Origin of the sequence: Demequina sp. NBRC 110057, assembly GCF_002090175.1 — a bacterium.
In the GTDB taxonomy this organism is placed as follows: Bacteria; Actinomycetota; Actinomycetes; order Actinomycetales; family Demequinaceae; genus Demequina.
In genome coordinates, this window is the sequence record NZ_BBRN01000006.1 from 341,015 (window position 1) to 398,685 (window position 57,671).

Below are 57,671 nucleotides of genomic sequence, written 5' to 3' on the forward strand. Positions count from 1 at the left end.
CGGCCGATGCTCGGGGCGCCGTGTCGACGACGTCCTCTTCCTCCGCGGCGGCCGCGGGCGGCTCCACGGAGGAGTCGACCGTCACCGCGATGCGGACCTCGCGTCCGAGCGACTCGGACAGCGCGCGGGTGATCGGCTCGCGCAGCGTGCCCTCGACATAGTTCTTGGTGAAGTCCTGGGCCACGGCGAGGAAGACGTTGTCCTCGACGATCGCGAGCGGCTTGATGAGCCGGATGAAGGAGCGGTTCTGAGCCGAGAGGCCCTCACCGTCGTTCAGGCGCCGGCACGCACGGGTCCACAGGGTGTCGATGCCCTCGGTTGCATCGGCGTCCTGATCCGCGGCCATCGGCCCTCCTCGCTGCGTTGTCCACATGACTGTGCACAGGGGTTGAGAGGCCGTCACGCGTTCGTTACCCAGGGCACCGCGTGTCGCTCCGCAGGGAGCGACACCGTGTGGGGGAGCCTATCTTGTTCGGGGCGCGCGACCAATGTGGACGCCTGGATTTGACCTGCCCCGCGCGGGCGCGTAACGTTAGTGCGCTGATTTGACCATCACCACAACAACTGTCATGGAGTGACCCGTGAGCAAGCGGACCTACCAGCCGAACAACCGCAAGCGCGCCAAGACGCACGGCTTCCGCCTGCGCATGCGCACCCGCGCCGGACGCTCGATCCTCGCGTCGCGTCGTCGCAAGGGCCGCGGCAAGCTTTCGGCGTAAGCGGTGCTGCCGGCTCGCTCGCGCATGTCGGCGTCGGCGGACTTTCAGTCCGTCATGCGTCGAGGTGTCAAGAGCGGCCGCGCCACCGTCATCGTCTATATCAAGCAAACCGGCGCTGCTGAGTGCATCGCCGGTTTCGCTGTATCCAAAGCCGTGGGAGGTGCCGTGATCCGCAACCGCGTGAAGCGGCGACTGCGCGCCATCATGGCGGAGGAACTGCCGGGTCTCCCGGCGGGGTCCGCCGTGGTGATCCGTGCTCTCCCGTGCAGCGCGCAAGTGGATTATGTCAAGTTGCGCCGCGATGTGTCCGAGGCTCTCGTGACAGCGCAGCGCAAGGCGGCCCTCGTATGAGCCCCCGGTCCGTCCTGGCGACCCTGCGCGGCGCGCCCGCGTGGGTCCTCGGCGGACTCATCCGTGGGTATCAGCTGACGATCTCGCCGCTGACAGGCCCCACGTGCAAGTACTACCCGAGCTGCTCCCACTACGGTCTCACCGCTGTGCGTCGTCATGGCGCGCTGAGAGGTGGGACCCTGGCAGCCTGGCGTGTGTTGCGATGCAACCCCTGGAGCCACGGGGGCGTGGATGACGTCCCCCTCAAGGGCGAACCCCTGTTCCGGCGCACCTCTACGACGTCTGCGGAGGCATCCGTCTCCGTGCATGCAACCTAAGGACTGCAGTTGAGCTTCCTCGATACGATCCTCTGGCCGCTCGAATGGGTGGTCGCCAACATCATGGTGATCTGGCACTGGCTGTTCACCGCGATCGGGATGGACACCGCGTCCGGCTGGACCTGGGGTCTGTCGATCGTCGGCCTGGTGGTCACGATCCGTATCGCCCTGATCCCGCTCTTCGTCAAGCAGATCAAGGCGTCGCGAGCGATGCAGATGATCGCGCCGGAACTGCGGGCTATCCAGGCCAAATACAAGAACAAGAAGGACCAGGCGTCCCGCGAGGCCATGAGCCGCGAGACGATGGAGCTCTACGCCAAGCACAAGACGAACCCCTTCTCGTCGTGTCTGCCGATGCTGATCCAGGCGCCCATCTTCTTCGCCCTGTTCCGCGTGCTGAACTACCGCATCGAGGGTGTGGACGAGGCCCGTCCTATCGGCATGCTGACCTCGGAACTTGCCGCGCAGGCGCACGATGCCACCATCTTTGGTGCGCAGCTGTCCGACACCTTTACGACCGCTGACAGCGCCGCCACCCGCTGGGTCTCGGCCATCCTCATCGTGATGATGGTCGCGACGACCTTCACCACGCAGCGCCAGCTGACGCAGAAGAACATGCCCGCCTCGGCCCTCGAGGGCCCGATGGCGAACCAGCAGAAGATCCTGATGTACGCGCTGCCGTTCATCTTCGTCATCACCGGCCCGAACTTCCCGGTGGGTGTCCTGATCTACTGGACCACGACCAACCTGTGGACGATGGGGCAGCAGTTCTACGTGATCCGAAACAACCCGACTCCTGGCTCCGAGGCCGAGCGTCAACTGAAGGCACGCAAGGAGGCGAAGGCCAAGAAGAAGGGCCTCGTCATCGACGGCACCTCCGAGGACACGACGACGCTCACCATCGACGCGCCCAAGGAAAGCCGCCAGCGCCAGCAGCCCAAGAAGGGCGGTTCGCGGTCGCAGCGTAAGAAGAAGCCGGGTCAGAGCGGTGGCTCCCCGGCTCCCGATGCAGACTCCACCGGCGCCGTAGGCGACGGTTCGAACACGAAGGACAACGATGACTGACGAGACCAAGACGAGCAAGCTCGAGGCAGAGGGCGACGTCGCCGCTGACTTCCTTGAGGAGCTGCTCGACATCCTCGACATGGACGGGGACATCGACATCTCGGTCGAGGCCGGCCGCGCCAAGGTCGCCGTCGTGGCAGATGGCCCCAGCCAGGACCTCAAGCGTCTCGTGGGGCCCGACGGCGAGGTTCTCGACGCGCTGCAGGATCTCGCACGCCTCGCGGTGCAGTCGGAGACAGGGGAGCTGTCGCGACTGATGCTCGACATCGCCGACTTCCGTGCCGGACGGCGTGAGCGTCTCGCCGAACAGGCGCGCGAGGCCATCGAGCGCGTGAAGGACAGCGGACAGCGCGAGAGCCTTCCGCCCATGAACGCGTTCGAGCGCAAGGTGGTGCACGACGTCGTTCTCGAGGCGGGCCTTGCCTCGGAGTCCGAGGGCGAGGACCCGCACCGCTACGTTGTGGTCCTGCCGGCGGCGTGACCGTCGTTTCACGTGAAACAACGCGGGGAGAGTCATGAGCACGGGTGAACGGCCCGAGATGGATGTCCCCGCGGAACTTCGCACGCTCGAGAACGATCCGTTGCACGGGGACGCGAGGGTCGCTAAGTATTTCGGGGACACCTACCCGCGTGTACTCGCCTTCGCGGAACTGCTCGCTGACCAGGGAGTCCTGCGGGGGCTGATTGGCCCCCGCGAACTCACACGCGTGTGGGAGCGGCACATCTTGAACTCGGCTGCGGTGCTGCCATTCCTGGGGGAGGGGACCATCGTCGACGTGGGCTCGGGTGCAGGGCTCCCGGGCATGGTGGTTGCCGCGATGCTTCCCGAACGTCAGGTGGTGTTGGTCGAGCCCATGGAGCGACGCACGGCGTGGCTCTTCGAGGCCGCCGAGCGGTGTGGGATCGACAACGCGATCGTGGTGCGAGGGCGTGCCGAGGACGTGCGCGAGTCGGTCGAGGCGGACGTCATCACCGCGCGTGCCGTGGCTTCTATTGACAAGCTGGTGAAGTGGTGCGCTCCGCTGCTGAGCGACACAGGTCGCATGGCGCTGCTCAAGGGCAAGTCCGCCCGCGATGAGATTGAGCGAGCCAAATACGTGCTGCGCCGCGCAGGGCTGGTGGGGGAGGCACACGAGGCGCCCACGGTGGCCGGCGTGGACCCCACGACGGTCGTGACCCTGAGCAGGGTCTAACTCTCACCCTCTTGTTTCACGTGAAACATCCGTACGCGGGGGGATCGAGTGCCTTGCGTAGCCCCGCCCTGGTACACACGTCCGGGAAACGAGATCGCATGGTGCCGTGCTCCTGGCTGTGCTTGCTGCGGCGCGGTCATGGTTCGCCCGCTGGATCGGATCATCCTTGCTTCTCCGGGGCGAGAAATTCCCTCCACCCGTTGCCGGCGGGCGACCGCCAGCGCTGAGTGTCCGCACAGGCATAGTTCATACGCGGGCGGGGTAGTGGCGCGTGATTCCTTGCCGGGCATCGTGAGCAACACCGCATTCACACCACGCGCAGCCGCGCTTGCATGGCGGGTCTCGAGCGGTGGAGCTTCCATGACAGTGCGCGCGTGGACGGTGATCCCATGCGCCGCCTTACTCTCATGCGATGTTTCACGTGCAACATCGGCGGGAGCGGGAGGACCAACCACCACGGACCGCGTCGGACCGTCGAGTTCGCTTGCAGTGGAGCTTCTGGTGGCCGCCGACCACGATCGTCGCGTGCTCGTGCCGTCTCGCCCCACGTCGGTGGTTGAGCTGACATCACATCCAGATCGTCCACGCGCGACGTTACTCCACGGCGTCGGCGACGTACGGTGCTCGCGCCCTTGTTTCACGTGAAACAACGATTGACGAAGCGTGCGGGCCGACGAGGCACGGGAGAGCACCTGTGGCGATGCCGCGGATGGAAGAGCACGGCGATCACCGAGCGACAACATCCTCCCCAATGGCGTCGGCGCGGTGCGGCAACGCCTACGCGCGACGCGGCGCTTGCGTGTCTCGCCGGATCCACCAGGACGGTTGACCGGTGACACGGTTCGAAGGAACCAAACCCAGTGCAGTGTCGCGTTCCGAGCGCTTTCGCGCGCCGGCGCCGGGAGCCGGTGCGATCAGCCGGAATAGGAACGTGGAGGGTGGCGGGAGGGGAGCGGTGCGAGTCGCTCGTGGTTTCACGTGAAACAAGCACTGCCCTCGCTACGCCCAAGTGGCCACGTGCGCGGCTCAGAGTCACTCTCTCTGTGCGTAAACCTGGCGGCGGACCACGTCATGCTCGAGGGCCCGCAGAGGCAGTGAACTAGCCCCGGATCGACCACGTTCGCTCGGGCGGCGAGGTCGCGTCGCTAGCTCGCAGACAGATACGTTCCCCAGGTTTATCCCCACCGGTTTCGTGCGTGAAACGACCGATTCCCACAGGTTTATCCACAGGCGCGTTGGGGCGCGCATTCGGTGTCCATGGTGGCCTGATGCGCGCCGTGTATCAGCGTCCGCGCCACGGTCCCCGGACGCCCGCGAGGTGCACGAGAGGCGGTAGAGTCGTGAGTCTGACGGTGTCACCACGAGCCGATGTTTCACGTGAAACAGCGATCACTCGGAAGGAGAGTGCGTGAGCAACGACGACCCGAACGCTACCGGGGGAACTCAGTCGTACGGTGGCGCGGACCGCGATGTTTCACGTGAAACAAGCGACGCGTTTGCCGCGTTCGACGAGGGCGAGGACAGCCCGCTCGCGCGCGAGATGATCGAAACCGAGCGGCGGCGCCGCGAGCTCTCGGAGGCCGACTTCCCGCACCCGTCTCGCACACGTATCTTTGCGGTCACCAACCAGAAGGGCGGGGTGGGGAAGACCACCACGACCGTCAACGTGGCGGCCGCCCTCGCCCAGAAGGGCGCCAACGTCCTCGTCATCGATGCGGACCCGCAGGGCAACGCGTCGACGGCCCTGGGAGCCGAGCACCGCTCCGGCACTCCCAGCATTTACGACGTCCTGCTCGACGATGTCCCGATGGCGCGGGTGGCGCAGCAGTGCCCGGACATTCCGACTCTCTGGTGTGTCCCCGCGACAATCGACCTCGCCGGTGCGGATATCGAGCTCGTCTCCGTGGTCCGCCGCGAGTACCGCCTCCACGATGCGCTTCAGAAGCTCATGAAGGGCCCTGGACGGGGCCTGGACTACGTCTTCATCGACTGCCCGCCCAGCCTTGGTTTGCTCACGCTGAACGCGATGGTGATCGCCCAGGAGATGCTGATCCCCATTCAGTGCGAGTACTACGCACTCGAGGGACTGACGCAGCTGATCAAGACCGTCGATATGGTGCGCAAGCACCTCAATCCGGAGCTCAGTCTGTCCACCATCGTGTTGACGATGTTCGATGCACGCACCAACTTGGCGCGAGAGGTCGCGCACGAGGTGCGCTCGCACTTCCCGCAGCAGACGCTGGCGCAGACGGTGCCGCGCTCCGTGCGCGTGTCCGAGGCGCCCAGCTTCGGACGTACGGTGATCACGCACGACCCCCATTCGAGCGGTGCGGTGGCCTACACTGCCGTCGCGCAGGAGATTGCCGAGCGAGGTCGGCACCAGGAACAGGAGAGTGGACAGGCATGAGTGGACGTCGAGGTCTCGGCCGCGGCCTGGGGGCACTGATCCCTGAACAGCCTTCCCCGTCGGATGGTCCCGTCAAGGAGCGCCCGCACGACGTCTTCTTTACGTCGAGTGCCGCAGCGGATAGCGACAAGGCCGCCGGTGAGAGCGCGGGCACGGACGACCTGCTGCCCGTTCCCGGCGCCACCTTCGCGCAGATCGACCCGCAGGACGTCACGCCGAACCCCCGCCAGCCTCGCGAGGTCTTCGACGAGGAGGCGCTGGCGGAGCTCGTGGGCTCCATCAAGGAGATCGGCGTCCTGCAGCCCATCGTCGTGCGACGCAAGGACGAGGGCGGTTACGAGCTCATCATGGGTGAGCGTCGCCTGCGTGCCTCCAAGGAGGCCGGCCTGACGGCCATCCCCGCCATCGTGCGCGACACAGGCGACGTCGACATGCTCCGCGACGCCCTCGTGGAGAACCTCCACCGCAGCCAGCTCAACCCCCTCGAAGAAGCCGCCGCCTATCAGCAGCTTCTCGAGGACTTTGGCATCACCCACGAGCAGCTCGCCGAGAAGATTTCACGCTCGCGCCCGCAGATCTCGAACACGCTGCGACTCCTGAAGCTCCCGCCGCTCGTGCAGCGACGTGTCGCCGCAGGCGTCTTGAGTGCCGGTCACGCCCGCGCACTCCTGCGTCTCGAGGACCCGGCGGCGATGGAGGCCCTTGCACAGCGCATCGTCGCCGAGGGGCTCTCCGTCAGGGCGACGGAGGAGGCCGTGACCGTGGGCGTGGACACGCCGCGAGAGCGACGCGGCACGGTGCGTGCCGGCGGCCGCACCTCGGCACTGGACGAGCTCGCCTCGCGACTGGGCGACCGCTTCGACACCAGGGTCAAGGTGGCCCTGGGCAAGGCGAAGGGTCGCATCACGATCGAGTTCGCCACCGTGGACGACCTCAACCGCATCATCCACGAGTTGTCGCCCGAGGACCCCGGCGTGCTCGCCGCAGCGGAGGAGGACGACGCCAAGGACGCCGACCAGGAATAACACCCCTGGTAAATGCCTACTTGCGGTCGAAGGCCGCGCGCGCGATGGACGTGTAGACGTCGCCGAGCGCGCGTCCGGATGCCTCCACGGCCTGGGGCAGGAGCGAGGTCTCGGTGAGCCCGGGCGTGACGTTCACGTCGATCACCTGCGCATTGCCGGTGTCGTCGAGGATGATGTCCACGCGGGAAAGGTCACGCAGGCCGAGGTTGCGGTGGACGGCGAGGGCGGTCTCCGCCACCGTCGACGCGTCGGCCTCGGACAGGCGTGCGGGAGAAAAATACTCGACGCGGCCGGGGTTGTAGCGGGCGTCGTAGTCGTAGGCACCCTCGGCCGTGATCTCGACGCCGGGAAGGGCCTCTGCGTCCGCTCCGGTGCCCAGCACGGACACGGCGACCTCGGTCCCGGTGACGGCTGCCTCGACGAGCGCCGTGTCGCCGTACGCGAAGCAGTGGACCAGGGCGCGGCTCATCGACTCGCGCTCGGTCACCAGCGTCACGCCGAGGGCGGAGCCGCCACGAGCGGGCTTCACGACGAGGGGAAGCCCGATGCGCTCGACGATCGCGTCGATGACGTGCTCGGCGCCTACCTCGCGGAACAGCGACTGGGGAAGCGTGACGTACTCGGGCGTCGCGATGCCGTCACGGGCAAAGACGGCCTTAGCGACCGACTTGACCCACGCCACACGCGCCTCGCGGGCCCTGGTGCCGACGTATGGCACGTCCAGCAGCTCGAGCAGCCCCTGCAGCGAGCCATCCTCGCCCGAGGCGCCGTGGAGCATCGGCCACACGACGACATCGGAGCGCGAACGCAAAGTAGGAATCAAGGAAGAGTCAACGTCATGGAGGGAAACCTTCAAGCCCGCGTCGCGCAGTTCCTCCTGGACCCGTCGGCCCGACCTCATCGAGACGTCGCGCTCGTGGGAGAGGCCACCGGCCAGCACCATCACGTCCATGTCAGCTCCTTCAGCAGTCGGCAGTTAGGCCAGGTCGGGGGAGGGGAAGTCCACGGCGTCTCCCGCGGGCTCGCCCGCCGCGCCGAAGATCCGCACCGTCTCCATCTCGGCGTCGATGACGCCGGCGAGGCGGCGCACGCCCTCCCGGATACGTTCGGGGGTGGGGTAGCAGAAGGACAGCCGCATGTGGTCGCGTCCCTGACCGTCGGCGTAGAACGCAGTGCCGGAGACGTAGGCGACGCGCGCAGTCACGGCGCGCGGCAGCATCGACTTGGCGTCGAGCCCCTCGGGGAGCTTGACCCACACATAGAAGCCGCCATCGGGGACGTTCCAGGACGCCTCGGGGATGTGCTCCTCGAGGGCCGAGATCATCGCGTCCCTGCGCTCCCTGTACTGCTCGCGGAACTTCTTGATCTGGCCCTGCCAGTCGAAGTGCTCCAGGTACGCGCGGATGGCCAGCTGGGAGGCGTTCGAGGGCGACAGGATCGCTGCCTCGGACGCGAGCACCAGCTTCTCGCGCACGGCGTGCGGCGCGACAGCCCACCCGACGCGATACCCCGGCGCGAAAGTCTTGGAGAACGACCCCAGGTAGATGACGCCTTCCTCGCTCATGGAACGCATCGCGGGAAGGGGCTCGGTGTCGAAGCCCAGCAGTCCGTAAGGGTTGTCCTCGAGGATCAGGACGCCGTGCCGGCGGCAGATCTCGACCACCTGGGGGCGCCGCTCGAGGGTGAGCGTCACTCCGCCCGGGTTGTGGAAGTTCGGCACCGTGTAGAGGAACTTCACCCGGCGGCCCGCGGCGGCGAGCTCGCCGAGGGTGCGGTCGAGGGCCTCGGGGACCAGGCCGTCCTCGTCCATCGGGACGTGCACCACATCGGCCTCGTGCGCCCGGAACACCCCCAGCGCACCGACGTAGGACGGGGCCTCGGCCACCACCACGTCGCCCGGGTCAAGGAAGACCGTGGAGACGAGGTCGAGGGCCTGCTGGGAGCCGGTGGTGACCACTACATCGTCCGGGTGGGCCGAGATTCCCTCGAGCGCCATCACCTGCGTGATCTGCTCGCGAAGGCCCTCGTCTCCCTGGCCGGAGCCGTACTGCAGCGCCACCTCGCCTTGCTCAACGATGAGCCGCTGCGCCATCGCGCCCAGCTCGTCGAGCGGCAGGCCGCCGATGTAGGGCATACCGCCGGCGAGCGAGACCACCTCGGGCCGGCTCGCGACGGAGAAGAGAGCTCGGATCTCGGACGCGCGCATGCGGTGTGCGCGGGCGGCGTAGGAATCGAACCAGGGGTCGAGTCGCGTGCCGTGGCTGTCCGAGGTGCTCATAGGGGTCAGTCTCCCATGCGTCGATGGTGCCGGAACGCGAAAAGCCGGGGCCTACTGGCCCCGGCTTCAGCGCGTGAAGAGGGGTGCGATCAGGCGAGTGCCTCGTCGAACAGTTCGGTGAGGGCGGGCTTGGGGCGCGCGCCGACGACGGACTTCACGACCTCGCCGTCCTTGAAGAACGCCATCGTGGGGATGGAGGTCACGCCGTAGGCCATCGCGAGCTGCGGGTTGGCGTCGGTGTCGACCTTCACCACCTTGATGCGACCGGCGTACTCGGCCGCGAGTTCGTCGAGGATGGGCGCCACGGCGCGGCACGGGCCGCACCAGGTGGCCCAGAAGTCCACGACGACCGGCACGGACGACTCGATGACCTCGGCCTTGAACGAGTCCTCGGTCGCCGCAACGGGCTCGGCGGGGAGGGCCGCCGCGGGCGACTCCTGCGGCGCCTCCACCTCGGCAACATCGGTGGCCTCGGCATCGGCCAGCGAGTCGAGGTAGTGCTGCGCGTCCAGGGCGGCAGAGCAGCCGGAACCGGCGGCGGTGATCGCCTGGCGGTAGCGGTTGTCGACAAGGTCGCCACAGGCGAAGACGCCGTCGACGTTGGTGGCCGTGGTGCGGCCCACGACCTGCACGTAGCCCTCGGCGTCGGTGTCGATCACGCCGGTGACGAGCTCGGAGCGCGGGATGTGGCCGATCGCCACGAACATCCCGGTCGCAGGGATGGTCGACTCGGCGCCGGAGACGCGGTCGCGCACGTGGATGCCGGCAAGCTTGTCGTCGCCGTCGAGGCCGGTGATCTCGGCGTTCCACACGAACTCGATCTTGGGGTCGTTCTTGGCGCGGTCGGCCATGATCTTGGACGCGCGCAGCTCGTCGCGGCGGTGGATGATCGTGACCTTGCGGGCGAAGCGCGTGAGGAAGGTGGCCTCCTCCATCGCGGAGTCGCCGCCGCCGATGACCACGACGTCCTGATCGCGGAAGAAGAAACCGTCGCACGTGGCGCACCACGAGACGCCCTTGCCCGACAGGCGCTTCTCGTCCTCGAGACCCAGCTCGCGGTAGGCGGAACCGGTGGCGAGGATGACCGCCTTGGCGGAGAACTCCTGGCCCAGGCCGGTCTTGACGGTCTTCACCGCGCCCTCGAGGCTCATCTCGGTGACGTCGTCGAAGAGGATCTCCGCACCGAAGCGCTCCGCCTGGCCCTGGAGGGTCTCCATGAGCTCGGGGCCCTGGATGCCCTCGACGAAGCCGGGGAAGTTCTCGACCTCGGTGGTGTTCATGAGCGCGCCACCCGCGGTGATGGAGCCCGCGATCACGAGGGGCTCGAGGCCGGCGCGTGCGGCGTAGATGGCGGCGGTGTAGCCGGCGGGGCCGGATCCGACGATGATCAGGTTGCGGGTGTCGCTCACGGAATGTCCTTCAGAGGGTGGCTGTCTGCGGGCCCAGGGGCCCGGCTTCGTAACAGATCGTAGAGGCCGGTTGTTCCGCGTCACAACGACCGGCCGATGCCGCCCTTAGCCTTCCCCCTCGGCTGGCGCCGTGGGTTCGGGTGAGTGGGTGAACTCGGGATACGAGTGGGTGGGCACCGAGGGGTTGTAGTCGTCGGGCGTGGTGGGAGTCGTGATGGAGCTGAACGCGATGATCGCGATCACGAGCACGGCCACGACGGTGACACCGAGGACGAGAGGTCCCGCGTTGAACGGGGCCGGGCGGTTGGCGCGTTCGCGTGCCCTCTCGAGCGCGGACGTGATGGATTCCGAACGCGGCCACCACCGGTGCAGCCTCTCGAGGAGGAGTTGCGAGACGGTGCCCCCGCGACGGGCGTCCTGCACCGACACGATCTCCTCGAGCGCCTCGATCGGCTCGTGCTTGGCGTCGGGAACGCGGGGTGTCTCGGCGGGCGCGGCGGGCCGGAAGGCGGCCTCGAGCTCCTCGATGGCCGCGTCCTCGGCGAGGACCCGCTCAGCCTCGGCCGTTGCGGTCGCGGCGACCGCCGCCGCAAGGGTCGCCTCCTCGACGTGGGGCATCTCCTCGTCGGGCGTGGGAGCGGACGGGGCCGATGCACTAGCGGCCGACGCAGGCGAGGGCGTGGCTGCGGGGGTCGCCACGGACGGGGCGGAGCCTCCGAGGTCGGGGGTCAGCGCGTGCCGGGAGTCGTGGTGACGGGGCTTGGCGGCGGCGCGTAAGGCGCGCGAGTCAGCGGGGCCGAGCGCGCGTGACACCTCGGCGAGCGATGTCGGGGGGTCCTCGGCGAGGACGCCGAGCCACAGTGAGGTGCCCGCCGAACCGAGGCCCTGGGGGACATCGGAGGCGGCAAGGTAGTCCAGGGGCCCACCGGTGACGGCGAGGGCGTACAGGCCGGCCAGGGCCGCGGCATCGGCCTCCTGTGAGGCGACGGCCTCACCACTGGCGTCCGCTTCGACGAGTGCCGCCTCAATGCCGAGGCCCGTGACCAGCACGCGCCCTGCAGGGGTGACCGTCAGCGCCGCGGGGCGCAGGTGACCGTGGTGAATGCCGTCGGCGGCCGCCGCCTCGAGGGCTCGCGCCGCCTCGCCCACGAGGGCCGCCGCGGCATGGGGCGACAGCGGCGTCTCGCCGAGCAGGGTGGCCCCGTTCACGCCCCGGGGACGTTCGGTGACGATGTACGTGGTGCGTTCAGAGTCCTCGACGTGGACGCCTGAGGACAGCACGCGGGGGAAGCGGGCATCGCGCACCTTTGCCGTGAGCGCGGCTGCCCGCCTGGCGTCATCGGCGCGCGGACCGGTGAGGGCATCGAGCGTGACGCGCTGCGCGAGACGCGTGTCCTCCGCCACCCACCGCTCGACACCGGGGATGTCATAGGGCACGTGATGAAGAAGAGTGAAGCGTCGACCGACGGTCGTGCCCGCGTGCACCGTGACGTGCCCCTTTCGCCCCAATTCCCTGCTGTGAGCCCTCATCCTACGTTGCGTGTGGCGGGGTCGGTGAGTCCGCGCGCCGCGGGCGGTGCAGACGGCTTAGCGGCGTCGGCGACCGGGGAGACGGCGCATGAGGGGACCGGCGACGACATCGAGCTCCGTGACCTTCAGGGCCTTCGTGACGGCTGCGTACACCACGAGCATCACGAGGCCGGCAGCCACCGTGACGCCGCCGGCGATGAACACACCTGACCAGCCGCTGAGGTCCTCGACGTCCGGCGCGGCCTTCAGCGCGAGCCATCCGACGACGCCGGCGGCGAGCGCACCGACCAGCGCCTTGACGTGGACCGTGAGGACCCGGCGCCCGTCGAGGCCACGCAGCCGCCGGCGCAGACCGCCCGCGCGCAGGAGCATGCCCGTGTAGTTCGATGCCGCGAGGCCGAGACCCACACCCACGGTCCACCACCGAGGCTCCGCGAGTGCCTGCACCGCATAGGCGGTGCCCACCCACGCGATCGACATGGGGATCTGCATGAAGAAAATCGCCCGGGCGTCCTCAAGCGCGAAGTAGAGGCGTTTGAACAGCACGGTCGCACCCAGCGGCACCAGTCCCAGTGTCATCGCGATCACAATCGCGGAGATGGATTGCACCTCGTCGAGGGTGGCGGTGGGCAGGGCAACACGGACCAGGTACTGCGAGACGACGATCATCGCGACAGTGGCGAATACCGTGAAGACGCCGGCGGACCTCAGACCCTGGGAGAGGTCGGCGCGCAGGCCATCCATGTCGCGATTGGCAGCGTGCCGCGCCATCGCGGTGTACATCGCGGTCACCAAGGAGATGGTGACGAGCGAGTGGGGAACGATATAGAGCGACAGGGCCTGGAAGTACGCGGCGTTACCGGCGATGGACGTGTCGATTCTGCCGTCGGGGAGGACCTGCGCGGCGGCGGAGACTTGGGTCACCATGGCGACGCCGATCTGCTCCAGGATGACCGCGGCGAGTGACCACGCGGCGATGGTGCCGATGCCGGACAGCTCGCCCTTGGGTCCGCGCCACTGCCAGCGCCAGTGGTAGCCGCCGCGTACCAAGGGGACCAGCAGGATGAGCGCCTGCGCGGCGATGCCGAGCGTCGCGACGCCTCCGATGAGGGCGATGCGGTCGGGCGTCCAGAGGTCGGCCACCACGCTGAGGTCCTCCCCGGCCGGGCCGGGGGCGATGTACCGCCCGAAGGTGACCAGGTAGACGCCGAGGCCGGCGATCGACACCACGTTGTTGAGCACGGGAGCCCACATGAAGGGGCCGAACTGCTCGCGCGCGTTGAGGACCTGCCCCAGCAGCGTGTACAGGCAGTAGAAGAAAAGCTGCGGGATGCACCAATACGAGAATGCGACGGCGAGCGCCGTGAGCTCGCTTGGCCAGTCGTCGGTGTAGAGCTCGACCCACACCGGCGCCAACAGCGTGGCGACGATTGTCACGACAAGCGAGATGACGGTGCCGAGCGTCAGGATGCGGTCGACGGTGCGCTTGCCGCCCTCGCGCTGGAAGGCGCGCACGATCTGTGGCACCAGGACGGCGTTGAGCACGCCCGCGGCAAGGATGGCGAACATCGCATTGGGGAGCCGGTTCGCGATGTCGTAGGCGTTAGCAGCGGCCGCGGTGGCGCCGATGGCGGCCACGAGCATCGCGTTGCGGACGAATCCCAAGGCACGTGAGACGGCCGTGCCGGCAGCCATGACCGCGGTGTTTCTGGTGATCGACCGCCGCCGGCGTCCGGCAAGAGTCATGCCGTCCTCGGACGGCGCAGCGCCGTCGCCGGCTCCGGCGGGCTCACCGCCGCGAGGGGACTGCTCAGACATCGTTGCGTTCCTTCTCGGGTGTGCCGGACTCTCCCGTGGCGTCGGCCTCCTGGAGGGCACTGACGTCGGTGAGCGGCTCGGCGGGCGCGGGAACGGGCTTGAGCCGAGTATCCGAACGGCCGCGTCGAATGGTGCGGAGCACTCCGGCGATGAGGAGCAGCACCAGCAGCGCCGTGAAGATCGTGGCGCCCGCGGTGCCCCAATCGGCACGGACACGGATGTCGAAGGTTTGGAGCGGGGCGATCTGCTCGCCGTCGGAGGTCTCGAGACCCACCACCACGGTCACGTTCGCCGTCGACACCGCGGAAACCGACACGAGTGCCGTCGCCTCCTGGCCAGCCTTGACGGTGATCTCGGGGGCACTCTCGACAATGAGGTTGGGTGAGTTGCTCACCAGGCTCACGGTGACGGTCGCGTCTCTATCGAGGGTGTTCACCACCGTGATCGGGATGTCGCCGGAGTCGGCCAGCAGGTTGAGGTCGGATCCCTCGGCGATGGTGACTCCCATCAGGGTCGCCTCCGAGCCGGAGAGCGCCGACGTGAGGGCGGCGTCGCGCAGGACCGACGATGTGCGGCCCGCGGCCGGAACACCCGCGACCAGCCCAGAGCCCCATTCTTCGAGGGCGTCGTCCGGACGCTCGGTCACGGTGGACAGCGTGGCGAGGCTCGACAGGCGCTGGGTCAGCGTCGCGACATCGTCGGCGGGCAAGTCGTTGTCGACGTCGCGGCTGGCGGGAAGTTCCACCGACGCGTCGAACGCTGAGGCCTGCTCCGCCAGATCCTCGACCGACACGGGCGTGACCCACGGGGTGGCCAGCAGGGTCTCGACGAGGTGAGCCCCAGCGGGGCCCACGGCACCGTCGGTGCCGAGGGAGACGAGCACGGCATCGTCCTCGGTGAGGGCCGATGCCGCGACGAGCGCACCGTCGACGACAGGGTCGCTCGCGGCGCCGGCGATGATCTCGCTGAGGACCCGGTCGGGCGACAGGATGGGCATGGTCGAGTCCTGCGCTACCGAAAGGGACGAGGTCAGATCCTCGCTCCCGACCGTTCCGGGGAGCGCGATCGCGGCGATCGACCCCGCTTGAGCCGCGAGTTCGAGTGTCGCCTGATCGAGGACCGGGACGGGTGTCACGAGGCCCATCTTGTCCGTGGTGAGGACCGTGGACCCGCTCGCTTGTGAGGTGGCGACGTCGAAGAGGCTTGCACCCTCGCCGTGAGCCAGCGATGTCATATCCGGGTCGCCTGCCGGCAGCCGCATCACCTCGCGCTCGAGCAGGGAATGATCAAAGACGGTGGCGTTCGTCAGCGCCGTCGGATCCACCGCGACGGCGACCCCCTCCAGAGCGGTGGACTCGAGGGTGGTGGCGACGTCCGCCGGGGTGCCATCGGCAACCGCGAGAACAGCCACGTTGAGATTCCCCGGCTGGGCGTCGACCCAGGTCGTCACTGCGGTCCGCACGTGCACGGTTTCCGTGCCCGACACGAGGTCGAGCGAGATGCCGTAGACACCCCACTCCCCAGTGGGGAGCCCCAACTCGTCCGCGGGGACCTCAATGTTCATCACCGTCGCGCCGCCCGCCTCGAGCGTCTCGCCCGTGGGGGTGACATCGGCGTCGGCATCGGCATCCGCATCGGCGTCCGTGCCCGAAGCGCTGGTGTCGGCGTCGGGCTCGGGCTCATCCTCGGGGGCGAGCGCGACCTGTGTGGTGGCCGCCGAGGAGGGGTCCTCGAGGAAGGCGGCCATCGCATCGGTGCTGTCCAGCGGCTCCGAGGTGAGAGACAGCGCGAGCTGGATACCCTCCACCGCCTCGGAACCGCCGTTGCGAACCGTGACGGACGCGGAGAGGTCGCCACCGGGTTCGAGAATGGTGGGGCCCACCGAACGCAACTCGCCGGTGAGGGTGCCGGCGGCATCGGCCTCCTGGACCGGGACGATGGCAGCGGTGGCCCCCGCGATGAGGGCGACGGCCGCGGCGAGGGCGGCGCGCATCAGGATCCGTTCGCGAGCAGGTCGACCGCCACCTGGGCCATCTTGCGCTCGTTGGGGAAAGCGAGGCGACGGCACAGGTCGTTGACCGCGATCCACTCGGCCACCTCGGCCTCCTGATCAGGGTCGTTCTCGGTGGTGATGATCCCGCCCTTGGCCTCGAGGAGGTAGTGGTGAACCACCTTGTGAACGCGGCGATCGTCCCCGGTAAACCAGTAGTCGATGACGCCGATGGGACGGATGATTTCGGCCGTGATGCCGGTCTCCTCGGCGACCTCGCGGATCGCCGCCTCCTCCGGGGTCTCGACGCCCTCGATGTGGCCCTTGGGCAGGCACCACTCGAGCTTTCCGGCGCGGTTGCGGCGCCCGATGCAGGCCGCGAAGGCTACGCCGTCGACGATCTTCAGCGCGATGCCGCCGGCCGAGGTCTCGTTCGAGACGGGAAGCTGCGCCGCCCGCTGCGCCGCGTTCTCGCGTCGACGCCGCAGCGCCGAGCCGCCGGGAGGCGGAGGCGCCGGGATCGGACGCGGGACGGGGGGACGAGGCATGCGCCAACTCTAACGAGCCGGGCCGCGGCGGCGGCGCACCCCGCCCCGGTCGCCGCGTCCCCCGTTCGCGGGCGCCCCCGTGTTCACGGTGATCTGGGACGATAGGGACCGTGACCGCCCCCGATCTGCCCTCCCTCGACGTGCTGCGCCAGCGCGCCGGACTGCTGTGGGACGCGCTGCCTCCCGAGATCCTCGACCTCGCCGCGAGGTTCCATTCCGCCGGCCACGAGTTGGCGCTGGTGGGCGGTCCCGTGCGTGACGCGTTCCTGGGCCGCTCCAGCTCCGACATGGACCTCACCACTTCCGCGCGCCCCGACGAGACGGAGCGTCTGCTGAAGGAGTGGACGCGCACCACGTGGGATGTGGGTCGCGACTTCGGCACCATCGGCGGCCGCAAGGGCGACCTCATGGTGGAGATCACCACCTACCGGGCGGACGAGTACGACGGCGAGACCCGCAAGCCCGTGGTGGCGTTCGGCGACTCGCTCGAGGGCGACCTTGCCCGTCGAGACTTCACGATCAACGCGATGGCGGTGCGCCTGCCGTCGAAGGAACTCGTGGACCTCCACGGCGGCCTCGAGGACCTCGCGGGCGGGCTGCTGCGTACCCCCATCGAGCCCGACGTGTCGTTCGCCGACGACCCGCTGCGCATGATGCGCGCGGCGCGATTCGCGGCGCAGCTGTCGCTCGACATCGAACCCGCCACCTTCGCGGCGATGCACCGGCTTGCCGAGCGCATCTCGATCGTCTCCGCCGAGCGGGTGCGGGACGAACTGTGCAAGCTGCTCGTGGCATCGGACCCCCGGGCGGGACTGGCGGCGCTGACCGACTCCGGCATCGCCGACCATGTGCTGCCCGAGCTTCCCGCGCTGCGGCTCGAGGTGGACGAGCACCACCACCACAAGGACGTCTACGAGCACACCTTGACCGTCGTGGACCAGGCGATCGCGCTCGAGACTGGACCCGACGGCGCCGTCCCCGGCCCGGACCTCACCCTGCGCCTCGCGGCGCTGCTGCACGACATCGGCAAGCCTCCCACCAAGCGCAACGAGCCCGGCGGTGGGGTCTCCTTCCACCACCACGAGGTGGTGGGCGCCAAGATGACGCGCAAGCGCCTCAAGGAGCTGCGGTTCGACAAGGAGACCATCAAGGCGGTCACGCACCTTGTCGAGATGCACCTGAGGTTCCACGGCTACGCCGACGCACGCTGGTCGGACTCGGCAGTGCGCCGCTACGTGACCGACGCTGGCGACCAGCTGGAGCGCCTGCACCGCCTCACGCGGGCGGACGTGACGACGCGCAACCGCCGCAAGGCCGACCGGCTCTCGTTCGCCTACGACGACCTGGAGCACCGGATCGCCGAGCTGCGCGAGCAGGAGGAGATCGACTCGATCCGCCCCGACCTGGACGGCAACCAGATCCAGGCGATCCTCGGCATCGGCCCCGGGCGCGAGATCGGCATGGCGTACAAGCACCTGCTGGAGCTGCGCATGGAGCACGGGCCGCTGGGTGAGGAGCGCGCGACGGCCATGCTGAAGGAGTGGTGGGAGGCGCGCTAGCCCCCTCTTCCTCCCTTCCTGGCGCAAATGGGGACATTTGCGGTACACCGGGCGGGTTGCTGCCGCATTCCGGGCCACCAGGAGCCGTCGATGGCTACGGTGCTCGCATGCTGCTCGTCATCGCGATCCCGCTCGCGCTGCTTCCCTTCGCTACCGCTGTCGTCGCGATGGTGCTCTGGGGATTGGCGCGCCCCGGGTCGGCGCGATCGGCGAGTATCACCTCGGGGTATCCGACCACGGTGATGACATGGCTGATCGCCGGTCCAGCGGGCGCGGCGGCGGCGATGGGCCTCATCGTGGGGCTTCAAGGCGGGGAGCATGGGGGTGACGGGAACGGGCCGGAGGCGCATGACGACTTTCCACCGCCGTGGGACTTGGTCATGTTGATCCTTGCGCTGGGCGCGGCCGCGGTCATCGTCCTCGCGCATCTGACGCGGCGAAGGCCGGGCCCTCCGGCGTGGTGGATGCTCGTCGCCGCGACACCGGGTGTCGGCGCGGTCGGGTGGGCCGTCGTGTCGAGCATCGCGACAGGAGAGATCACGCCGACTGTGCTCGGACTTGTCATGATCGGCGGCGGGATCGCGAATGGGGTGCTGGCGATGCGTGCGCAGGCCGCTCGGGCCGCGACCATGCCCGCGTCGGCGATGCGCCCCTTCTAAGCACGCTCCGCGGCAGCGGACGGCTCGCGCGGCGCTCGCACCCACACCAGCGCCACCACCACATACGCCGCGGCCACGCACGCCATCAACAGGTGCGAGTAGCCGTCGTCGGGAAGCGTGAGTCCAGCGATCACCGCCGCCCCGACAAAGGCAACGTTGTAGGCCATGTCGTACAGGGTGAACGCGCGGCCGCGATAGCGGTCGTCGGTGTCGCGCTGCACGATGGTGTCGACAGCGATCTTCGCGCCCTGGACCGCGAAGCTCACCACCACCGCGGCTCCCAGCAACGCCCACGGCGCCGGCGAGATCGCGAGCAACGCCTGCCCGGCGGCGCCCACCCCCAGGCACACCAGGATCCACCGATGCCGCGAAATGCGGTCACCGAAGAGCGGGGTCAGCACCGCCGCGAGTCCGAAACCCACCGCGGCCACCCCCACCACGATGGAGAACGCGCCGAGCGCCTCCTCGGGCCGGTCGGGATCTCCCAGCACGTTCCGCGAGATGAGGATCGATGCGACGAACATCAGGCCGTACAGAAGCCGCTGCGCCGCCATCACGGCCAGCGCGTGGAACGGCGTGACCCGCGCGTGCAGGTACCGCACGCCGTCGGCCAGTTCGGTCGCCAACGCCCGCAGCCTGGCCCCGAGCTCGCCTGCCTCGAGGGGCTCAGCCGGGCCCAGTGCTCGGTGGCCGATGCGTGTGGCGGCCAGTGCCGCCAAGCCAAACCCGACGCACGCGCCGAGTAGGGAGGCCGAGGCGAGGCCGGCATCGGACGCCTGGGGGGCGATGAAGGTGACGATGCCGCCGATGCCGCCGCCCACCGCCGCCGCGATGGTGCCGAGCGTGGGGAGGACGGCGTTGGCGGTGAGGAGCTCGTGGGGTGCGACGACGCGGGGGAGTCCTGCGGTGAGCGACGCGAGCAGGAAACGGTTCACCGACAGCGCGACGAGGGCGAGCGCGTAGAGCGACCAGCGCGGGCCGTCGACGGCGAGCACCGCGAGGATGGCAGCCACGAGTGCGACGCGAATGAGGTTGGCGACCACGAGGATCCGCTGACGCTGCCACCTGTCGATGAGCGGCCCCACGAACGGGCCGATGACGGTGAAGGGCGCGAGCAGCACCGCGAAGCCGGCCGCGATGGCCTCGGGCGAGGTCGCCATCGTGGGGTCGAAGAAGAAGGCTGCGGCGATGCCCACCTGGAACATGCCGTCGCCGCCCTGGGACAGGAGCCGCTGGTACGTGAGCTGCCGGAAGCCGCGCGAATGCCACAGCGCGGCGACGTCTCGGGCGAGTGACACGCGGCAAGCCTAGGCGGTGCCCGATGCCGCGCCCGCGCGCATTCCCGGTCTCGCCAAGCGCGAACGCGGGTCGCGCCGCCGGGGAAGGCGCGCCATGGTGGAGGGATGACTACTCCCCAGCGCATTGCCATCGTCGGCGGCCACGGCAAGGTCGCCCTCCAGCTCATCCCGATCCTCGTGGGGCGCGGCCGTGAGGTCGTCGCCCTCGCCCGCTCCGAGAGTCAGCTTCTTGAACTCGCAAGGATGGGTGCCGCGCCCCGCCGTCTCGACATCGAGAGCGCCACCGAGGAGGAGTTTGCCCAGGCCTTCCAGGGGTGCGACGCGGTGGTGTTCGCCGCCGGCGGCGGCCCCGACGGGAACATCGAGCGCAAGCGAACGGTGGACCTCGAGGGCTCGACCAAGTCGATCGCCGGTGCCAAGGCCGCGGGGATCTCGCGGTTCGTGCAGGTCAGCGCCATCGGCGTCGACAATCCGCTTCCCGAAGACACGGAGCCGGTGTGGAAGGCCTACGTGGAGGCCAAGCGCGACGCCGATGCCGCGCTGCGCGAGTCGGGCCTCGACTGGACCATCATCCGGCCCGGCGGCCTCACCGACGACCCGCCCACGGGCGTGGTGCACGTCGCCGAGCAGGTGGACCGCGCCCAGGTGCCGCGCGCCGACGTCGCCCACGTCCTCGCCGACTGCCTCGACCAGGACGTCAGCATCGGCCACCAGTGGGAGCTCATCAGCGGAGAGACGCCCATCGTTCGGGCACTGCAGGCGGCGGCGGGAGCGTAGGCCGGCCACAGCATCGGCCACCCGTGCGGTGGATTTTGTCTCATTGCCGCTCTTAGGCGAGCCAAATGGATCCATTTGACGGGAAAGAGCACGAGGCCCGGATCACCCCCACACTGGGTGATCCGGGCCTCGTGTCATGCATGGGCCGTGTCGAGGCGGCCCTTCCGGGGACTGCTTAGCGCTCGACCTCGCCGGCGATGAAGGCCTCGAGCTGGGCGCGGCCCTTGCCGTCCTCCATCTGGACCGGCGGCGACTTCATGAAGTAGGTCGCGGCGGACAGGATGGGGCCGCCGATGCCGCGGTCCTTGGCGATCTTCGCGGCGCGCACGGCGTCGATGATGATGCCGGCCGAGTTGGGGGAGTCCCACACCTCGAGCTTGTACTCGAGGTTCAGGGGAACCTCACCGAAGGCCGAGCCCTCGAGGCGCACGTACGCCCACTTGCGGTCGTCGAGCCAGGCGACGTAGTCCGAGGGGCCGATGTGCACGTCGCGGCCGTCCTTGATGCCACCGAGGGGGCCGGACAGGTTGGAGGTGACGGCCTGGGTCTTCGAGACCTTCTTGGACTCCAGGCGCTCGCGCTCGAGCATGTTCTTGAAGTCCATGTTGCCGCCGACGTTCAGCTGGTACGTGCGGTCCAGGCGCACGCCGCGGTCCTCGAACAGCTTCGCCATCACGCGGTGCGTGATGGTGGCGCCCACCTGCGACTTGATGTCATCGCCGACGATCGGCACGCCGGCGTCCTCGAACTTCTTAGCCCACTCGGGGTCGGAGGCGATGAAGACGGGGAGGGCGTTGACGAAGGCCACGCCGGCGTCGATGGCGCACTGGGCGTAGTACTTCGCGGCCTCCTCGGAGCCCACGGGGAGGTAGCAGACGAGGACGTCGGCCTCGGTGTCCTTGAGGACCTGGACCACGTCGACGGGGGCCTCGTCCGACTCGACGATGGTCTGGCGGTAGTACTTACCAAGGCCGTCGAGGGTGACGCCGCGCTGGACCTGGATGTCGGTCTTGGGGACGTCGCAGATCTTGATGGTGTTGTTCTCGGAGGCGAGGGTGGCCTCGACGAGCTCCTTGCCGACCTTGAGCGAGTCGACGTCGAACGCCGCCACGAACTCGATGTCGGAGACGTGGTAGTCGCCGAACTGGACGTGCATGAGGCCGGGGACAGTCTCGTCGGCAGGGGTGTCCTTGTAGAACTCGACGCCCTGGATGAGCGACGTCGCGCAGTTACCCACGCCGACGATCGCGACACGCAGTGAAGCCATGCTTGATCTCTCCTTAGTTGTCACCGGCAGATGCGGTGTGGGGGTTCTCTCCGCGAGATGCGGAACGTTCGTTCTCGATGAGCCTGTCGAGCCACTCGACCTCGCGCTCGACGCGCTCAAGCCCATGACGCTGCAGCTCCGCCGTGTAGGCGTCGTGACGCTCACGCACGCGCGCGAGCCCCTCCGAGATCTCTTCGAGCCTCTCGGACAGTCGGGAGCGACGACCCTCGAGGATGCGCAGGCGCGTCGCGGAGTCGGTGCGCGTGAACAGCGAGAAGCGCACGTCGAAGGTTTCGTCGTCCCAGGCCGATGCGGTGGACGAGGCGAGCTCGTCGTGCAGCCGCTCTTGGCCGGGCTCGGTGAGGCGGTAGGCGATGCGCGAGCGCTTGGACCCGGTGGGGCGCGCGGCGTCGTCGGCGTCGCCGACGATGAGGCCCGAGGCCACCATGCGCTTGAGGCACGGGTAGAGCGATCCGTAACTGAGCGCGCGGAACGGGCCCAGTTCGCCGCCCAGGCGCTTGCGGATCTGATAGCCGTGGAGGGGCTGCTCGGCGAGCATGCCGAGGATGGCCAGCGACAGCACGTCGGTCTTGGCCACTCTCGCCTCCTCGGCTTCACACGGCCGATGCCGGGGCGGGCATCGGGGGGGCTCGCGGCGGTGCCGCGGCGACTCACCATAGCATCACGTTGTATCGTGACGATACATCGAACGGCGTGTTGCCGGACGGCCGGAGGGGACATTTCCGGCGCCCCGGACGTTGGACGCCATGACCCGCTCCCCGCCTGGGGGAGCCGCCCCGACACGCCCGGCGCGCCCCGTGACGCCGGCCTACTCCTTAGGGTTGACTCCGTGACCGACTCCTCGAAGACCCCCGAGCGCCGCTCGACGCGCGCGACCACCGGCGTGCAGCGCACCGCGGGCGGCAAGCCCGCGATCGGCCTGCCGCAGTGGAGCGCCACCGGTGCCCACGCCACCCGCGGCGGCACGAAGACGGCCACCGCATCGGCCGCCGCGAAGCCCTCCACCAAGAGCGCGGGCGGCAAGGGCGGCTCCGGCGGGGGCAAGGGCACGGACGACAAGGAGCCCCTGGGCTGGAAGGGCTGGCTCAAGCGCATCAGCCTGTGGCTGCTTCTCGCCATCCTGGCGGTGACGATCATCGGCATCGTCGCGCTGGTCATCGTCTACATGCGCATCGAGATTCCCGAGCCGGACGACTTCGCGCAGGCGGAGTCCTCGGTCTTCTACTACGCGGACGGCGAGACCGAGCTGGGTCGCCTGGGCGTCGCCGACCGCGAGTCGGTCTCGATCTCGACCCTTCCCGACTACGTTCCGCAGGCCTTCGTGGCCGCCGAGGACCGCACGTTCTACACGAACCCCGGCATCAACATCCCCGGCATGGTGAAGGCGCTGTGGGACACGATCGTGCTCGACCAGCCCCGCGGAGGCTCGTCCATCACGCAGCAGTACGTGGAGCGCTACTACGTGGGAGAGACCACGACGTCGATTCCGGGAAAGATCAAGGAGACGCTGCTCGCGGTCAAGATCGACCAGGAGCAGTCCAAGGACGAGGTCATCGAGAACTACCTCAACACCATCTACCTGGGCCGCGGCGCGTACGGCATTGAGGCCGCGGCGCGCGAGTTCTACGACAAGCACGCCTCCGAGCTGACGCTGTCGGAGTCGGCGATGCTCGCGGGCATCGTCCCCGCACCGAGCGCGTGGGACCCCAAGGAGAACCACGACAAGGCGGAGTCGCGCTGGAACTACGTGCTCGACGGCATGGTCGACGCCGACTTCATCACCCAGGACGAGCGTGACGCCGAGTCCGAGTTCCCCGAGCCCATCGAGTACTCGAACCAGGACGTCTTCGCGGGCGCCGAGGGCTACATCCTGTCGACGGCGCTCGACGAGGTGGAGGCCGAGACCGGCATCTCGCGCGATGAGATCGAGTCCCAGGGCTACCGCGTGACGACCACCATCATCCCGTCGCACCAGGAGGCAGCCGAGGCCGCGGTGGCCGACATGCCCGATGACCATGCGGACAACCTCGAGGTGGCCGCCCTCACCGTCGACGCCGCGACGGGCGCTATCACGTCGATGTACGGCGGCGAGGACTACCTCGAGCGCCAGCGCAATGCCGTGACTCAGGACGTGGCGCAGGCTGGATCCACCTTCAAGCCCTTCGCGCTCATCGCGGGGCTCGAGAGCGGCATCGGCCTGGAGAGCCGCTACCTCGCCAACAACAACATGGAGTTCCCCGGCTTCGACAACCCCGTGCGCAACTTCGGCGGCGAGAGCTACGGCTGGGTGGACCTCGTTGAGGCAACCGAGAAGTCGATCAACACCGCGTATGTGGGCCTCAACGAGGACGTCACCCCTCAGGCGACCATGGAGACCGCGATCCGCGCGGGCCTTCCCGAGGACACCCTGGGCCTCGAGGCCAACCTGTCCAACGTGCTGGGTAGCGCCTCGCCCCACGCGATCGACATGGCCACCGCCTACGCGACTCTCGCCTCGGGTGGCGTCAAGCACGACTCGTACATCATCGCGAGCGTCAAGGACAAGGACGGCGAGGCCGTGTACGAGCCCGACACCGATGGCGAGCGCGTATTCAGCGAGGACGTCATGGCGGACACCACCTACGCGATGCAGCAGGTGGTCGAGAACGGCTCGGGTCGCACGGCGAGCGAGCTGGGCCGCCCGATCGCCGGCAAGACCGGCACGTCCAACGACAACAAGTCGGCCTGGTTCGTGGCCTTCACGCCGCAGATCGTGGGCGCGGTGTCGCTGTACCAGGTGGGCGAGGACGGATCCGTGGAGGACATCACCGCCTTCGGTGGCTACTCCCAGATCACTGGCTCGACCGTCCCCGCCGACATCTGGACCGAGATGATGGGCCCCATTCTCGACGAGTACGAGGTTGTCGAGTTCCCCGAGCGTGCAGACGTGGGCGAGACCCAGAACGCCTGGACCCCCGCTCCCGCGCCCGAGCCGAGCGTCACTCCTTCGGCCACCCCTGAGCCCTCCGAGACGACGGAGGCGCCCGAGCCCGAGGAGACCGAGACCACGGAGGCTCCCGAGCCCGAGGAGACGGAGACGACGGAACCTCCCGAGCCGGAGCCCACGGAGACCGAGACCACGGAGGCTCCCGAGCCGGAGCCGAGCGAGACCACGGACCCCGGTGACGGTGGCGGGAACGCCACCGCGGAGCCCGAACTCCCGTAACGGGGTGAGCCGGCCTAGCTCCTGAGCGCCCGCTTGGCGCTCAGGAGCCAGCCGAGCACCCGGTAACGCAGGCGCTTGACCGGCAGGTCGAAGGCAGGCTCGACCTCGACAACGTCACCGAACTGCTGCTTGAACTCGAGCACGCCCATGAGGGTCGGCGCGCGGTCCGAGCCCACGCCCATGAGGTCGTACTGCGTCACGCCCTCGGCCTTTAGCGTCGTGAAGATCTCCCACTTGAGGCGGATCGCGGCGTTGCAGTCGCGCGCCTCGGCGTTGCCGGCGGCATAGGTGTCGCAGCCGGCGCCGTCGTAGACCGTCGACAGCACCCACGAGATGGCGCGCCCGGGGCGCAGGTCGCCGTTCGGGCCGGTGTCGTGGCGGCGCGCGACCCACAGGCGCGCGTGCTCGCCGAGCGAGGACAGCAGGTCGAGGTAGGTCGAGGCAGGGAAGATGCCGAACCCGTCGCGCTCGGCCGTCTCGCGGTAGATCGCGTACAGCTCCTCAAACTCCTCGGGGGTGCAGCCCGACTCCTCCGTCACCGTCATGTCGGTGTCCTTGAGGGTGCGCCTGGTCTTGTAGCGGCCGCGCTTGGAGAACGACGCGAGGATCGCGTCCTCGTCCCTGGTGAGGTCGATGATGATGGTGCGGTCGTAGGTGATGGTCTGCAGCACCTCGCTGAGGTCCGGGCCCTTGACCTCGGCGTGAAGGCGCACGAAGGTCGCCCATGGCGCCTCACGGCGCACGTACGACGCCAGGGCCCCGCGCAGCGCCGCTGCGCGCTGGGGGGTCTGCTCCGCGACCCAGATGGGTCCGTGGCGCGCCCACAGGTAGCGGAAGCCGCGCCCCTCGTAGGAGGACAGCGAGATCACGGCGACCGGCTCGTCGTCAGCACGCACGACGAGGCGTCGCCAGTGCTCGCGGCCGTCCACGGCGGCGTCGTAGGCGTCCCACACGGGTCCCTGCTCGATCGGCACGGGTTCGTCGTGGCGGCGGGCGAGTTCGAGGAACTCGTCGGTGGAAACGGGGCTGACGGAAAGGACGGCGCTCACGCGCTCCAGGGTAACGGCGGACGGATGGCCGATGCCGTGGCGGGGCCGCGTACGGCCCTCGCCGGCGGTATCAGAACCCGGTCTCGGTGGGGCGTGGGTAGTGCTGCAGGAACTTGCCCACGAGGCGCGCGTCGAGCGCGGCGACGTAGGCGCGCCTGGCGAGCGATGCATCGGCCGCATACTTCAGCGGATGCGCGGCGCCGCGCGCCTTGCGGGCCGCGTCGACCGTGGCGCGCAGGTCCTCGTCGGGAAGGTAGCGGCGCAGCATCGGCCACGGGACCACCGAGTACAGCGTGGGCTGGTTCGGGATCGCGGGGCCTGACGTCGCGGGCGTCTGCACGTGGTCGGGAAGCAGGTCGCGTGCCATCACCTCGGCGACGTTCACGCCCGACGCGGTGACGTAGTAGTTGTTGCGGCCGATGCGCGGGTTGACCTCGAAGAACACCTTCTCGCCGGTGCGCGAGGAGACCTTGTAGTCGAAGTTGGCGAAGCCCGTGTAGCCGGCGGCGTCGAGGAACCGGTGCGCCGCGTCGAAGGCCTCGGAGTCGAGACCCGTGAGGATCGCGGCCGGGATGCCGAGCGTGCCGGGGGTGTGCTCTTCGAGCAGCACCTGGCCTCCCGCCAGCAGGGTGACCTCGCCGGCGCTCGAACGGTAGGCGGTGAGGGAGCGCATGTGCGTCTCGTCGCCTGGCACCAGCTCCTGGAGGAGGAACTCGCTCGGGTAGTCGCGGGCCTCGAGGTGACCCAGCACGGTGGCGACCTCGTCGAGGCTGGTGAGGTGGTGGATCTTCTGCTTGCCGGGGAAGTCCACCTCGTACCAGTCGGCGCTTGCCGAGGGCTTGCCGATGAGCGGGAGCTCGAGGCCCAGTTGCTCGATCCTGGCGAGCGCCTCCGCCGGGGTCACGGCGCCTGCCGCGTGCTGCTCAGGAGTGAAGCCCACCGGGATGGTGATGGGCGTGCGGATCCCGACGGTGTCGCACAGCTCGGCGAAGGCGGTCTTGGAGGACACGCGGTCGAAGGCCTCGAGGTCGCACAGCGGGACGTGCCAGCGCGGGCTGAGTCGGTCGCGGTGCTGCGCGATGACCCGCACGGTCCAGTCGAGATTGGTGAACAGCACCAGCTCGTGGTCGGGGTGCTCGGCGGCCACCGCGTCGAGGCGCGCGAGGAGCGCCTCGGGGTCGTCCATGCGGGGCTCGTGCAGCCACTCGGCGAGGGTCGACTTCTTCATAAAGGTGGTCTCGACCCGGCTCATGACCTTGACGGTCCAGCCGAAGCGCTCGTGCGCGGCGCGCAGGAACGCGTACACGCCGATGTCGCCACCCAGGCCAAGGACCATGACCGGCTTGGTTCTCACGCTGCCTCCTCGTCTCGGGCGGCCAGTCTACGAGGGCCGGCGGCGGCATCGGCCGTCCGTGGTCCGTACCGCTCAACACACGGCTGTGGTGTGTGAGGCGCACGTGACCGATGGGATGTCACACCGTCCACGCGTGTCACGTGTGTCCCACCTGTGTGGTGAGCGGTACGCGTGACGGAGGCCATCCACGACGGCCTGGCGCTCGCACGGGCGCGCGGGGTATCCTTGAGGGCCGTCAACGCGCGCTCCACCCGGTGCGGGCGCTGCACGGCAGCATCAACCCTCCTGCCATGGAACGTCCATGGCCGCTTAAGTCCAGAGGAGGTGGGTTACACGATGCGTCAGTACGAAATGATGGTCATCCTCGATCCCGAGGTGGACGAGCGCACGGTTGCACCGTCGCTTGAGAAGTACCTGAACGTGGTCACGACCGACAAGGGCACCGTCGACAACGTCGACGTGTGGGGTCGTCGTCGCCTCGCCTACCCGATCAAGAAGAAGAACGACGGCATCTACGTCGTCATCAACTTCACCGCGGAGTCCGCGACGGCCAAGGAGCTGGACCGCCAGCTGGGCCTGAACGAGACCATCCTCCGCACCAAGCTGCTGCGTCCCGACGCCAAGTAGCACTGATCCCGACCGCAACCAATTACTTAGACGAGACCTAGGGGAACACACATGGCAGGCGAGACTCCGATCACCATCGTGGGCAATCTGACCGGCGACCCGGAACTGCGATTCATCCAGTCCGGCGCGGCCGTTGCCAACTTCACGGTGGCGTCCACCCCCCGCACGTTCGACCGTCAGTCGAATGAGTGGAAGGACGGGGACACCCTGTTCATGCGCTGCTCCCTGTGGCGCGAGGCCGCGGAGAACGTGGCCGAGTCGCTCACCAAGGGCATGCGGGTCATCGTGACCGGCCGCCTGGTGCAGCGCTCGTTTGAGTCCAACGGCGAGAAGCGCTCGGTCGTCGAGCTGCAGGTCGATGAGGTCGGCCCCTCGCTGCGTTACGCCACCGCCAAGGTGAACCGTACGCAGCGCCAGGGTGGCGGCAACTTCGGCGGCGGCAACGGCGGCGGTGGCGGCTTCGGCGGCGGTGGTTTTGGTGGCGGTTCGGCTCCGGCTGGCGGCTCGAACAACGACCCGTGGGCTTCGGCCCCGGCGTCCGACGAGCCCCCGTTCTAAACACTTCACTTCCTTTACTCAGGAGCAAAAGAATGGCTAAGCACGACATCCGCAAGCCGCGGAAGAAGGTGAACCCGCTCAAGGCGGCCAAGGTCGACAAGATCGACTACAAGGACACCGCCCTGCTGCGTAAGTTCATCTCGGACCGCGGAAAGATCCGCTCGCGCCGCGTGACCGGCGTGTCCGTCCAGGAGCAGCGCGAGATCGCGCGCGCGATCAAGGTCGCCCGCGAGATGGCCCTTCTCCCCTACGCCGGCTCCGGCCGCTGATCGGGGGCAAGAAGATGGCCAAGCTCATCCTGACCCACGAGGTCGCAGGCCTCGGCATCGCCGGTGACGTCGTCGACGTCAAGGACGGCTACGCGCGCAACTTCCTCGTTCCCCGCAAGCTGGCCACCCCGTGGTCGGCCGGTGCGGAGAAGCAGATCGAGGCCATGCGCAAGTCGCGTCGCGCCAAGGAGATCGCGTCCGTCGAGGAGGCCCAGGCCGCCCGTGACGCCCTCCAGTCCTCGCCGGTGAAGGTGTCCGTCACGGCGGGCGCCAACGGCCGCCTGTTCGGCGCCGTCACCCCCGCGGACATCGCCGACGCGATCGGCGACCGCGCGAAGGTCGACAAGCGTCGCGTCCACATCGGCCAGCCCATCAAGGCGCTGGGCGAGTACGCGGTGCAGATCTCGCTGCACGACGACGTCTCCGCGACCGTCACCGTTCAGGTGGTGGCCGCCAAGTAAGGCGTCCGAGCAGTCCCATGAGGGCCCGGTTCCGCTACGGCGGGGCCGGGCCCTCATGCGTGTGCTGGCGGCCTAAGGCCTGTGGACAATGGCCGATGCGACACGCCGGTGGCGCGACACGCCGAGGAGTTTTCCTGGGGTTCTTTCCACAGGGTTGTGGGGGGAGTAATCCCAGGTAAAGACCGGTTCGCTCCGCCTTCCCGGCAGCTTTCCACAATCCTTTCCACAGTCGTTCCCGGGGGTTGTACACAGGTCATCCACGACTGGGGGGCCGGTTCTCCACCGGTTGTCCACCGGCGTCGCTGGCCCCGGTTTGTTTCGCGTGCGCGGCCGCCCTATCTTTGCGTGGGCGTCTCGCGCGAGGCAGTCGATGTCAGCGGCGCGTGGCACCGTGGACGTGGGCGGACGAACAGTCGCCACGCAGGTCGTGTGAAGGGCGGACAGGATGTCGATCGACGAGCTCGAGTCGGGCTACGACCCCGAGCCGCGCACCTACGAGCGCCTGCCTCCGCAGAACCTCGAGGCCGAGCAGTCGGTCATCGGTTCCATGCTGTTGTCCAAGGACGCGATGGCCGACGTCATCGAGTCGATCCGCGCCGACGACTTCTACAAGCCCGCGCACGAGAAGATCTTCGACGTCGCCGTGAAGCTCTACAACGGCGGCGACCCGGTGGACGCGCTGACCGTGGGAGCCGAGCTGCAGCGTACTGGCGAGCTCACCCGCGTGGGCGGCGCCGAGTACCTCCACACGCTCATCGCGATGGTGCCCTCTGCCGCCTCGGCCGGGTACTACGCGAAGCTGGTGCGCGAGCAGTCGATCCTGCGCCGCCTCGTCGAGGCGGGCACCCGCATCGCCGCGATGGGCTACGACGGCGACGGCGCTGAGATCGACCTCGTGGTCGACGGAGCCCAGGCCGAGATCTTCGCGGTGACGGAGCGGCGCAACTCCGCCGACTACCTCGCCATCGGCGACATCATGGAGGCCACGCTCGAGCAGATCGACGCCGCTTCGGCCCACGACGGCTCGATGCGTGGCATCCCCACGGGCTTCGCGCAGCTCGACGAACTCACAGGCGGCCTGCAGGGCGGCCAGATGGTCGTCATCGCTGCGCGTCCCGCTATCGGTAAGTCGACGCTCGGACTCGACATCGCGCGCGCGGCATCGATCGGCCACAACAAGGCCTCCGTCATCTTCTCGCTGGAGATGAGCCGCGAGGAGATCACCAAGCGCATGCTCGCCGCCGAGGCGAGCGTGAAGCTGACGCGCCTGACCAAGGGGCCGATGGGCCCCAATGACTGGGAGCGCCTCGCGGTCAAGGCCGCGGAGATCGCCAAGGCGCCGCTGTTCATCGACGACTCGCCCAACATGACGCTCATGGAGATCCGCGCCAAGTGCCGCCGTCTCAAGCAGCAGCACGACCTCAAGCTCGTGGTCCTCGACTACCTGCAGCTGATGAGCTCGGGCCGCAAGGTCGAGTCCCGTCAGCAGGAGGTCTCCGAGTTCTCGCGTGCGCTGAAGCTGCTGGCGAAGGAGATCGACGTGCCGGTGATCGCGATCTCGCAGCTGAACCGTGGCTCCGAGCAGCGCGGCGACAAGAAGCCGATGCTGTCCGACATGCGTGAGTCCGGCGCCATCGAGCAGGACGCCGACATCGTCATCCTGCTGCACCGCGACGACGCGTACGACCGCGACAACCGCCCGGGCGAGGCCGACTTCATCGTTGCCAAGCACCGTGCCGGACCCACCGACACCATCGCGGTGGCGTTCAAGAAGGACTACGCCCACTTCACGGACATGGCCCCCGACATGTGATCTGGCCGCGTAGGGTCGGCGGCATGCTTGCGCGCGTCGAGGGCCCCGTCCACGGCATCCCGGTGGTGCTGCTCCACGGCTTCGCGGTCGATCATCGGATCCTCACCTCGCTCGAGCCCGTCTTCGACAGCGCCGGCGCCTGGCGGCGGCACTACCTCGACCTGCCCGGTCACGGCACCACGCCGGGCGATGGGGTGGCCTCCGCGAGGGACGTGGCCGATGCGGTGGTCGCCTGGGTCGAGGACACCCTGGGCGACGCGCCGTTCGCGATCGTCGGGAACTCCTTTGGTGGGCAGATCGCCCGCGAGGTCGCGCACCGGCTTCGCGCGAGGGTGCTGGGCCTGGCGCTCATCGTGCCGGTGATTGAGCCGGTTCACGAGCGGCGCGACCGGCCGGCACGCACCGCGTTGCGTGAGGACCCGGGTGTCGTCGCGACCATCACCGTCGAGGCGGAGGGGTACGCCGACATGGCCGTCGACCCCACTCCCGCCGACGCAGCGGCCTTCGTCGCCCACGTGGCGCCTGGCCTCGGTGCCGCCGACGGCGCGACCCTTGACCGCATCGGCCGTGACTACGCGATTGACCCCTCCCCCGAGGAGGCGTCATCGGAGCAGTTCGCGGCGCCCGCGCTTATCCTGACCGGGCGCCAGGACCACAGCGTGGGTTATCGCGACGCGTGGGCGCTGCTCGACCACTACCCGCGTGCCACCTTTGCGGCGTTGGATGCCGCCGGGCACCACGCCCACCTTGAGCGGGATGCCCTCGCTCGGGCGCTCGTGACGGATTGGCTCGAGCGGGTCGCCCGCGAGCTCGCGTTCGCACCGCCGGCTCCGACCCCTCCCACTGGTTGATTTTGGTCAACCAAGGGCCCTTAACTGACCAAAATTAACCAGTCTGGGCGCGGCTCACCGACGCGGAACGAGGCGGCGCCGTCGACGCGCGCAGGACGAGCTCCGTCGGCACCGTGACGTCGGGGATCTCGGCGGTGCGGGGTGTGCCGATCTGGTCCATGACCAGGCGGAACAGCTGGGTGCCGATGGTCGTGAAGTGCTGCTTAACGGTGGTCAGCGGCGGCTGGGTGAAGCGGCTCAGGGACACGTCGTCGAACCCGATCACGGAGACGTCCTCCGGCACGCGGCGGCCAGCCTCGTGGAGAGCGGCCAGGACGCCGAAGGCGGTCTCGTCGTTCGCGCAGGCGATGGCCGTCACCTCGGGGTCCGCGGCCAGGGCCGTGCCAGCGGTGTAGCCGGAGTCCGCGGTCCAGTCCCCCACGTGTGGCTCGGGAACCTCGGCCCCCGCCTGGACCAGCCCGGTGCGCCACCCGGCGCGGCGCAGGCGTGCAGGCTCGGAGTCCTCCGGCCCCGCCACGTAGTGCACCGTCCGGTGGCCGAGGCTCAGCAGGTGGTCCACGGCCATGCGCGAACTGTTGAGCTCGTCGGACACCACGCACGGGTAGACGCCGTGCACTCGCGAGTCGCTCACGGCGACGGGCATGCCGGTCGGCAGCGCGAGCTGCTCGGTGGAGTGCCCCTCGGAGCGGATGATGATGAGGCCGTCGACGGTCTGGTGGCGGAGGCGATTGGCCGCGGGCGTCCAGCCATCGTGCGCCGCGTCCTGCACGGTGACGAGGGTGACGCCGTAGCCCTCGGCCTGGGCGGCGCGCAGGACGGCGTCGGTGATCATCGACTCGCCGGTGCGGTCGAAGCGGTGGGCCAGCAGCCCGATGCTGCCGAACCGGCCGTCACGCAGCGCCCGGGCGGCGTGGTTGGGCGAGTAGCCGAGCTGTTCCATGGCGCGCAGGACCCTGTCGCGGGTCTCCTGGCGCACCGCATCGGACCCGGTGGAGACCCGGGAGACGGTCTGGGCGGACACCTCGGCGAGGCGGGCGACATCCCTGATGGACGGTCCCCTCGTGTGACCGCCGCGTGCATCGTTGCGCGGCATGCGGTGAGTGTAGGGGCAAGTCTGCCCCGGCGCCATGTTGACGTTCCCAAAGCCGGTTTCACTCGCTGAACGGCGGTCAGATCCCGTTACCTGATCGTGATGAAAGCGATGGTTCCCCTGCCGGGACTGTGTTGCTATGTTAACGAGAACAACCCCTGGGGAGGGGCCCGGCAGAGGTCGATGTCGACCGCCTCCGGCCCTCACGCGGGGGGAGTTCATGACCGGTGGGCGTTCGACGTGGTACGCCCGGTTTCCGGCACGACCCGAACCGAAGGGTGGTCAACGATGACCAAGTTCCGTTCCGGCGTGGTGATGGCCGCAGCCGCCACACTCGCCTTCAGCCTTACCGCCTGCTCCAGCTCCGACGACACCACCGAGGGTTCGGGCGGCGACTCATCCGCCGCGGCCGCCGGTGACAACACCCTCACCGTCTGGGCGTGGGACCCGGCGTTCAACATCTACGCGATGGAGGAGGCCGAGAAGGTCTACCAGGAGGAGCACCCCGACTTCACCCTGGACATCCAGGAGGTCACCTGGGAGGACCTGCAGCCCCGCCTCACCACGCTTGCCCAGTCGCAGGAGTTCGACGAGCTCCCCGACATCTTCCTCATGCAGAACAACGCGTTCCAGAAGAACGCGATCAACTACCCCGACCTCTTCACGGACATCACCGACTCGCCCATCGCGCTCGACGAGTTCCCCGAGGGTGTCGTGGCCTACTCGACCGTCGACGGCGCCAACTACGGAGTGCCGTTCGACTCGGGCACCGCGGTCAGCGCGCTGCGCACGGACATCCTGGAGGAGGCCGGCTACACGGTCGACGACTTCACGGACATCTCGTGGGACGAGTACATCGAGAAGGGCAAGGACGTCCTCGCCAAGACCGGCAAGCCCATGCTGTCCGGCATCGCGGGCGAGCCCGACACCATCCTGATGATGCTCCAGTCGGCCGGACAGAGCCTGTTCGACGACGAGGGCAACCCCACCATCACCGACAACGCGGCGCTGTCCAGCGCGATCGACCTGTACTCGCAGATGGTCGAGTCGGGCATCTACCTCGAGGTCAACTCGTGGGACGAGTACATCGGCTCGCTGGTCAACGGCAACGTGGCCGGCACCATCAACGGCATCTGGATCTCGGGCTCGTTGCAGACCGCCGAGGACCAGGCCGGCAACTGGGCCATGACCAACCTGCCGATGATCGAGGGCGTCGACGGCGCCACGCACTACTCGGCGAACGGCGGCTCCTCGTGGGCCATCAGCTCCAACGCCAACGTGGAGCTTGCCGAGGACTTCCTGGCCTCGACCTTCGCCGGCTCGACCGAGCTGTACGACACGATCCTGCCCTCCGCCGGTGCAGTCGCCAACTGGCTGCCCGCCGGTGACTCGGACGTCTACGCCGAGCCCCAGGAGTTCTACGGCGGCCAGCCCGTCTACGCCGACGTGATCTCCTTCGGCGCCGAGGTCCCCGCCAACAACACGGGTGCCTACTACTACGAGGCCCGCGACGCCGTCGGTGTCGCCATCACGCAGATCATGGGTGGCACCGACGCCGCCTCTGCCCTCGGCGAGGCGCAGAGCACCGTCGAATTCGCGATGAACTAACCCCCATCCGAACCTAGGGAGGGGGTCGGCACGCCCGGCCCCCTCCCGCACCCCCCTCGGAGATCCCTGTGTCAACGATGACCCCCGTGGCGCTCGAGAAGCGCCCCTCGCGCGACAAGCGCAAGGGCGGCGCCAAGCGCGAACTGTCGCCCGCGGCCCGCCGCCGCAGCCTCACCGGCTGGGCCTTCCTCATCCCGGCCGCCGCCCTCATCGGCCTCATGATGTTCTGGCCGATGTTCCAGGCCCTGCTGCTGTCGTTCCAGACCGGCCGCGGCTCCGCGCTGGACTGGGCCGACCCCCTGACCTTCAACTACTCGCGCATGCTGGAAGACGACATCTTCCGGCTGACGCTCACCAACACGCTGCTGTACCTGGTGATCCAGGTGCCGATCATGCTGATCTCGGCGCTGGTGCTCGCGAACATCCTCAACAACCCCAAGCTGCGCTGGAAGGGCTTCTGGCGCACCGCGATCTTCGTGCCCGCAGCGATCTCGCTCGTGTCCTACTCGCTGGTGTTCCGCACCATCTTCGCGACGGACGGGCTGGTCAACGACGCCCTCCTCGGCATCGGCCTCATCGACGGGCCCATCAACTGGCTAGGCGAGACCGACACCGCCCGCCTGGTGATCATCCTCGGCCTGCTGTGGCGCTGGACGGGCTTCAACGTCATCTTCTACCTGGCGGCGCTGCAGAACATCGATCCCACGACGCTCGAGGCCGCCAAGATGGACGGCGCCGGCCCCATCCGCACCTTCTTCTCCGTGACCATCCCGCAGATGAAGCCGATGATCCTGCTCACCGTGATCATGTCGACCAACGGCACCATCCAGATGTTCGACGAGTCGTACAACCTGACGCGTGGCGGGCCCGCGAACACCACGATGACGATGTCGCACTACCTGTTCGACGTGTCCTTCCAGAACAACCCCAACTTCGGCTACGGCGCCGCGCTGTCCTACGTGATCCTCATCATCGTGGCCGTGCTCGCCGCCATCCAGATGAAGGTCGGTGACAAGCGTGACTGACGTGGCCATGGCGCCCGCGAAGGCGCCCACCCGAGCGACCGCGCGCTGGCGCGGCGTGCCCAAGTACGTGTTCCTGTCGATCGTGGCGCTGCTGTCCATCGGCCCGCTGTACTTCATGGTCGTCTCCGCGACCAACACCACCCAGGACGTGCTCGCCTCGAGCATGCTGCCCGGCACCAACCTGTTGGCCAACTGGCAGTCGCTCACCGAGTTCCAGGACGTGGGCTCGGCGATGTACCACTCGATCATCAACGCCGTGGTGACGACGGTGCTCGCCCTCGTGGTGTGCTCGATCGCCGGCTACGGCTTCGAGGTCTACCACTCGCCCAACAAGGACCGCCTCATGTGGGTCCTCATGCTCGCGATGATGATCCCGTTCGCGGCGACGATGATCCCCCTGTTCCAGCTCTTCGCGGACGCGGGCCTCATCAACTCGACCTGGGCAGTGGTGCTCCCCGCGATCGCGACGCCGCTGCTCATCCTGCTGTTCAGGCAGTCGGCCCGCAGCTTCCCGCACGAGATCATCGAGGCGGCGCGCCTGGACGGGCTGAAGGAGGTCGCGATCTTCTTCCGCATGTTCGTGCCCACCATGAAGCCCACCTACGCTGCCGCGGCGGTCATCACCTTCATGACCGCGTGGAACAACTTCCTGTGGCCCAAGGTCATCCTGGTGAACCCCGACTACCAGACCATGCCGATGCTGATCTCGAACTTCACCGGCGGTTACGTGGTCGACTACGGCGCGCTCATGCTCGCGGTGCTCATCACCTCGCTTCCCACCATCATCATCTTCTTTGTCCTGCAGCGGTCGTTCGTCGCGGGATTCACTGGAGTCGTCAAGTGACCTTCGACATCACCCGCATCACCGACCCCGAGTACGTCCACGAGAACCGCAGGAAGGCTCACAGCGACCACCGCTGGTTCGCCTCGGCCGACGAGGCGGCGACGGGCGTGAGTTCCTTCGAGCAGAGCCTCAACGGCCTGTGGAAGGTGCACCACGCCAAGAACCCCACGATGGTCATCGACGGCTGGGAGAGCCCCGACTACGACGTCGACGGCTGGGACGACATCCCCGTGCCCGCGCACCTGCAGATGCACGGCTACGACCGCCCGCAGTACACGAACGTGCAGTACCCGTGGGATGGCGCGGAGGACCTCGAGCCGGGCCAGGTGCCCACGCGGTTCAACCCCGTCGCCAGCTACGTGAGGCCGTTCACGCTCGACCGCCCCGTGGCGGACGGCGAGCGCGTCTCGGTCACCTTCCACGGCGCCGAAAGTGCCGTGGCAGTGTGGCTGAACGGCGCGTACGTGGGCTGGGCGACGGACTCGTTCACCCCCAGCGAGTTTGACCTCACTGAGCACCTCGTCGACGGCGAGAACCGCCTGGCGGTGCAGGTGTTCCGGTGGACGGCAGCCTCGTGGCTCGAGGACCAAGACTTCTTCCGCTTCCACGGGATCTTCCGCGACGTCACGCTGTATCGCCGTCCCAGCACGCACGCCGAGGACCTGCGCCTCGAGACGTCCGTGGCGCCCGACCGCCTCACCGCGACCGTCGCCCTCGACGTCCGCATCGAGGGCTGCGGGGAGGGCGTGGGAAGCGTCAGGGCTCGCCTGGGCGACGGCACCGAACTGTCGGCCGATGCCTCGGGTCGCCTCACGGCGACGCTCGCCGAGCCGCGGCTGTGGAGCGCGGAGGACCCGTACCTCCACGACCTCACCGTCGAGGTGCTCGACGGCGCCGGCGAGGTGGCCGAGGTCATCCCTCAGCGCATCGGCCTGCGCCAGGTGGTGATCGAGGACGCCCAGATCAAGGTCAACGGCGAGCGCGTGGTGTTCTACGGCACCAACCGCCACGAGTTCGGCCCCCGCGGCCGCGTCGTGACGCGCGAGGAGATCGCCGAGGACCTCAGGATCATGAAGCGCGCCAACATCAACGCGGTGCGCACCAGCCACTACCCCAACCAGACCGCCTTCTACGAGCTGTGCGACGAGATCGGCCTGTACGTCATCGACGAGATGAACCTCGAGACCCACGGCATGTGGGACAAGGTGGCGTACGGCGAGCTCACGGTCGAGCAGGCGTTGCCTGGCGACCGCCCCGAGTGGCGCGCCGCGCTCATGGACCGTGCCGCGAGCATGTTCGAGCGCGACAAGAACCACGCGAGCATCGTCATCTGGTCGCTGGGCAACGAGTCGTTCGGCGGCTCCGTGCTGCTCGAGGTGGGCGACTGGTTCCGCTCCACCGACCCCTCGCGTCCCGTGCACTACGAGGGCGTTCACTGGGATCCGCGCTACCCGCAGACCACGGACATCACCAGCCAGATGTACACGTTCGCGGCGGATGTCGAAGAGCACCTGCGCACCCACCGCGACAAGCCGTTCCTGCTGTGCGAGTTCGCTCACTCGATGGGCAACTCGTTCGGCGCGGTCGACAAGTACATGGACCTCACCGAGTCCGACCCGCTGTTCCAGGGCGGCTTCATCTGGGACTTCGTTGACCAGACCCTGCCGCTGACGGACCGCTACGGCGTGGACTTCCTGGGGTACGGAGGCGACCACGGCGAGGCCCCGCACGACGCGGAGTTCTCGGCCAACGGCATCGTCTTCGCCGACCGCACCACCACGCCCGCGTACCAGGAGGTGCGCTACCTCTACCAGCCGCTGCGCACGGTCATCGGGGATGGCGAGTTCCAGGTGCGCAGCCGCCGCCTGTTCACGGGCACCGGCGACGTCGAGGCGATCGTGACCCTGGCGCGCGAGGGAGTCACGCTGCGCGAGGAGCGCGTCGCGATCGACGTCCCCGCGGGCCAGACGCGCTCGTACCCGCTGCCGTTCGCGGTGCCCGCGTCCGGCGAGCACACCGTCGAGGTGTCGTACCGCCTGGTGCGCTCCGCGTCGTGGGCCCCGGCCGGCTACGAGATCGGCTGGGAGCAGGCGGTCGTGGGGACGGCCGATGCTGTGGTCACCACCGCATCGGCCCCTCGCGTGGTCGAGTCGACGCACAACGTCGGCGTCCACGGGCCGCACTTCTCGGTGCTCTTCTCCCGCCTGCACGGCGGGCTGGTCTCGTACCGCTACGGGCGCACCTCGGACGGCGGTCACGAGCTGCTGCGCGACATGCCGCAGCCCAGCTTCTGGCACGCCCCCACGTCGAACGAGCGGGGCTGGGGAATGCCGTTCCGCGACGGCCAGTGGCTGCTCGCGAGCCGCTACCGCAAGCGTCGCGAGGGCCACGAGAAGCCGACCGTGACGCGCCACGATGACTCGGTGTCGATCGCCTACTTCTACGACCTGCCCACCGTGCCGGTGAGCGAGGTGGACGTGACGTACCGCGTGTTCGGGGACGGCCGCGTGGAGGTGACGGTGGACCTGCGCCCCGGCGAGGGTCTTCCCGATGCGCCCGAGATGGGTTTCCAGATCGACGTGGACGCCGACCTGCGTCACCTCACCTGGTACGGCGAGGGTCCGCACGAGTCCTACGTGGACCGTCGCGGGGGCGCCCGCCTGGGCCGCTGGGAGGCCGATGTGCGCGACCAGCTCACGCCGTACGTGCGGCCGCAGGAGTCGGGAAGCCACACGGGAGTGCGGTGGGCCGAGGTGATGAGCGACGCCGGCCTTGGCCTACGCCTCGATAGCGTGGACGGCATGGAGCTGTCCGCGCTGCCGTGGAGCCCGTACGAGGTGGAGAACGCCCGCCACCCGAACGAGTTGCCGCCCATCCACCGCACCGTCCTGCGTCCGGCACTGATGCGCCGCGGCGCGGGCGGCGACCAGTCCTGGGGTGCCATGACCCACCCCGAGTACCGGGTCCCGACGGGAAGCCTCTCCTTCACGTTCGGATTCCAGGGAGTGCTGCGCTGAGCGCCGCCCCCGCCTCGCACGGCGCCGTCCTCGTCGACGGCGCCGTGCGCCTGTCCGCGCCAGGGGTCGAGGTAGTCCTCGACCTCGCGCCCGGCTACCCCGTGGTGCTCCACTGGGGTGCGCCGCTGGGCGACGTTGAGGTCGCGGACCTGCGCGTGTTGACCGCCGGTGCGGTGCCCGGCGCCGACCTCGACGATCTCGCCGACCCCGGCATGCTGCGCGAGAACGCCCGCGGCTTCACCGGCCGGCCCGCCCTGCGAGGCCACCGCGGTGGCGGAGCGTTTTCCCCGTTGTTTGCGGTGGAGGCGGTCGCGGTCGAGGGCTCGCGCGCCGTGGTGCGGATGGCCGATGCGGCCGCCGGGCTCACGCTCGACCTCACCCTGAGCATGACGCCCCAGGGAGTGCTGCTGATCGACCAGGCGCTCACCAATGCCGGCGAGGGCGACTACAGCCTCGACGAGCTGTCCGCCTGGCTTCCCGTCCCCGACCGCGCCACCGAGACGCTCGACTTCTCGGGCCGCTGGCTGCTGGAGCGTCAGCCCCAGCGCCTGCCCTTCGCGCCGGGTCTGCGCCTGCGCGAGGGGCAGGAGGGGCGCTCCGGCCACGACCACACCGTCGTCCAGTGCGCCCTCACCCCCGACGCGACCACCGAGCGCGGCGAGGTGTGGGCGCTGGGAGTCCTCTGGAGCGGGGGCATCCGCCACCTGGCCGAGCGCGACGTGCGCGGCCGCGGCGCCCTCGGTGCCGGGGAACTGCTCGAGGCGGGCGAGGCCGAGCTCGCGCCCGGCGACACGTACGCCGCACCCACCGTGGCGGCGCTGTACTCATCGGCCGGCCTCGACGGCCTCTCGGCCGCGTCGCACGCGTGGCTGCGGTCGCGGCCGGGCCGTGCCGCATCGGCCAGGCCCCTGACCCTGAACGTGTGGGAGGCCGTGTACTTCGACCACGACCTCGACACCCTCACGCGGCTCGCGGACCGCGCCGCCGCGGTGGGCGTCGAAAGGTTCGTGCTCGACGACGGCTGGTTCGGATCGCGCCGCGACGACACGAGCGGCCTGGGCGACTGGGTGGTCTCGGACGAGGCGTGGCCCACGGGGCTCGCTCCCCTGGCCGAGCACGTCCACGGCCTCGGCCTCCAGTTCGGCCTGTGGTTCGAGGGCGAGATGGTGAACCCCGACTCCGACCTCTACCGCGCCCACCCCGACTGGATCCTGCAGGTCCCCGGCCGGGTGCCTCCCCTCGCGCGCCAGCAGCTGGTGCTCGGCCTCGTCAACCCCGAGGCGTACACGCACGTCCTGGAGTCCGTGAGCGCGCTCGTGGGCGAGCACAGCATCGACTACCTGAAGTGGGATCACAACCGTTTCCTCACCGACGCCGGCCACGCCGGCACCCCTGCGGCGCGCGAGCAGACCCTCGCGATCTACCGGCTGTTCGACGAGCTCAAGGCCCGTCACCCCGGGCTCGAGATCGAGTCGTGCGCCTCGGGTGGCGGACGCGTGGACCTCGGCATGGTGTTCCACGCGGATCGCTTCTGGACCTCTGACCAGAACGACCCGCTCGAGCGCCAGCAGATTCAGCGGTGGACCTCGCTGGTGATCCCGCCGGAGATGCTGGGCAGCCACATCGGCCCCACCACCTCCCACACCACGGGCAGGACCCACGGGATCCAGCTGCGCGCGGTCACGGCGCTCTTCGGGCATGCAGGCATCGAGTGGAACCTGCTCGACGCGACCGATGCCGAGCTCGAGGCGCTCACCGGCTGGACGGCCTTCTACCGGGAGCATCGGGCACTGCTGCACGGCGGTCGCGTGGTGCGGGTCGAGCACCCGGACCCCGGCGCCGTGGTGCACGGAGTGGTGGCGTCCGATGCCTCGGCCGCCCTGTTCGCGTACGTCCAGGTCACGCCGGCGGCTGGCACGTCCCCCGCGGCGTTCCGCCTGCCGGGGCTGGATCCCGCCGCGCGCTACCGCGTGCGCCCGCACGAGTTCGCCCCCGCCGAGGCCATCCAGAAGGTCGCGCCCGCGTGGATGGATGGCGTCGAGGCGACGGGCGCCGCGCTCGATCGCGTGGGGCTGCGCCCGCCGATCCTGCGCCCCGAGCAGGCGCTGCTCGTCGTCGTCGAGCGAATCTAGTTTCCTCCCCCTCCCCGACTGGTGGATTTTGGTCAACGAAGACCCCTTACTTGACCAAAATCAACTAGTCATCGACGCAGAACGATAACCGTTATCATTCTCTGGTACCGTGGAGACCGAGGCGACCGCAGACGCGAGCCTCGGTCACACTCCCCGACTTCACGAGAGAGGCCGGCGCCCGCGCCGGATTCACCATGACTGACACCGTTCTGAAGCGCCCCGCCCTGATCGCGGGCGCCGGCGTGCTCATGCTCGCCCTGGCTGGCTGCGCCACCGACGCCGCCGACGAGACCTCCGCCACCGCATCGGCCACCGCCGAGGCCCACGACGAGCACGACCACGACCACGAGGCGGAGGAGGCCGCCGCGACCGAGAACGCCGCCAAGACCCCGCGCCTCGTCGCCACCTACGACGGCGGCATCGTGGTGCTGGACGCCTCGACGCTCGAGACCGTCTCCGACATCGAGCTCGCCGGCTTCAACCGCCTGAACGACGCCGGCGACGGCCGCCACGTCGCGGTCTCGACCACGGGCGGATTCCAGATCCTCGACGCGGGCACCTGGTCGCAGGCGCACGGCGACCACTCGCACTACTTCACTTCCGAGCCCGCCCTCACCGAGCTCACCATCGAGGCCACCACGCCCGGCCACGTCGTCAACCACGACGGCCTCACCGCGCTGTTCGACGACGGCACCGGCGAGGTCACCGTCGTCGAGTCCGACGAGTGGACCCACATGGTCGAGGAGGGCCACCTCGACGTGGTCTCCGAGTACACGGCCGATGAGGCGCACCACGGCGTCGCGGTCGCGACCGAGGATGGCGACATGCTCGTGACGATCGGCAACGAGGACGCCCGCACCGGCGCCATGCTGCTGGACGAGGACGGCGAGACCATCGTCAGCTCCGACCAGTGCCCCGGCGTCCACGGCGAGACCGCCTTCGTCAACGCCTCCGACGAGGAGCTCATCATGGTGGGCTGCGAGGATGGCGCTCTCGTCTTCCACGACGACCACGTCCACAAGCTCGACGGCGGCGCCGGGTACGCGCGCTCGGGCAACCTGTTCTCCGCCGACGGCTCCGACGTGGTGCTCGGCGACTACAAGACCGACCCCGAGGGCACCCTCACCCAGGTCGCCGTCATCGACACCGCCGCCGAGACCATCACCGCTGTCGACCCGTTCGACGGCTCCGGCGCCGAGTACACCTTCCGCGGCCTCGGCCGCGGCGACGACGGCGAGCTGCTGGTGCTGGGCACCGACGGCACCCTGCGCGTGCTCGACGAGTCCGGCTCGCTCCAGACCACCATCGACGTCATCGACGCGTGGGAGGTCCCCGAGGAGTGGCAGTCGGCCCAGCCGGCCCTCATCGCCCTCGACGGCATGGCCTACGTCACCGAGCCCGCCACGGGCGAGATCCACATCGTCGACTACGTGGGCGGCGAGGTGTGGAAGTCGGCCGACGTCGGCGTCACCATGAACGAGATCGTGGGCGTCACGGGCTAACCCGTCACCCGCGCAGCGCGGCCGTCGCCGCTTCAGGGGCGGCGGCCGCGTCGCGTTTTCCCTGCTCGCAGGGTGAAGGCGGCCGATGCCGTGGCCCCCGGCTCGAGCACGATGAGGCCGATGCCGGAGTTCAGCGCGTCGGGCGGGCAGGTCATGGGCTCCACGGCGACGCTCGCGCGCCGGTCGGCGCCCGCGGCCTCGTCCGCCGTGTAGACCTGCAGCCAGCGATACCCGGCGTCGATCTCCATCTCGACCGCCGTGCCGGCCGGGCCGTCGAGGGCGACCCGCGCGTTCCCGCTCGCGTCCCGCTCCAGGTCCCCGTAGGTGTGGTTGAGGGCGAGGCCCGCGAGCGGCCGTCCCCCGCGGAGGTCGAGACCGGGTCCCACATGGCCGATGCCCCCGGGCAGCAGCCGCTCCGGGGTCGCCGCCGCAACAGTCGCGGCGGGCACGGCCAGGGCCCAGCCGTCGGCGGCGCCGGGGCCCGGCATCGTGCCCGTCCCGGCGCCCGCCACTAGGTACGGGTGTACTCCCCACCCGAGCGGCGCCGCCTCGTCGTCGAGGTTGGTGGCGGTCACCGTGTGGACGACCCCGCGCTCGGTGACCGCCACCGTCACCGCGAGGTCCACGCGCCAGGGGTAGCCGGCATCGGCCCCCAGCACGGTGCCGAGCGTCACCGCCACGGGTGACGCGAGCCGCCACCGCCATCGCCTGTCCGCGACACGGCCGTGCAGGGCGGTGCGCCGCTCGGGCTCGTCGATCCCCACGTCGTACCGGCGTCCGCGCCAGGTGAAGCCGCCGTCGGCGAGCCTGCCGGGCCACGGCGCGAGCATGGCGCCGCGGTAGTCGCCGGGTGCCGCGGCACCCGGCTCCGCGGCGGTGATGAGCGGATCTCCCAGGAACGATGCCGCGGCGAGCATCGCGCCGAGCGAGGACACGACGGCCTTGTAGCCGTGAGCCGCGAGGGTGCGGACCTCCGCGTCAGGACCGGGCATCCGTCTCCTCGCGCACGAACAGCAGGAGGTCGGGAAGGCTCGTGGCGAAGTAGTCCGTCACCCCGTCCTCGCGGACCGGCGCCGGCGGCGCGTAGCGCGGGCGCGCCTCGCCGAGGCTGCGCGGAGGATCGACGATGCCGCGGCCCAGCACCGCATTCGCGGCGTCCCACGCGCCGAGCGCCCTCCCCTCGCCACCCTCCCACGGGTGGAAGGGGCGCGTCTCGAGGATCGCGAGGGCGTCGTCGGCCCGGCCGGAGGCCGTGAGGAGCTCGGCGTACTCGATGGTGAGGTCGTCACGGGTCAGCACCAGGCCGCGGACGGCCTCGAGTGCCGTGAGGCGGGCCGCTGCCGGGTGGCCCAGTCGCGCCGCCAACTGGTCACGCTCGTAAAGCAGGCGCGCGTCGCCCGGGGCGGCGGCCACTGCCTGCTCGTAGCGCGACCAGGCGAGAGCGTCGTCGTGGGTGACGCAGTACGCGGCGAGCCCTGCGTTGCGCAGCACCAGGGGCTCGGTCAGCCCGAGCGCGATCGCCTCCTCCCACAGCCGCGCCGCCTCGACGTGCCTGCCGGCGCCGTACAGCAGCATGCCGAGCAGCACCCGGGCGGGGGCGTCGGAGGGATCCGCCGCGAGGGCCGCCACCAGCGCGTCGTGGGCGTCCAGCCCGGAGGGGAAGCACAGGCGCCGGTCGGCGGCGCGCGCCGCCTGTCGCCGGGCGGCGGCCTCGTCGCCGCGACCCGCGCGTTCGAGGAGCCGGGCGGCAATGTAGTGCGCGACCGGCGCGACGGTGCCGGTTCCCGAGGGCCCGAGGACCACCGCGGCGTCGAGCGCCGTCAGCGCGCCGTCCACGTCGCCGGCCTTGCCCAGGTCGAGCGCGACGTCCACGAGGGTGCCGGGGTCGGCGTTCACGGGGCGACCCGCGAGGGTGCGCAGCGTCGCGTCGAGCCTGTCGGCGTCCAGCGCGCGCTCGAGCACGGCCGCCGCCTCGGCGGCGCGGCCCAGGCGGCGCAGCACGATGGCCCGCACGGCGGCGCGCCTGGCGTCGTGGCTCGCCACCCCGTCCAGCGAGTCGAGCACCCTCAGCGCCGCGCGGTGCCGGCCGCGCCGCGCGAGCGAGCGCGAGAGTTCGAGCCCCGCCGCCGCGGCCCACGTGCCGTCCCAGCCGGCCTTTCCCCACGCCGCTTCGGCCTCCTCGTCGCGGCCCAGCCGGGCGAGGATCAGGCCGGCGAGGTAGAACGCCTCGGCGTCGGCGGGATTCGCGTTGCGGCGAGTGAGGCGGTCCAGTGCGTGTTCGACGCGCTCCAGCGCCTCGGCGTAGCGACCGGCGCGATACAGGCGGTCGGCCATTGCCACGAGCGTGGGGACGTGGCCGGGGTCGCGCGCGAGCGCGCGCTCCCAGTACGTCTCGGGGGACCGGGTGGGGTGCCGGTACTGGGCGAGGTGAAGCCCCGTGAGGTACAGCTCGTCCACGGACTCCGTGGCATCGGGGGTGGGCGGCTCGGTGGCGATCCACGGCTCCTCGTCGTCCACCCGGGCCGGCTCCCACCGCACCAGCAGCGAGCCGGAGGCGTCGGCGAGCTCCACCGTGGCATCGGCCCGCGAGACGTCGGCACGGAGGCTCGCCACCTCGCCGGGGGCGAGGTCCACGAGAGCCTCGGCCACCGGCTCGCCGCCCACGAGGATGCGCGCCCGCGCGCCCGCCTGCGGTGAGGTGACCGCGAACGTCGCGACCAGCGGGCCGTCCTGGCTGACGTTGACGGCGGCATCGGGCGTCGCCTGGTGCGCGGGGCCGATGCCCGGGATCGGGTACCAAGACTGCGTGAAGGTCTTGGTCTCGCCCGGCAGGAGCCAGGAGAAGTCCGGCTGGTTGTCGGTGTAGACGCCGGCCATGAGCTCCACGTAGGGGCCGTCTCCATCCGTGAGCTGGTCGTCCCAGGCATGCCCGAACGGCGCATTTCCCCAGGTCCACTGCTTCTTGCCGGGGGACACGCGGCGCTCGGCCCAGTGCACGAACCCGGCGCGCGCCGCGTGGTCGTAGCCGCCGAAGAAGTCCTGTTGCGAGTCCACGATCATGTACGAGGTGGGCACGGGGATGTTGCGGTACCAGTCGAGGCGATCGACGCCCTCCTGCTCCGCGGCAAGCGCCGGATAGTCGACGTTGTAGTACGGGCGGTCCGCCGAGGGGAACGCGGTGAGCGCCCGGCGCGCGTGGTCGGCGACGTACCTCACGTCCTCGGGGAAGAACGACTGGTAGTCGTCGTGGACGCGCGCGGCGACGTTGGACCACCACAGGAAGGTCTGGCGCTCGCTCGAGCGGTTGTGGACGCGCACCGCGAGCTCGACCACGGAGCTGTCGGGCCGCAGCCGGATGCCGTGCTGGGCCGCCATGCGCGCGAACGGGTCGTGGTCGTGGCACCACAGGGTGACGGTGCCGTCGGCGTCGCGCTCGATCTCCGTCTCGACGGGCAGGTAGGTGGCGGGGCGGTGGTGCTGCGGCCAGTTGAACTCGACGCCGCCGCTGATCCACGGGCCCGCGAGCCCCACGAGCGCGGGCTTGATGACGTTATTGCGATAGAAGAAGTCGTAGCCAGTGGTCTTGTCGTAGCCGATGTGGATGCGGCCGCCCAACTCCGGCAGCACCACCAGCCGGACGTACGCGTTCTCGAGGTGCACCGCGCGCCAGTCGCGGGCGACGGGGGAGTCAGCGATCGACTCCGTGAACGGCAGCGGGTAGACCCGCCCGCTCGAGCCCTGGTAGACGCGTCGGTCCAGGTAGAGCGGGTAGTCGCAGGGTTCGCCCGCCTCGTAGGTGCGGATGGTCAGCGGCTCCTCCCACGCGACGGCGCCGCCAGCCGCGAGGGTCGCTGCGTGCTCGCCGGTCGCCTCCGGCAGGACGATGCTGTCGGGCCCGGCGTTCATCGGCTCGCCTCCGTGGCGGTGAGGGTGACGCGGCCGATGCGGTGGATGGCGAGCGAGCGCACGCTCACCCCATCGGGCACCGGCCGCATGCTCGGGTCCACCCAGACGCCGGTGGCGTCGCTCCAGGGGAGCAGCTCGAGCGTCACGTCCTCGCCGTCAGTGACGTCGATGTCCCACGCCCTGCCGTGCCAGAAGTGGTCGCTCACCACCTCGCCGGCCCTGAGGGCGCGGCCCACGTCGCCGGTCCACTCGACGCGCAGGAGGGCGCGGTCGGCCCCGGCGACCGCGCCCGCGGGGATCGCGACGTCGACGCTCGCCGCCCCGGAGAAGTCGGTGGGGGCGCTGAGGCGGTCCATGGGTCCGCCGCGCGTGGGGGAGGGTGCGTCGGCCTCGAGGGGACCGGGCGTCGCAAGCGGCACCCGTCCGGCGGCCGAGGTGACCGTGACACGGGCCCAGCCGGTCGCATCGGCGCCCTGGAGGCCGATCTCGCCGCCGTCGACCTCCAGGTCCGCGGGGGCCGGCAGGATCGCGAGGTGCGCCTCGGGCTCGGTGGGGTGGATCACGAGGTGGCCGGCCGATGCCGTGACGGGCTGGTCGGCGAGGATCAGGCGCTCGCGGCCCAGCACGTCCAGGACGTAGGCGCGGTTGGCGGTGGCCTCGTCGAGGATGAGCAGCCGCGTGCCGTCGAGGTCGACGATGGTGGTGTCGGAGGGGTCGGCGGTGAGGCGCACGACGGTGTGGCCGCCGTGGGTGGTGACGGTCGCCGGGCCGGTGACGGCCGCCGGGCCCGCGACGACGAGCTCGACCGGGACGCCGTCGGTGGCGGTGAGGACCACCAGCTCGTCGCCGTCGTCGAGCGTGAGCCTCGTGAGGACCTGTGCCGTCGCGGAGCGCAGGGTGTGGCGAGCGAGCGGCAGGTTCACGGGCCAGGCGACGTGGACGCCCGCCGGCAGCGTCACGGGAGCGGTGGGGAGCGTCACGGTGTCTCCCGCGAGCGTCACCGCGAACTGCACGTCGTCGACGGCCGGCAGCGGCCGGCGAGCCGGCTGGTAGGTGGTGGCGAAGACGTAGCCGCGTGATGCATCGGCCCTCACCGCCCAGCGCAGGGCATCGTCGCCGCCCACGGTGCTCGTCATGGCGGCGAGGGCGGCGCCGTCGGTGTGGAGCCACAGGTGTTGGCGGCGCAGCAGGTGGTGGTGGAGGCGCACCTGGCCGTGCTCGCCGAGCGGCGCGTGGAAGTCGTACGTGCGCGTGGGGACGTCGTTGGGGTAGCCGGTGGCGTGGCTTTCTTGCTGGGTGCCCGCGGCGCCGATGCGCTGCGTGCCTCCCGAGTACATGTAGTAGCCCTGCCACACGGAGCCCGATCCGATCTTGGCGTGGGCGAGCGCCGCGACGTCGCGCTCGGTGACGAGCGGCCTGCGGTGGTAGGCGACGTGCATGCCGCCGCCCAGCTCGCAGGTGGCGAAGGGGACGGCGGAGTCGTCCTTCAGGGTGACGGCGCCCTCGGCGACGCTCACGCCGTCGAGGGCCTCGCGCAGGTCGGCACCCACCGTGAGGTCGTCCCGCACCGTCGAGTAGTGGAAGTGGACGGGAGCGAATGACGGCCAGTCCGTCTGTTCGTCCTCCCAGAAGCCGTCGACGTAGGCGCTGTAGACGGGTAGCAGCGTGTCCGGGACCTGCGCGCCTCCCCAGCCGGTCGCGGTCCACAGGGGGACGGCGAGCCCCGCCTCCTCGGCGAGGCGGCGCAGCGTGGCGAGGTGCTCGGGCTGGTCGTAGAGCTCGTTGTCCATCTGCGCGGCGATGATCGGCCCGCCCTCGGCGTGGGTCAGGCCCCGCAGCTGCGCGACGATCTCGCCGTAGAGGCGGCGCACCAGGTCGAGGTAGCCGGGGTCGTCGGTGCGCGGGGTGACGGGGAGGGCGAGCAGCCAGTCGGGGAAGCCACCGTGGCGGGCCTCGCCGTGCGCCCACGGGCCCATGCGCACGACCACGTCGAGTCCGTGCTCGCCCGCTAGCTGCACGAACGCGCGCAGGTCGAGGTTGCCGTCCCAGCGGAAATCGCCGGCGCGGGGCTCGTGCGCCTGCCACAGGACATACGTCGCCACCGAGGTGAGGCCGCCTGCCTTGGCGTGGGCGAGAACGTCGTCCCAGCGCTCGCGGGGAAGGCGCGAGTAGTGGATCTCGCCCGTGATGGGGAACGCGGGGGCGCCGCCACGCTCCACGGAGCGGCTGGTGACCTCGATGCGGTCCGCGGTGCCGGCGGCCTCGCCCAGGGGTAGGTGGCCCCGGCGCGGAGCCTCTGGGGTGGCGAGCGTGATGGTGTGCGCCGGCATCGTCGCCGGCCGTGATGCGTCCGTGGCCATGGGGCAAGCCTATGGAGATTGCGGGGTGGCATGAATGGCGATTTGCGCTTGGTGTATGGACAAAACGATGGTTCATGCCAGGGTAGGAGCGTGACCATTCCCGACGGGTTCGCGCGCGAGCGGCTGTGCGTGGTGCCTCGCCCCGAGGTGACGCAGGCGCTCGCCCGTCCCGTGACCCGGCGCCTCGTGGTGACCGACGCCGGGATGTTTCCCGAGGCTCGCGGGCATGGGCGTACCAGGGAGCACGGGGCGCGCGAGGCGATCGTGATGGTCTGCGCGCGGGGGGCCGGCTGGGTCGAGGTCGCCGGACGCCGGTACGCGGTGAGCACGGGCGACGCGGTGGTGCTGCCGCCAGGCCGGCCGCATCGCTATGGGGCGTCGCCCTCGGCGCCGTGGACGCTGTGGTGGTGTCACCTGCGCGGAGCCGACGTCGACGAGCTCCTCGAGGCGACCGGCGCCGGCGCGGACCGCCCGGTGATCGGGCTCAACCGACCCGAGCGCGTCATCGGCCTCCTGGACGAGGTGGTGACGGCGCTCGAGGGTGGCGCGACGCCCGCCGGGCTGCTCACCGCATCGGGCGCCGCGTGGCGGATGCTCGCGCAGGTGGCGGCCGACCGCGTGACCCCCGGCTCCGGCAGCCCGCTGGAGCGGGCCATCGGCCACCTGGAGGACAACGTGGCGCGCACGGTCAGCGTGGGTGAGGTTGCCGCCCTCGTGGGAGTGTCCCCGTCGCACCTGGGGGCGCTGTTCCGTGGGGCCACCGGCGGCGGCGTGCTCGCGTATCAGTCCTCGCTGAGGATGGGCCGCGCTCGCGGGCTGCTCGACGGGACGGAGATGAGCGTCGGCGAGATTGCCGCTGCCGTGGGCTACGAGGACCCGCTGTACTTCTCGCGCCGATTCTCGCGGGCGCATGGGCTCAGTCCCAGCGCGTACCGGGCGCTCGGCAAGGGCTAGCGGCGGCGGCCTGGGACGGGCGGCGCACGCGGCGCGCCTCCCGTCGCGGTAGTTTCGCCTCATGAGCCTTACCGGACAGCAGATCACCCTCACCCACGGCGACCAGGTCGCCACGCTCGCCTCGCTGGGAGCGGCGCTGCGGATCTACACCGTGGGCGGCCGCGACGTGGTCCTGCCCTACGGCGAAGACGAGTTCCCTCCCGCGTTCGCCGGCATGGTCCTCGCCCCGTGGCCCAACCGCCTGCGCGACGGCCAGTACACGTTCGCCGGTGAGGAGCTGCAGGTGCCGGTGTCCGAGCCCGACCGCGGCACGGCGCTGCACGGCCTCGCCTCCTTCCAGTACTGGACCGTCGAGTCGGTGGCCGATGCGTCGGTCACCTTCACGCTCGACCTCGCCCCGAGCCCGGGTTATCCGTTCCAGCTCGCGCTCGCGACCACGTATACGCTGTCCGATGCCGGCCTCGCCATCACTACCGAGGCCCGCAACGTCGGCGCGACTGCCCTGCCCTACGGCGTGGGCTTCCACCCCTGGTTCGCCCCCGGCGGCACCGAGCTCGACGCGTGCACGCTGCAGCTCACCGCTGGTCAGAACGTGACGGTCGACGAGCGCCTGCTTCCCACCGGCGCGGTGGACGTCTCCGGCACCTTCGACATCCGTGAGGCGCGCTCCCTCGCCGGCGTCGGCTTCGACGACGCCTGGGTGGCGCCCTCGCAGGACGGCGAGGGTCGCTCGTGGGCGCGCCTGGGATGGGCCGACGGCTCCACGGTCGAGATCTGGGCCGACTCCGAGGCCAAGGCCTGGCAGATCTGCACCGGCGACCACGTGGACAGCATCCGCCGCGCGGGCGTCGCGATCGAGCCGATGTCCTGCATCGCCGACGCCTTCCGCACCGGCGACGACCTCATCACGCTCGAGCCGGGAGCCTCGCACTCCCTCACGTGGGGCGTGCGGCTGGTCTAGGCCGTGACAGTCGATCCGGGCGGCGTGGGCCCCGGCGCACCGCGGCGCACCGTGCTGGTGGGCTGCGGCAAGCTGGGGCTGCGGCTGTCGACGCTGCTCATGGCGGACGGCGGCGAGGTGGTCGCGCTGCGGCGCGACGCTTCGGGCCTGCCCGCGTCGGTCCGGGCGGTCGAGGCGGATCTCACCGCGCCCCTGGCGCAGTCGCTGCCGGCCGCCGACGCGATGGTGATCACGCTCCCGCCGTCCGTCGATCCCCGCGGGTACCCCGTGGTGCTGCGCCACCTTCGCGACGCGCTGCCGTCGACGCCCCCGCGGACCGTCTTCGTGTCCTCGACAGGCGTCTTCGAGGGGTGGGATGGACGCCAGCCCATCACAGAGGCGGATGTCCCGCGGCCCCGCAGCGAGCGCGCGCGGAGAATCCACGACGGCGAACTCGCGGCAATCGACCTGTTCGATGCGGTCGTGATCCGCCCGGCGGGAATCTACGGCCCGGGCCGCCACTTCCTGGTGCGGACGGTGCGCGACGCGCGGCCCGTGAACCCGCGCACCCGCACCAACCGGATCCACGAGAGCGACCTGGTGAGGGCGCTGGACCTGCTGGTGCGCGGCGGAACGGTCCCCGACGTGCTGCACGCGGTCGATGCCGCCCCCGCGCCGCTCGGCGACGTCACCGGATTCATCGCGGGCCTGATGGGCGTCGAGCCGCCGCCGGACGGCGGCGAGGAGGGCGGCCCCGGCAACGTCTTCGACGGCAGGCTCCTGCGCGATTTCCTCGGCGGCCTCGACTATCCCAGCTACCGCGAGGGCTACCGGGAGATGCTGGAGAAGCAGTAGTCGCGCGGCGTCAGTCGCGCCGCAGCATCACCACGTCGGTCTCGCGGTTGCCGCCCACCACGAAGGTGCGCGCGCCCACCTGCGTGAAGCCGTGCCGGCGGTAGAACGCCTGGGCACGTAGGTTCTCGTCGTTGGTGCCGAGCCACACGGCGCCGATGCCGTGGGCGTCCCGCGTGGCGGACACCGCCGCCTCCATGAGTCGGCCGGCAAGGCCGCCGCCGTGGGCCTCGGCGCGCACGTAGATCTTCGACAGCTCGTGGATGAGGTGGGTCTCGGCCCCGGCCGCCTCGAGCGCGAGGGCGGCCTCGGGGTCCCCGCACGGGCCGAACGTCGCGAGGGCGTACCCGTCCAGGCGGCCGGCGACCCCTGCATCGGCCACCAGGACGAACTGGGCGGGGTCGGCGATCCAGCCGCCGATCACGTCGGCGTTGAGCTTGGTCGCGATGTGCTCGGCCATGGCCTCGGGCGGCGTGCTTGCCGGGCAGGCGAGCGGGAAGGTCGCCGCGGCGAGGTCGACAAGCGCCGGGACGTCCGATGCTGTGGCGGGGCGAATCGTATGCGCGGCGGTCATACGGGAAGTCTTGCATGCGGCGCGCACCCTGCGAGGACGTGAATCCACGGGCGGCCGGCGCTGGGAGAGGTGACTTATCGGGACCGCGCAGCACGCAGCGTGGTCGGCGGTAGTGACATAGTACATCCGATCGGTCGCTCGCTGAGCCGAGAAGTTACGCGGCTGTGCTGACGGGTGCACGGCATACGCGGGGTGTGTCAGAGCGAGGCGAGGACCCCGTGGAGGTATTCGCCGCTGACCTCGAAACTCCGCACAGGCGAATCCTCGATCCAGTTCTGATGAGTCTCGACCACGACGGCTTCTACGTGAGCGTCACGCGCCTGGGCAATGAGTGCCGCGACCGGGAGGTTTCCTCGGCCAAGTTCGACGGGACCGTACTTGTCGATAGGAGTGAGCGAGGTGCCTCGTCGGACGCTCCCTCGATCGGTGAGATGCATGAGCTCGACCCGACGGCCCAGGCGCTCCAGGAGGGAAAGCGGGTCGACGCCGGCCGTTGCGGCCCAGTAGCAGTCGAGTTCGAAGCCCACGGCGCCGGCGTCCGTGAGGTCGACCAGTGCGTCGAATGCCGTGGCGCCGGGCTCGCAGCGCCTGAACTCGACGTTGTGGTTGTGATAGCCGAGCCGTATCCCGTGGGCGCCGAGGCGTGTGCCGACAGTGTTGAGGCGCGTGGCGAGGCTCGTGACCGCCTGGAGGTCGGTGTAGTCGAAGCGGTACATGCCCGTGACGACTATCCGCTCGGTGCGGAGCGCGCGGGCGTCTGCGATCACCGCGTCAATGTCGGATTCGATCCGCTCGAGCGATTCGTGGAGTGCGATCACGGAAAGGGGGAACTCCGCAAGGAGGGCCGGCCACGGGAGCCGCCCACCTCGCCCCGCAGGCATGCCAGCGGCCCGGGTCAGCGCACGCACGAGCCATGGCGTCGGTCGCGTCTGAAAGCCGTTGACCTCGATCCCGTCGTACCCGGCATCGACGAGTGCTTGGAGGGTCTCCCGCGCGCCCCTTTCGGAACCGACGACCGTTCCTAGCTGGATCTGCTGAACGGCGGTGAGTGGACGATGCGTCACTGGTGCGCGCGCTCGGCAGGGGCGGTGCTTGCCCGACGCACGAGTCCGATGAAACCGGACTGTGCGCCCAGGCTTGCGTCGACGAGCGCCACCAGCGCGGCCACGGGATCGCTCGTCGCAATGGCATCTTCGATCTCGTCGTGCAAGGCGTCCCGGGCTCCTCGTCCTTCCAGCATCGCCTGAGCCCATGCGCCGACGATTGCTGCGGCCCCCGCGGCGGACCGACCGGCGGCGATTTCGCGCTTCGCGACGGGCACGACGCGGACGCGGATCTTCGCGAGTGAGTCCTCCGCGATCTGGGCAAGCGCATGCAAGATTCGGGGATTCTCGAACCTCTTCCACAGCTCGCGGCAGTACGATGCCGCATCGACCTCCGCGGGGAGGTGACGGATGGCCTCGGACCACCATCCCTCGACGATGTCACGGCATGTGGGATCCTGCGTAGCGTCCGCGACGGTGGCGTGGCCGCGCGCTGGGCCCAGGTTCGCCAACGCGGTGTGCGCGCCGTTGAGGAGCCACAGTTTTCGATCTTCATACGGTGCGATGTCCTCGACGAACGTCGCTCCCGCGTCCTCCCATGAGGGACGCCCCGCAGGGAAGTCGCCGCTCAGCACCCAACTGGCAAACGGCTCGGTGACCACGGGGACGGCATCACGCGTCGCGTCCGCCTCGAGGACGTCGCGACCGAGTGGCGTGGCGCGCGGGGTGATGCGATCAACCGAGGTGGAGACGAACGACACGTTCGCTTCGATCCACGGCCACAGGTCGGTCGAGGCTGCTGAGGCGAAGTTCCTGAGCCCGTCGCGGACGAACTCACCGTTGTGGGGGACGTTGTCGCAGGGCACGATCGCGAGAGGGCCTCCGCCTGCGCGCCGACGTGCGTCGAGCCCCGCGGCCAACACCGCAAGCGGGGTGATGGGCGCTCCCGATCCACTGTTGAGCGCCGCGAGGTCGTGGCGCACGTCGGGGTCGTCGAGAAGAGCCCCCGACGAGTCGATGCGGTAGGCGCTCTCGGTCACGGTGACGGTGATGATGGCTGTCGCAGGAGCCGCGACGCGTGCGAGAAAGGTGGCGAAGTCTGCGATCGAGTGGACCTCGACAATGCTCTCCATCACCTCGACCTGATCTGCGTCGGCACCGCGCACGGTCAGCGTGTACCGACAGTCTTGGCGACGCAACGCCGCGACAAGGTCGTCGCCCGCGGATCGTGCGCGCCCCGTAAAGGCCGCGATGCCCCACCGCTCGGAGTCGCGCGCATGGGCGGTGAACCATGCCTGGTGTGCACGATGGAACGCGCCAAGGCCCAGATGAACGATGCGCACGGGCGGAATCGGCGTCGTGCGTCGCGAGCCAATGAGGGGTCCCGAAAAATCCGTCACAGTTTGAATACCTTCCGGGGAATGGCGCCGACGATGTCGCGCATCACCTCGGCCGCTTCGCTCTCGGGCAGGCGCCCCTCGACCACGATCTTGGCAAGGTAGGACGCGTCGCTGCGGCGAGCGACGTCGTGACGCGCCGGGATGGACAGAAAGGCGCGCGTATCGTCGATGAAGCCTGAGGTCCGGTAGAAGCCCGCTGTTTCCGAGACGGCGCCTCGGAAACGCGCCATCGCATCGGGCGCGTCCAAGAACCACCAGGGTGCACCCACGTACACGCTGGGATAAAAGCCGGCGAGGGGAGCGAGCTCGCGCGAGAACACGGTCTCGTCGATGGTGAACAGCACGAGATGAAAGTCACGAGCCGTACCGAACGACTGCAGAAGCGGGCGCAGATTGTCGGTGTACTCCGTCCGAAGTGGGATGTCGTGGCCGGTGTCGGGACCAAAGCGCTGGAACGTCTCGGTGTGGTGATTGCGGCGAACCCCGGGATGGATCGTCATGACGAGTCCGTCATCAACGCTCATCGCGGCCATCTGCCAGAGCATGTGGCCCCGAAATTCGCGGGCTTGAGCCTCGTTCAGTTCTCCGGCCACCGCGGCGTCGAATAACGCTTGCGCATCGACACCTTCCAGCGTCGTCGTGTACGGGTCGATGACACCATGATCGGCCGATACGGCGCCCTGCGCGATGAACCGTTCACGCTGACTGCGGATCGCATCGAGGTACCCGGCGAAGGTGAGAGGCGCCTCGACTGACTCCACGAGCCGAGCGACGTTCTGAGCAAACCGCGGCGCCTGAGGGTCGACATACACGTCCGGGCGAAAGGTAGGCAGAACCCGGCCGCTGAACGTCGGATCCGCGGCGAGCCTTTGATGGTGTCGAAGGTCGTCGAGCGGATCGTCGGTGGTCGCGAGCACCTCGATCCCGAAGCGCTCGAAGAGCGCCCTTGGCCTAAAGTCTGGCCGGGAAAGCTGGTCGGCGATGGCGTCGTAGGTGGCGTCCGCATTGGCGGTCGACAGGGTCTCCTCGATCCCAAACACGTCGGCGAGTGCGTCGGTCAGCCATATCCGCGAAGCAGTCCCGGCGAAGGCGCGCCAGTGCGTGCACAGTGCGCGCCAGGCCTCGCGAGGCTCCACCGTCGAGCCGCCCACTCCGAGCGCTGCGAGCGGGACGCCCTGGGCGTGGAGGAGCCGGGTGATGTAGTGATCGTGGACGAGAAGGAGGTCCGCCGGGTCCCGAAATGGCGTGTCGTCGGCAAGCCATGCGGCGGGCACGTGCCCGTGTGGCGAAACGATCGGTGCAGCCTCGACCTCGGCAAGGAGCCTCGCGGCAATGCGCCGAGTCGCAGGGTCCGCGGGAAGAAGGCGCTCCGGATCGCGGGAAGACGTCATTGGCATACGGGATATTCAAGCCCTGTGCGACATCGATTGTCAATCGGTTGCCAACCAGACGCTCGGGCACGCGCGGTGATGCGTGGCGCTCGGCGACCGCCCGTGCGTCAGTTCTGGCGCACGGTGCCCGTGGAGCCTCTCACGACGAGTTCAGTGGTGACATCCGCCGTCCCATCCACTGGCTCGCCGACCCCGATGGTGCGGAGGAGGTGGCGTACTGCATCGGAACCGAGGCCGCGCAGATCACTGCGAACGGTGGTGAGGGGCGGGGTGATGAGTTCGGCGGCGAAGATGTCGTCAAAACCCGCGACTGAGAGGTCATCGGGAACGCGCAACCCTCGACGAGTCGCCTCCTGGATGAGGCCGATGGCGACGAGGTCGTTGTATGCGACGACTGCCGTCGCGCCCGAGGCCTCCGCGCGCTCGAACGCGGCAGCGCCGCCGGCGAGGGTGGGCGAGTGTGGGCCGATCTCGAAGATCGCGATGCCGTGCGACCGGGCCGCGTGGAGCAGCGCTTCCCAGCGGCGTGAGCTCATCCAGGACCTACTGGGCCCGCCAAGGAACGCGATGGATCGGTGCCCCAACTCGTCGAGATGATCCACGAGCTGTTGTGCA

The 57,671-nt window shown here is 69.7% G+C and carries 49 protein-coding genes (2 of these 49 running past the window's edge); 27 read left to right on the top strand and 22 right to left on the bottom strand.

The genetic code is table 11. The features are described from left to right. Nucleotides 1-346 carry the 5' portion of a chromosomal replication initiator protein DnaA gene (gene dnaA, locus B7K26_RS12340; RefSeq protein ID WP_084079499.1) on the bottom strand. The gene continues 1,064 nt to the left of window position 1, outside the view, so the window shows 346 of its 1,410 coding nt (coding positions 1-346); the start codon lies at nucleotides 344-346; its stop codon lies beyond the left edge, outside the window. Nucleotides 347-581: 235 nt separating this feature from the next. Between dnaA and rpmH the strand changes: the two genes are divergently transcribed. From rpmH to B7K26_RS12380, 8 genes are all read left to right on the top strand, one after another. Then, nucleotides 582-719: a 50S ribosomal protein L34 gene (rpmH, locus tag B7K26_RS12345; protein WP_084079500.1), complete on the top strand. Its 138-nt coding sequence runs from the start codon at nucleotides 582-584 to the stop codon at nucleotides 717-719. Nucleotides 720-722: 3 nt separating this feature from the next. Then, nucleotides 723-1,070, top strand: coding sequence for a ribonuclease P protein component (rnpA, locus tag B7K26_RS12350; protein ID WP_084079501.1), 348 nt, complete (start codon nucleotides 723-725; stop codon nucleotides 1,068-1,070). Then, entirely contained in the window at nucleotides 1,067-1,387 is a 321-nt protein-coding gene (yidD, locus tag B7K26_RS12355) for a membrane protein insertion efficiency factor YidD (protein ID WP_084079502.1), read from the top strand. Before rnpA ends, yidD begins: the two co-directional genes overlap by 4 nt. 9 nt (nucleotides 1,388-1,396) lie before the next feature. Next, nucleotides 1,397-2,452: a membrane protein insertase YidC gene (yidC, locus tag B7K26_RS12360; RefSeq protein WP_084079503.1), complete on the top strand. Its 1,056-nt coding sequence runs from the start codon at nucleotides 1,397-1,399 to the stop codon at nucleotides 2,450-2,452. Continuing rightward, nucleotides 2,445-2,933, top strand: a complete 489-nt coding sequence (locus B7K26_RS12365; RefSeq protein ID WP_084079504.1) for a R3H domain-containing nucleic acid-binding protein — start codon at nucleotides 2,445-2,447, stop codon at nucleotides 2,931-2,933. The genes yidC and B7K26_RS12365 overlap by 8 nt, the downstream gene beginning before the upstream one ends. 34 nt (nucleotides 2,934-2,967) lie before the next feature. Then, nucleotides 2,968-3,645, top strand: coding sequence for a 16S rRNA (guanine(527)-N(7))-methyltransferase RsmG (gene rsmG, locus B7K26_RS12370; protein WP_234998812.1), 678 nt, complete (start codon nucleotides 2,968-2,970; stop codon nucleotides 3,643-3,645). A gap of 1,408 nt (nucleotides 3,646-5,053) precedes the next feature. Further along, complete coding sequence (locus tag B7K26_RS12375) at nucleotides 5,054-6,052, top strand: AAA family ATPase (protein WP_304441440.1); 999 nt, start codon at nucleotides 5,054-5,056, stop codon at nucleotides 6,050-6,052. Then, a complete protein-coding gene (locus tag B7K26_RS12380; protein WP_084079506.1) occupies nucleotides 6,049-7,077 on the top strand; it encodes a ParB/RepB/Spo0J family partition protein in 1,029 nt (342 codons plus the stop codon). Before B7K26_RS12375 ends, B7K26_RS12380 begins: the two co-directional genes overlap by 4 nt. A gap of 16 nt (nucleotides 7,078-7,093) precedes the next feature. Here the strand turns inward: B7K26_RS12380 and B7K26_RS12385 are convergent, their stop codons facing one another. The 7 genes from B7K26_RS12385 to B7K26_RS12415 all read right to left on the bottom strand — a co-directional run bounded on the left by B7K26_RS12385 (nucleotide 7,094) and on the right by B7K26_RS12415 (nucleotide 16,650). Beyond that, complete coding sequence (locus tag B7K26_RS12385) at nucleotides 7,094-8,029, bottom strand: D-alanine--D-alanine ligase (RefSeq protein ID WP_084079507.1); 936 nt, start codon at nucleotides 8,027-8,029, stop codon at nucleotides 7,094-7,096. Between the two features lie 24 nt (nucleotides 8,030-8,053). Continuing rightward, nucleotides 8,054-9,355: a PLP-dependent aminotransferase family protein gene (locus tag B7K26_RS12390; RefSeq protein ID WP_084079508.1), complete on the bottom strand. Its 1,302-nt coding sequence runs from the start codon at nucleotides 9,353-9,355 to the stop codon at nucleotides 8,054-8,056. 89 nt (nucleotides 9,356-9,444) lie between these two features. Next, on the bottom strand, nucleotides 9,445-10,764 hold the full coding sequence (gene trxB, locus B7K26_RS12395; protein WP_084079509.1) for a thioredoxin-disulfide reductase: 1,320 nt from the start codon (nucleotides 10,762-10,764) through the stop codon (nucleotides 9,445-9,447). A 105-nt stretch (nucleotides 10,765-10,869) separates the two neighbouring features. After that, nucleotides 10,870-12,201: a hypothetical protein gene (locus B7K26_RS12400; protein WP_143340706.1), complete on the bottom strand. Its 1,332-nt coding sequence runs from the start codon at nucleotides 12,199-12,201 to the stop codon at nucleotides 10,870-10,872. A 150-nt stretch (nucleotides 12,202-12,351) separates the two neighbouring features. Next, nucleotides 12,352-14,112: a murein biosynthesis integral membrane protein MurJ gene (murJ, locus tag B7K26_RS12405; RefSeq protein WP_084079511.1), complete on the bottom strand. Its 1,761-nt coding sequence runs from the start codon at nucleotides 14,110-14,112 to the stop codon at nucleotides 12,352-12,354. Beyond that, nucleotides 14,105-16,105 carry a DUF6049 family protein gene (locus B7K26_RS12410; protein WP_084079512.1) on the bottom strand — a complete coding sequence of 667 codons (2,001 nt, stop codon included), beginning with the start codon at nucleotides 16,103-16,105 and terminating at the stop codon, nucleotides 14,105-14,107. Before B7K26_RS12410 ends, murJ begins: the two co-directional genes overlap by 8 nt. After that, nucleotides 16,105-16,650, bottom strand: coding sequence for an NUDIX hydrolase (locus B7K26_RS12415; RefSeq protein WP_084079513.1), 546 nt, complete (start codon nucleotides 16,648-16,650; stop codon nucleotides 16,105-16,107). Before B7K26_RS12415 ends, B7K26_RS12410 begins: the two co-directional genes overlap by 1 nt. 110 nt (nucleotides 16,651-16,760) lie before the next feature. On the opposite strand from B7K26_RS12415, the gene B7K26_RS12420 reads away from it, so the two are divergent. Together B7K26_RS12420 and B7K26_RS12425 are read left to right on the top strand one after the other, a co-directional pair. Then, nucleotides 16,761-18,209, top strand: a complete 1,449-nt coding sequence (locus B7K26_RS12420; RefSeq protein WP_143340707.1) for a CCA tRNA nucleotidyltransferase — start codon at nucleotides 16,761-16,763, stop codon at nucleotides 18,207-18,209. Between the two features lie 107 nt (nucleotides 18,210-18,316). Further along, nucleotides 18,317-18,868, top strand: coding sequence for a hypothetical protein (locus B7K26_RS12425; RefSeq protein WP_084079515.1), 552 nt, complete (start codon nucleotides 18,317-18,319; stop codon nucleotides 18,866-18,868). Here B7K26_RS12425 and B7K26_RS12430 read toward each other — a convergent pair. Further along, entirely contained in the window at nucleotides 18,865-20,166 is a 1,302-nt protein-coding gene (locus B7K26_RS12430; RefSeq protein ID WP_084079516.1) for an MFS transporter, read from the bottom strand. The two genes, B7K26_RS12425 and B7K26_RS12430, sit on opposite strands and share 4 nt — an antisense overlap. A 105-nt stretch (nucleotides 20,167-20,271) precedes the next feature. On the opposite strand from B7K26_RS12430, the gene B7K26_RS12435 reads away from it, so the two are divergent. Continuing rightward, a complete protein-coding gene (locus B7K26_RS12435; RefSeq protein ID WP_084079517.1) occupies nucleotides 20,272-20,943 on the top strand; it encodes an SDR family oxidoreductase in 672 nt (223 codons plus the stop codon). Nucleotides 20,944-21,118: 175 nt separating this feature from the next. Here the strand turns inward: B7K26_RS12435 and B7K26_RS12440 are convergent, their stop codons facing one another. Next, entirely contained in the window at nucleotides 21,119-22,210 is a 1,092-nt protein-coding gene (locus B7K26_RS12440; protein WP_084079518.1) for an inositol-3-phosphate synthase, read from the bottom strand. Between the two features lie 13 nt (nucleotides 22,211-22,223). After that, nucleotides 22,224-22,808, bottom strand: a complete 585-nt coding sequence (locus tag B7K26_RS12445) for a PadR family transcriptional regulator (RefSeq protein WP_234998813.1) — start codon at nucleotides 22,806-22,808, stop codon at nucleotides 22,224-22,226. Between the two features lie 252 nt (nucleotides 22,809-23,060). Between B7K26_RS12445 and B7K26_RS12450 the strand changes: the two genes are divergently transcribed. Continuing rightward, nucleotides 23,061-25,436, top strand: coding sequence for a transglycosylase domain-containing protein (locus tag B7K26_RS12450; RefSeq protein ID WP_159449693.1), 2,376 nt, complete (start codon nucleotides 23,061-23,063; stop codon nucleotides 25,434-25,436). A 14-nt stretch (nucleotides 25,437-25,450) separates the two neighbouring features. On the opposite strand, the gene B7K26_RS12455 is transcribed toward B7K26_RS12450, so the two are convergent. Then, nucleotides 25,451-26,485 carry a peptidoglycan bridge formation glycyltransferase FemA/FemB family protein gene (locus tag B7K26_RS12455; RefSeq protein WP_159449694.1) on the bottom strand — a complete coding sequence of 345 codons (1,035 nt, stop codon included), beginning with the start codon at nucleotides 26,483-26,485 and terminating at the stop codon, nucleotides 25,451-25,453. A gap of 70 nt (nucleotides 26,486-26,555) precedes the next feature. Beyond that, entirely contained in the window at nucleotides 26,556-27,839 is a 1,284-nt protein-coding gene (locus B7K26_RS12460; protein ID WP_234998814.1) for a carboxylate--amine ligase, read from the bottom strand. A gap of 336 nt (nucleotides 27,840-28,175) precedes the next feature. Here B7K26_RS12460 and rpsF point away from each other — a divergent pair, with 336 nt between their 5' ends. From rpsF to B7K26_RS12490, 6 genes are all read left to right on the top strand, one after another. After that, on the top strand, nucleotides 28,176-28,466 hold the full coding sequence (gene rpsF, locus B7K26_RS12465) for a 30S ribosomal protein S6 (protein ID WP_084079592.1): 291 nt from the start codon (nucleotides 28,176-28,178) through the stop codon (nucleotides 28,464-28,466). A 51-nt stretch (nucleotides 28,467-28,517) separates the two neighbouring features. Beyond that, nucleotides 28,518-29,024 carry a single-stranded DNA-binding protein gene (locus tag B7K26_RS12470; RefSeq protein WP_084079522.1) on the top strand — a complete coding sequence of 169 codons (507 nt, stop codon included), beginning with the start codon at nucleotides 28,518-28,520 and terminating at the stop codon, nucleotides 29,022-29,024. Nucleotides 29,025-29,056: 32 nt separating this feature from the next. After that, nucleotides 29,057-29,293, top strand: a complete 237-nt coding sequence (gene rpsR / locus B7K26_RS12475) for a 30S ribosomal protein S18 (RefSeq protein ID WP_084079523.1) — start codon at nucleotides 29,057-29,059, stop codon at nucleotides 29,291-29,293. A 14-nt stretch (nucleotides 29,294-29,307) separates the two neighbouring features. Further along, nucleotides 29,308-29,754: a 50S ribosomal protein L9 gene (gene rplI / locus B7K26_RS12480; protein WP_084079524.1), complete on the top strand. Its 447-nt coding sequence runs from the start codon at nucleotides 29,308-29,310 to the stop codon at nucleotides 29,752-29,754. Between the two features lie 445 nt (nucleotides 29,755-30,199). Next, a complete protein-coding gene (dnaB, locus tag B7K26_RS12485; protein ID WP_084079525.1) occupies nucleotides 30,200-31,567 on the top strand; it encodes a replicative DNA helicase in 1,368 nt (455 codons plus the stop codon). Nucleotides 31,568-31,590: 23 nt separating this feature from the next. Beyond that, nucleotides 31,591-32,418 carry an alpha/beta fold hydrolase gene (locus B7K26_RS12490; RefSeq protein ID WP_084079593.1) on the top strand — a complete coding sequence of 276 codons (828 nt, stop codon included), beginning with the start codon at nucleotides 31,591-31,593 and terminating at the stop codon, nucleotides 32,416-32,418. Between the two features lie 34 nt (nucleotides 32,419-32,452). On the opposite strand, the gene B7K26_RS12495 is transcribed toward B7K26_RS12490, so the two are convergent. After that, on the bottom strand, nucleotides 32,453-33,511 hold the full coding sequence (locus tag B7K26_RS12495) for a LacI family DNA-binding transcriptional regulator (RefSeq protein ID WP_084079526.1): 1,059 nt from the start codon (nucleotides 33,509-33,511) through the stop codon (nucleotides 32,453-32,455). A 285-nt stretch (nucleotides 33,512-33,796) separates the two neighbouring features. Here B7K26_RS12495 and B7K26_RS12500 point away from each other — a divergent pair, with 285 nt between their 5' ends. The 6 genes from B7K26_RS12500 (at nucleotide 33,797) to B7K26_RS12525 (ending at nucleotide 43,636) form a co-directional block, all read left to right on the top strand. Continuing rightward, on the top strand, nucleotides 33,797-35,116 hold the full coding sequence (locus tag B7K26_RS12500) for an ABC transporter substrate-binding protein (RefSeq protein WP_084079527.1): 1,320 nt from the start codon (nucleotides 33,797-33,799) through the stop codon (nucleotides 35,114-35,116). A 77-nt stretch (nucleotides 35,117-35,193) separates the two neighbouring features. Further along, nucleotides 35,194-36,141 carry a carbohydrate ABC transporter permease gene (locus B7K26_RS12505; protein ID WP_084079528.1) on the top strand — a complete coding sequence of 316 codons (948 nt, stop codon included), beginning with the start codon at nucleotides 35,194-35,196 and terminating at the stop codon, nucleotides 36,139-36,141. Then, on the top strand, nucleotides 36,134-36,985 hold the full coding sequence (locus B7K26_RS12510; RefSeq protein ID WP_234998815.1) for a carbohydrate ABC transporter permease: 852 nt from the start codon (nucleotides 36,134-36,136) through the stop codon (nucleotides 36,983-36,985). The genes B7K26_RS12505 and B7K26_RS12510 overlap by 8 nt, the downstream gene beginning before the upstream one ends. Continuing rightward, a complete protein-coding gene (locus tag B7K26_RS12515) occupies nucleotides 36,982-40,002 on the top strand; it encodes a glycoside hydrolase family 2 TIM barrel-domain containing protein (RefSeq protein ID WP_084079529.1) in 3,021 nt (1,006 codons plus the stop codon). The genes B7K26_RS12510 and B7K26_RS12515 overlap by 4 nt, the downstream gene beginning before the upstream one ends. A 44-nt stretch (nucleotides 40,003-40,046) precedes the next feature. Beyond that, on the top strand, nucleotides 40,047-42,134 hold the full coding sequence (locus tag B7K26_RS12520) for an alpha-galactosidase (RefSeq protein WP_234998816.1): 2,088 nt from the start codon (nucleotides 40,047-40,049) through the stop codon (nucleotides 42,132-42,134). 194 nt (nucleotides 42,135-42,328) lie between these two features. Continuing rightward, on the top strand, nucleotides 42,329-43,636 hold the full coding sequence (locus B7K26_RS12525) for a hypothetical protein (RefSeq protein ID WP_084079530.1): 1,308 nt from the start codon (nucleotides 42,329-42,331) through the stop codon (nucleotides 43,634-43,636). A 32-nt stretch (nucleotides 43,637-43,668) separates the two neighbouring features. Here the strand turns inward: B7K26_RS12525 and B7K26_RS12530 are convergent, their stop codons facing one another. From B7K26_RS12530 to B7K26_RS12540, 3 genes are read right to left on the bottom strand one after another with little or no spacing between them, the layout of a single operon-like run. Further along, the gene (locus tag B7K26_RS12530) at nucleotides 43,669-44,628 is read right to left on the bottom strand and encodes a hypothetical protein (protein WP_084079531.1); all 960 of its coding nucleotides are present in this window, start codon (nucleotides 44,626-44,628) and stop codon (nucleotides 43,669-43,671) included. Continuing rightward, the gene (locus tag B7K26_RS12535) at nucleotides 44,615-47,542 is read right to left on the bottom strand and encodes a DUF5107 domain-containing protein (RefSeq protein WP_084079532.1); all 2,928 of its coding nucleotides are present in this window, start codon (nucleotides 47,540-47,542) and stop codon (nucleotides 44,615-44,617) included. The genes B7K26_RS12530 and B7K26_RS12535 overlap by 14 nt, the downstream gene beginning before the upstream one ends. Then, on the bottom strand, nucleotides 47,539-49,902 hold the full coding sequence (locus B7K26_RS12540; RefSeq protein WP_084079533.1) for a beta-galactosidase: 2,364 nt from the start codon (nucleotides 49,900-49,902) through the stop codon (nucleotides 47,539-47,541). The genes B7K26_RS12535 and B7K26_RS12540 overlap by 4 nt, the downstream gene beginning before the upstream one ends. A 90-nt stretch (nucleotides 49,903-49,992) precedes the next feature. On the opposite strand from B7K26_RS12540, the gene B7K26_RS12545 reads away from it, so the two are divergent. The 3 genes from B7K26_RS12545 to B7K26_RS12555 all read left to right on the top strand — a co-directional run bounded on the left by B7K26_RS12545 (nucleotide 49,993) and on the right by B7K26_RS12555 (nucleotide 52,651). Then, complete coding sequence (locus B7K26_RS12545; protein ID WP_143340708.1) at nucleotides 49,993-50,856, top strand: AraC family transcriptional regulator; 864 nt, start codon at nucleotides 49,993-49,995, stop codon at nucleotides 50,854-50,856. A 61-nt stretch (nucleotides 50,857-50,917) separates the two neighbouring features. Next, a complete protein-coding gene (locus tag B7K26_RS12550; RefSeq protein WP_084079535.1) occupies nucleotides 50,918-51,817 on the top strand; it encodes an aldose 1-epimerase family protein in 900 nt (299 codons plus the stop codon). A gap of 3 nt (nucleotides 51,818-51,820) precedes the next feature. After that, nucleotides 51,821-52,651 (top strand): hypothetical protein, encoded by an 831-nt coding sequence (locus tag B7K26_RS12555; protein WP_234998817.1) that lies wholly within the window; start codon nucleotides 51,821-51,823, stop codon nucleotides 52,649-52,651. Nucleotides 52,652-52,661: 10 nt separating this feature from the next. Here B7K26_RS12555 and B7K26_RS12560 read toward each other — a convergent pair whose 3' ends face one another. The 5 genes from B7K26_RS12560 to B7K26_RS12580 all read right to left on the bottom strand — a co-directional run. Then, nucleotides 52,662-53,222, bottom strand: a complete 561-nt coding sequence (locus tag B7K26_RS12560) for a GNAT family N-acetyltransferase (RefSeq protein ID WP_159449695.1) — start codon at nucleotides 53,220-53,222, stop codon at nucleotides 52,662-52,664. Between the two features lie 197 nt (nucleotides 53,223-53,419). Beyond that, on the bottom strand, nucleotides 53,420-54,286 hold the full coding sequence (locus tag B7K26_RS12565; RefSeq protein WP_084079537.1) for a sugar phosphate isomerase/epimerase: 867 nt from the start codon (nucleotides 54,284-54,286) through the stop codon (nucleotides 53,420-53,422). Further along, nucleotides 54,283-55,608, bottom strand: coding sequence for a mannitol dehydrogenase family protein (locus B7K26_RS12570; protein ID WP_234998818.1), 1,326 nt, complete (start codon nucleotides 55,606-55,608; stop codon nucleotides 54,283-54,285). Before B7K26_RS12570 ends, B7K26_RS12565 begins: the two co-directional genes overlap by 4 nt. A 53-nt stretch (nucleotides 55,609-55,661) precedes the next feature. Beyond that, nucleotides 55,662-57,062 carry a glucuronate isomerase gene (gene uxaC / locus B7K26_RS12575; RefSeq protein ID WP_084079539.1) on the bottom strand — a complete coding sequence of 467 codons (1,401 nt, stop codon included), beginning with the start codon at nucleotides 57,060-57,062 and terminating at the stop codon, nucleotides 55,662-55,664. A gap of 101 nt (nucleotides 57,063-57,163) precedes the next feature. Continuing rightward, a protein-coding gene (locus B7K26_RS12580) for a LacI family DNA-binding transcriptional regulator (protein WP_143340709.1) crosses the window boundary here: on the bottom strand, nucleotides 57,164-57,671 show its 3' end. The gene runs 530 nt beyond the window's last position; 508 of the gene's 1,038 nt are visible here — the last part of the coding sequence; its start codon lies beyond the right edge, outside the window — the gene reads right to left on this strand; it ends in the stop codon at nucleotides 57,164-57,166.

What these genes read in the sequence shown, in the direction of transcription:
- yidD (WP_084079502.1), top strand. Translation starts at nt 1,067, where the DNA reads ATGAGCCCCCGGTCCGTCCTGGCGACCCTGCGCGGCGCGCCCGCGTGG.
- B7K26_RS12365 (WP_084079504.1), top strand. Translation starts at nt 2,445, where the DNA reads ATGACTGACGAGACCAAGACGAGCAAGCTCGAGGCAGAGGGCGACGTC.
- rsmG (WP_234998812.1), top strand. Translation starts at nt 2,968, where the DNA reads ATGAGCACGGGTGAACGGCCCGAGATGGATGTCCCCGCGGAACTTCGC.
- B7K26_RS12380 (WP_084079506.1), top strand. Translation starts at nt 6,049, where the DNA reads ATGAGTGGACGTCGAGGTCTCGGCCGCGGCCTGGGGGCACTGATCCCT.
- B7K26_RS12385 (WP_084079507.1), bottom strand. Translation starts at nt 8,029, where the DNA reads ATGGACGTGATGGTGCTGGCCGGTGGCCTCTCCCACGAGCGCGACGTC.
- B7K26_RS12390 (WP_084079508.1), bottom strand. Translation starts at nt 9,355, where the DNA reads ATGAGCACCTCGGACAGCCACGGCACGCGACTCGACCCCTGGTTCGAT.
- murJ (WP_084079511.1), bottom strand. Translation starts at nt 14,112, where the DNA reads ATGTCTGAGCAGTCCCCTCGCGGCGGTGAGCCCGCCGGAGCCGGCGAC.
- B7K26_RS12410 (WP_084079512.1), bottom strand. Translation starts at nt 16,105, where the DNA reads ATGCGCGCCGCCCTCGCCGCGGCCGTCGCCCTCATCGCGGGGGCCACC.
- B7K26_RS12415 (WP_084079513.1), bottom strand. Translation starts at nt 16,650, where the DNA reads ATGCCTCGTCCCCCCGTCCCGCGTCCGATCCCGGCGCCTCCGCCTCCC.
- B7K26_RS12425 (WP_084079515.1), top strand. Translation starts at nt 18,317, where the DNA reads ATGCTGCTCGTCATCGCGATCCCGCTCGCGCTGCTTCCCTTCGCTACC.
- B7K26_RS12435 (WP_084079517.1), top strand. Translation starts at nt 20,272, where the DNA reads ATGACTACTCCCCAGCGCATTGCCATCGTCGGCGGCCACGGCAAGGTC.
- B7K26_RS12440 (WP_084079518.1), bottom strand. Translation starts at nt 22,210, where the DNA reads ATGGCTTCACTGCGTGTCGCGATCGTCGGCGTGGGTAACTGCGCGACG.
- rpsF (WP_084079592.1), top strand. Translation starts at nt 28,176, where the DNA reads ATGCGTCAGTACGAAATGATGGTCATCCTCGATCCCGAGGTGGACGAG.
- B7K26_RS12470 (WP_084079522.1), top strand. Translation starts at nt 28,518, where the DNA reads ATGGCAGGCGAGACTCCGATCACCATCGTGGGCAATCTGACCGGCGAC.
- rpsR (WP_084079523.1), top strand. Translation starts at nt 29,057, where the DNA reads ATGGCTAAGCACGACATCCGCAAGCCGCGGAAGAAGGTGAACCCGCTC.
- rplI (WP_084079524.1), top strand. Translation starts at nt 29,308, where the DNA reads ATGGCCAAGCTCATCCTGACCCACGAGGTCGCAGGCCTCGGCATCGCC.
- dnaB (WP_084079525.1), top strand. Translation starts at nt 30,200, where the DNA reads ATGTCGATCGACGAGCTCGAGTCGGGCTACGACCCCGAGCCGCGCACC.
- B7K26_RS12490 (WP_084079593.1), top strand. Translation starts at nt 31,591, where the DNA reads ATGCTTGCGCGCGTCGAGGGCCCCGTCCACGGCATCCCGGTGGTGCTG.
- B7K26_RS12495 (WP_084079526.1), bottom strand. Translation starts at nt 33,511, where the DNA reads ATGCCGCGCAACGATGCACGCGGCGGTCACACGAGGGGACCGTCCATC.
- B7K26_RS12500 (WP_084079527.1), top strand. Translation starts at nt 33,797, where the DNA reads ATGACCAAGTTCCGTTCCGGCGTGGTGATGGCCGCAGCCGCCACACTC.
- B7K26_RS12505 (WP_084079528.1), top strand. Translation starts at nt 35,194, where the DNA reads ATGACCCCCGTGGCGCTCGAGAAGCGCCCCTCGCGCGACAAGCGCAAG.
- B7K26_RS12525 (WP_084079530.1), top strand. Translation starts at nt 42,329, where the DNA reads ATGACTGACACCGTTCTGAAGCGCCCCGCCCTGATCGCGGGCGCCGGC.
- B7K26_RS12530 (WP_084079531.1), bottom strand. Translation starts at nt 44,628, where the DNA reads ATGCCCGGTCCTGACGCGGAGGTCCGCACCCTCGCGGCTCACGGCTAC.
- B7K26_RS12535 (WP_084079532.1), bottom strand. Translation starts at nt 47,542, where the DNA reads ATGAACGCCGGGCCCGACAGCATCGTCCTGCCGGAGGCGACCGGCGAG.
- B7K26_RS12540 (WP_084079533.1), bottom strand. Translation starts at nt 49,902, where the DNA reads ATGGCCACGGACGCATCACGGCCGGCGACGATGCCGGCGCACACCATC.
- B7K26_RS12550 (WP_084079535.1), top strand. Translation starts at nt 50,918, where the DNA reads ATGAGCCTTACCGGACAGCAGATCACCCTCACCCACGGCGACCAGGTC.
- B7K26_RS12560 (WP_159449695.1), bottom strand. Translation starts at nt 53,222, where the DNA reads ATGACCGCCGCGCATACGATTCGCCCCGCCACAGCATCGGACGTCCCG.
- uxaC (WP_084079539.1), bottom strand. Translation starts at nt 57,062, where the DNA reads ATGCCAATGACGTCTTCCCGCGATCCGGAGCGCCTTCTTCCCGCGGAC.